The 56,790-nt window shown below is 73.1% G+C and carries 53 protein-coding genes and 2 tRNA genes (2 of these 55 only partly in view); 27 read left to right on the top strand and 28 right to left on the bottom strand.

The features are described 5' to 3' along the window. A protein-coding gene (gene chrA / locus EXE57_RS17560) for a chromate efflux transporter (protein WP_244246886.1) crosses the window boundary here: on the top strand, positions 1-183 show its 3' portion. It extends 1,179 nt beyond the left edge of the window; the window shows 183 of its 1,362 coding nt (coding positions 1,180-1,362); its start codon lies beyond the left edge, outside the window; the stop codon is at positions 181-183. 9 nt (positions 184-192) lie between these two features. On the opposite strand, the gene EXE57_RS17555 is transcribed toward chrA, so the two are convergent. Then, complete coding sequence (locus tag EXE57_RS17555) at positions 193-846, bottom strand: response regulator (protein WP_135079756.1); 654 nt, start codon at positions 844-846, stop codon at positions 193-195. Beyond that, positions 843-1,976: a sensor histidine kinase gene (locus EXE57_RS17550; protein WP_135079754.1), complete on the bottom strand. Its 1,134-nt coding sequence runs from the start codon at positions 1,974-1,976 to the stop codon at positions 843-845. Before EXE57_RS17550 ends, EXE57_RS17555 begins: the two co-directional genes overlap by 4 nt. 129 nt (positions 1,977-2,105) lie before the next feature. Between EXE57_RS17550 and EXE57_RS17545 the strand changes: the two genes are divergently transcribed. The 8 genes from EXE57_RS17545 (at position 2,106) to cydD (ending at position 11,842) form a co-directional block, all read left to right on the top strand. Beyond that, positions 2,106-2,771, top strand: a complete 666-nt coding sequence (locus EXE57_RS17545) for a hypothetical protein (RefSeq protein ID WP_135079752.1) — start codon at positions 2,106-2,108, stop codon at positions 2,769-2,771. An 88-nt stretch (positions 2,772-2,859) separates the two neighbouring features. Continuing rightward, positions 2,860-3,924, top strand: coding sequence for an NAD(P)-dependent alcohol dehydrogenase (locus EXE57_RS17540; RefSeq protein WP_135079750.1), 1,065 nt, complete (start codon positions 2,860-2,862; stop codon positions 3,922-3,924). A 33-nt stretch (positions 3,925-3,957) separates the two neighbouring features. Next, positions 3,958-4,551, top strand: a complete 594-nt coding sequence (locus tag EXE57_RS17535) for a CBS domain-containing protein (RefSeq protein ID WP_135079748.1) — start codon at positions 3,958-3,960, stop codon at positions 4,549-4,551. After that, positions 4,548-4,988 (top strand): hypothetical protein, encoded by a 441-nt coding sequence (locus EXE57_RS17530; protein ID WP_208542899.1) that lies wholly within the window; start codon positions 4,548-4,550, stop codon positions 4,986-4,988. The genes EXE57_RS17535 and EXE57_RS17530 overlap by 4 nt, the downstream gene beginning before the upstream one ends. Continuing rightward, complete coding sequence (locus EXE57_RS17525) at positions 4,985-5,959, top strand: Acg family FMN-binding oxidoreductase (protein WP_135079746.1); 975 nt, start codon at positions 4,985-4,987, stop codon at positions 5,957-5,959. The genes EXE57_RS17530 and EXE57_RS17525 overlap by 4 nt, the downstream gene beginning before the upstream one ends. 103 nt (positions 5,960-6,062) lie before the next feature. After that, complete coding sequence (locus EXE57_RS17520; RefSeq protein WP_135079744.1) at positions 6,063-7,508, top strand: cytochrome ubiquinol oxidase subunit I; 1,446 nt, start codon at positions 6,063-6,065, stop codon at positions 7,506-7,508. Between the two features lie 12 nt (positions 7,509-7,520). Further along, positions 7,521-8,540, top strand: coding sequence for a cytochrome d ubiquinol oxidase subunit II (gene cydB, locus EXE57_RS17515; RefSeq protein WP_135079742.1), 1,020 nt, complete (start codon positions 7,521-7,523; stop codon positions 8,538-8,540). Continuing rightward, positions 8,537-11,842 (top strand): thiol reductant ABC exporter subunit CydD, encoded by a 3,306-nt coding sequence (gene cydD / locus EXE57_RS17510; RefSeq protein WP_135079740.1) that lies wholly within the window; start codon positions 8,537-8,539, stop codon positions 11,840-11,842. Before cydB ends, cydD begins: the two co-directional genes overlap by 4 nt. 10 nt (positions 11,843-11,852) lie before the next feature. Here the strand turns inward: cydD and EXE57_RS17505 are convergent, their stop codons facing one another. Continuing rightward, the gene (locus tag EXE57_RS17505) at positions 11,853-14,531 is read right to left on the bottom strand and encodes a bifunctional acetate--CoA ligase family protein/GNAT family N-acetyltransferase (RefSeq protein ID WP_135079738.1); all 2,679 of its coding nucleotides are present in this window, start codon (positions 14,529-14,531) and stop codon (positions 11,853-11,855) included. Between the two features lie 145 nt (positions 14,532-14,676). Further along, on the bottom strand, positions 14,677-15,624 hold the full coding sequence (locus EXE57_RS17500) for a pirin family protein (RefSeq protein WP_135079736.1): 948 nt from the start codon (positions 15,622-15,624) through the stop codon (positions 14,677-14,679). A gap of 127 nt (positions 15,625-15,751) precedes the next feature. Here EXE57_RS17500 and EXE57_RS17495 point away from each other — a divergent pair, with 127 nt between their 5' ends. From EXE57_RS17495 to EXE57_RS17485, 3 genes are all read left to right on the top strand, one after another. Then, on the top strand, positions 15,752-17,248 hold the full coding sequence (locus tag EXE57_RS17495; RefSeq protein WP_135079734.1) for a phytoene desaturase family protein: 1,497 nt from the start codon (positions 15,752-15,754) through the stop codon (positions 17,246-17,248). Between the two features lie 244 nt (positions 17,249-17,492). Further along, positions 17,493-17,565 (top strand) — tRNA-Lys (locus EXE57_RS17490). 165 nt (positions 17,566-17,730) lie between these two features. Beyond that, on the top strand, positions 17,731-18,285 hold the full coding sequence (locus EXE57_RS17485) for a GNAT family N-acetyltransferase (RefSeq protein ID WP_135079732.1): 555 nt from the start codon (positions 17,731-17,733) through the stop codon (positions 18,283-18,285). A 265-nt stretch (positions 18,286-18,550) separates the two neighbouring features. Here EXE57_RS17485 and EXE57_RS17480 read toward each other — a convergent pair whose 3' ends face one another. The 7 genes from EXE57_RS17480 to EXE57_RS17450 all read right to left on the bottom strand — a co-directional run bounded on the left by EXE57_RS17480 (position 18,551) and on the right by EXE57_RS17450 (position 24,332). After that, the gene (locus EXE57_RS17480) at positions 18,551-19,360 is read right to left on the bottom strand and encodes an ABC transporter permease subunit (RefSeq protein ID WP_135079730.1); all 810 of its coding nucleotides are present in this window, start codon (positions 19,358-19,360) and stop codon (positions 18,551-18,553) included. Next, entirely contained in the window at positions 19,357-20,253 is an 897-nt protein-coding gene (locus EXE57_RS17475; protein ID WP_135079728.1) for an ABC transporter ATP-binding protein, read from the bottom strand. Before EXE57_RS17475 ends, EXE57_RS17480 begins: the two co-directional genes overlap by 4 nt. A 132-nt stretch (positions 20,254-20,385) precedes the next feature. Next, entirely contained in the window at positions 20,386-21,036 is a 651-nt protein-coding gene (locus EXE57_RS17470) for a response regulator (protein ID WP_135079726.1), read from the bottom strand. After that, positions 21,033-22,208, bottom strand: coding sequence for a sensor histidine kinase (locus tag EXE57_RS17465; RefSeq protein ID WP_135079724.1), 1,176 nt, complete (start codon positions 22,206-22,208; stop codon positions 21,033-21,035). Before EXE57_RS17465 ends, EXE57_RS17470 begins: the two co-directional genes overlap by 4 nt. Before the next feature lie 464 nt (positions 22,209-22,672). Further along, positions 22,673-23,302, bottom strand: coding sequence for a GNAT family N-acetyltransferase (locus tag EXE57_RS17460; protein WP_135079722.1), 630 nt, complete (start codon positions 23,300-23,302; stop codon positions 22,673-22,675). A gap of 14 nt (positions 23,303-23,316) precedes the next feature. Continuing rightward, a complete protein-coding gene (locus EXE57_RS17455) occupies positions 23,317-23,637 on the bottom strand; it encodes an AzlD domain-containing protein (RefSeq protein ID WP_135079720.1) in 321 nt (106 codons plus the stop codon). After that, positions 23,634-24,332: an AzlC family ABC transporter permease gene (locus tag EXE57_RS17450; RefSeq protein ID WP_135079718.1), complete on the bottom strand. Its 699-nt coding sequence runs from the start codon at positions 24,330-24,332 to the stop codon at positions 23,634-23,636. The genes EXE57_RS17455 and EXE57_RS17450 overlap by 4 nt, the downstream gene beginning before the upstream one ends. Positions 24,333-24,653: 321 nt before the next feature. Here EXE57_RS17450 and EXE57_RS17445 point away from each other — a divergent pair, with 321 nt between their 5' ends. The 9 genes from EXE57_RS17445 to EXE57_RS17405 all read left to right on the top strand — a co-directional run bounded on the left by EXE57_RS17445 (position 24,654) and on the right by EXE57_RS17405 (position 37,262). Continuing rightward, a complete protein-coding gene (locus tag EXE57_RS17445) occupies positions 24,654-25,157 on the top strand; it encodes a MaoC family dehydratase (RefSeq protein WP_135079716.1) in 504 nt (167 codons plus the stop codon). Beyond that, positions 25,141-25,713, top strand: coding sequence for an OsmC family protein (locus EXE57_RS17440; RefSeq protein WP_135079714.1), 573 nt, complete (start codon positions 25,141-25,143; stop codon positions 25,711-25,713). The genes EXE57_RS17445 and EXE57_RS17440 overlap by 17 nt, the downstream gene beginning before the upstream one ends. A gap of 119 nt (positions 25,714-25,832) precedes the next feature. Next, positions 25,833-27,113, top strand: coding sequence for a flavin-containing monooxygenase (locus EXE57_RS17435; RefSeq protein WP_135079712.1), 1,281 nt, complete (start codon positions 25,833-25,835; stop codon positions 27,111-27,113). Further along, the gene (locus EXE57_RS17430) at positions 27,110-28,330 is read left to right on the top strand and encodes an NAD(P)/FAD-dependent oxidoreductase (protein WP_135079710.1); all 1,221 of its coding nucleotides are present in this window, start codon (positions 27,110-27,112) and stop codon (positions 28,328-28,330) included. Before EXE57_RS17435 ends, EXE57_RS17430 begins: the two co-directional genes overlap by 4 nt. Before the next feature lie 36 nt (positions 28,331-28,366). Beyond that, a complete protein-coding gene (locus EXE57_RS17425) occupies positions 28,367-31,483 on the top strand; it encodes an ATP-binding protein (protein WP_167305963.1) in 3,117 nt (1,038 codons plus the stop codon). A 76-nt stretch (positions 31,484-31,559) separates the two neighbouring features. Continuing rightward, positions 31,560-34,376 (top strand): ATP-binding protein, encoded by a 2,817-nt coding sequence (locus EXE57_RS17420; protein WP_167305962.1) that lies wholly within the window; start codon positions 31,560-31,562, stop codon positions 34,374-34,376. A gap of 70 nt (positions 34,377-34,446) precedes the next feature. Further along, positions 34,447-35,079, top strand: coding sequence for a hypothetical protein (locus EXE57_RS17415; RefSeq protein ID WP_135079704.1), 633 nt, complete (start codon positions 34,447-34,449; stop codon positions 35,077-35,079). 59 nt (positions 35,080-35,138) lie between these two features. Further along, the gene (locus EXE57_RS17410; protein ID WP_135079702.1) at positions 35,139-35,699 is read left to right on the top strand and encodes an antibiotic biosynthesis monooxygenase; all 561 of its coding nucleotides are present in this window, start codon (positions 35,139-35,141) and stop codon (positions 35,697-35,699) included. 108 nt (positions 35,700-35,807) lie between these two features. Continuing rightward, entirely contained in the window at positions 35,808-37,262 is a 1,455-nt protein-coding gene (locus EXE57_RS17405) for an MFS transporter (protein WP_135079700.1), read from the top strand. Positions 37,263-37,381: 119 nt separating this feature from the next. Here the strand turns inward: EXE57_RS17405 and betT are convergent, their stop codons facing one another. The 11 genes from betT to EXE57_RS17355 form a co-directional block, all read right to left on the bottom strand. Further along, the gene (gene betT / locus EXE57_RS17400; protein ID WP_135079698.1) at positions 37,382-39,436 is read right to left on the bottom strand and encodes a choline BCCT transporter BetT; all 2,055 of its coding nucleotides are present in this window, start codon (positions 39,434-39,436) and stop codon (positions 37,382-37,384) included. Continuing rightward, the gene (gene betA, locus EXE57_RS17395) at positions 39,433-41,202 is read right to left on the bottom strand and encodes a choline dehydrogenase (RefSeq protein WP_135079696.1); all 1,770 of its coding nucleotides are present in this window, start codon (positions 41,200-41,202) and stop codon (positions 39,433-39,435) included. The genes betT and betA overlap by 4 nt, the downstream gene beginning before the upstream one ends. Beyond that, positions 41,199-42,707, bottom strand: coding sequence for an aldehyde dehydrogenase family protein (locus tag EXE57_RS17390; protein WP_135079694.1), 1,509 nt, complete (start codon positions 42,705-42,707; stop codon positions 41,199-41,201). The genes betA and EXE57_RS17390 overlap by 4 nt, the downstream gene beginning before the upstream one ends. Positions 42,708-43,051: 344 nt before the next feature. Next, positions 43,052-43,855: a hypothetical protein gene (locus EXE57_RS17385; protein ID WP_135079692.1), complete on the bottom strand. Its 804-nt coding sequence runs from the start codon at positions 43,853-43,855 to the stop codon at positions 43,052-43,054. Beyond that, entirely contained in the window at positions 43,852-44,409 is a 558-nt protein-coding gene (locus EXE57_RS17380; RefSeq protein WP_135079690.1) for a SigE family RNA polymerase sigma factor, read from the bottom strand. Before EXE57_RS17380 ends, EXE57_RS17385 begins: the two co-directional genes overlap by 4 nt. Positions 44,410-44,552: 143 nt before the next feature. Further along, positions 44,553-44,852, bottom strand: coding sequence for a GroES family chaperonin (locus EXE57_RS17375; protein ID WP_135081099.1), 300 nt, complete (start codon positions 44,850-44,852; stop codon positions 44,553-44,555). Positions 44,853-44,889: 37 nt separating this feature from the next. Further along, complete coding sequence (locus EXE57_RS17370; protein ID WP_135079688.1) at positions 44,890-45,138, bottom strand: DUF3618 domain-containing protein; 249 nt, start codon at positions 45,136-45,138, stop codon at positions 44,890-44,892. Beyond that, positions 45,135-45,890 carry an energy-coupling factor ABC transporter ATP-binding protein gene (locus EXE57_RS17365; protein ID WP_135079686.1) on the bottom strand — a complete coding sequence of 252 codons (756 nt, stop codon included), beginning with the start codon at positions 45,888-45,890 and terminating at the stop codon, positions 45,135-45,137. Before EXE57_RS17365 ends, EXE57_RS17370 begins: the two co-directional genes overlap by 4 nt. Next, the gene (cbiQ, locus tag EXE57_RS17360) at positions 45,887-46,555 is read right to left on the bottom strand and encodes a cobalt ECF transporter T component CbiQ (protein ID WP_135079684.1); all 669 of its coding nucleotides are present in this window, start codon (positions 46,553-46,555) and stop codon (positions 45,887-45,889) included. Before cbiQ ends, EXE57_RS17365 begins: the two co-directional genes overlap by 4 nt. 1 nt (position 46,556) lies before the next feature. After that, positions 46,557-46,886 carry a PDGLE domain-containing protein gene (locus tag EXE57_RS19860; RefSeq protein ID WP_167305961.1) on the bottom strand — a complete coding sequence of 110 codons (330 nt, stop codon included), beginning with the start codon at positions 46,884-46,886 and terminating at the stop codon, positions 46,557-46,559. Beyond that, positions 46,883-47,572 carry an energy-coupling factor ABC transporter permease gene (locus EXE57_RS17355; RefSeq protein ID WP_167305960.1) on the bottom strand — a complete coding sequence of 230 codons (690 nt, stop codon included), beginning with the start codon at positions 47,570-47,572 and terminating at the stop codon, positions 46,883-46,885. Before EXE57_RS17355 ends, EXE57_RS19860 begins: the two co-directional genes overlap by 4 nt. Before the next feature lie 48 nt (positions 47,573-47,620). Here EXE57_RS17355 and bcp point away from each other — a divergent pair, with 48 nt between their 5' ends. From bcp to EXE57_RS17340, 3 genes are all read left to right on the top strand, one after another. Next, a complete protein-coding gene (bcp, locus tag EXE57_RS17350; RefSeq protein WP_135079682.1) occupies positions 47,621-48,091 on the top strand; it encodes a thioredoxin-dependent thiol peroxidase in 471 nt (156 codons plus the stop codon). A gap of 80 nt (positions 48,092-48,171) precedes the next feature. Next, positions 48,172-48,248 (top strand) — tRNA-Leu (locus EXE57_RS17345). Between the two features lie 17 nt (positions 48,249-48,265). Beyond that, complete coding sequence (locus EXE57_RS17340) at positions 48,266-49,147, top strand: bile acid:sodium symporter family protein (protein WP_135079680.1); 882 nt, start codon at positions 48,266-48,268, stop codon at positions 49,145-49,147. A gap of 58 nt (positions 49,148-49,205) precedes the next feature. Here the strand turns inward: EXE57_RS17340 and rdgB are convergent, their stop codons facing one another. The 4 genes from rdgB to EXE57_RS17320 form a co-directional block, all read right to left on the bottom strand. Next, positions 49,206-49,817 (bottom strand): RdgB/HAM1 family non-canonical purine NTP pyrophosphatase, encoded by a 612-nt coding sequence (gene rdgB, locus EXE57_RS17335; protein ID WP_135079678.1) that lies wholly within the window; start codon positions 49,815-49,817, stop codon positions 49,206-49,208. Continuing rightward, positions 49,810-50,544 (bottom strand): ribonuclease PH, encoded by a 735-nt coding sequence (gene rph, locus EXE57_RS17330; RefSeq protein ID WP_135079676.1) that lies wholly within the window; start codon positions 50,542-50,544, stop codon positions 49,810-49,812. Before rph ends, rdgB begins: the two co-directional genes overlap by 8 nt. Before the next feature lie 88 nt (positions 50,545-50,632). Beyond that, positions 50,633-51,418 carry an ABC transporter permease gene (locus EXE57_RS17325; protein WP_135079674.1) on the bottom strand — a complete coding sequence of 262 codons (786 nt, stop codon included), beginning with the start codon at positions 51,416-51,418 and terminating at the stop codon, positions 50,633-50,635. Continuing rightward, positions 51,415-52,326, bottom strand: a complete 912-nt coding sequence (locus tag EXE57_RS17320; RefSeq protein WP_135079672.1) for an ABC transporter ATP-binding protein — start codon at positions 52,324-52,326, stop codon at positions 51,415-51,417. The genes EXE57_RS17325 and EXE57_RS17320 overlap by 4 nt, the downstream gene beginning before the upstream one ends. A 129-nt stretch (positions 52,327-52,455) precedes the next feature. On the opposite strand from EXE57_RS17320, the gene EXE57_RS17315 reads away from it, so the two are divergent. Together EXE57_RS17315 and EXE57_RS17310 are read left to right on the top strand one after the other, a co-directional pair. Next, positions 52,456-53,619 carry a sensor histidine kinase gene (locus EXE57_RS17315; RefSeq protein WP_135079670.1) on the top strand — a complete coding sequence of 388 codons (1,164 nt, stop codon included), beginning with the start codon at positions 52,456-52,458 and terminating at the stop codon, positions 53,617-53,619. After that, positions 53,616-54,287, top strand: a complete 672-nt coding sequence (locus EXE57_RS17310) for a response regulator (protein ID WP_135079668.1) — start codon at positions 53,616-53,618, stop codon at positions 54,285-54,287. The genes EXE57_RS17315 and EXE57_RS17310 overlap by 4 nt, the downstream gene beginning before the upstream one ends. A gap of 10 nt (positions 54,288-54,297) precedes the next feature. On the opposite strand, the gene EXE57_RS17305 is transcribed toward EXE57_RS17310, so the two are convergent. After that, the gene (locus EXE57_RS17305) at positions 54,298-55,053 is read right to left on the bottom strand and encodes an MBL fold metallo-hydrolase (protein ID WP_135079666.1); all 756 of its coding nucleotides are present in this window, start codon (positions 55,051-55,053) and stop codon (positions 54,298-54,300) included. Continuing rightward, a complete protein-coding gene (gene murI, locus EXE57_RS17300) occupies positions 55,050-55,862 on the bottom strand; it encodes a glutamate racemase (protein WP_244246885.1) in 813 nt (270 codons plus the stop codon). Before murI ends, EXE57_RS17305 begins: the two co-directional genes overlap by 4 nt. Positions 55,863-55,933: 71 nt before the next feature. On the opposite strand from murI, the gene EXE57_RS17295 reads away from it, so the two are divergent. Further along, a protein-coding gene (locus tag EXE57_RS17295; RefSeq protein WP_135079662.1) for an alkaline phosphatase family protein crosses the window boundary here: on the top strand, positions 55,934-56,790 show its 5' portion. The gene runs 172 nt beyond the window's last position; only the first 857 of its 1,029 coding nucleotides appear in the window; it begins with the start codon at positions 55,934-55,936; its stop codon lies off the right edge, out of view.

Raw genomic sequence — 56,790 nt, 5'->3', positions numbered from 1 at the left:
GCGACCAGGATCGTGGGGTGGGGCCCGCTGCGCCTCGAGCTGCCCGTGCTCGCCTCGTGGGACCCCTTCGCCTTCGCCCTGACCGGCGTGGCGCTGCTCCTGCTGCTGCGGCTCGGCTGGTCGCCGCTCCGAACGCTCGGGCTCTGCGCGGTCGTGGGCCTGGCGAGCGCCTTCGTCCTCTGAGCGACCCGGTCAGGGGTCGCGGCGCCCCGGCACCACGAGCCCCGACTCGTACGCCACCACCACGGCCTGGGCCCGGCTCCGCACCCGGAGCTTGGCGAAGAGCCGGTTGACGTGGGTCTTGACGGTCGCCTCGGTGAGCACCAGGTCGGTGGCGATGTCGGTGTTGGAACGGCCGCGTGCGACCAGCACCAGGACCTCCCGCTCCCTCTCGGTCAGCCCGACCAACCGGGCACCGTCGCAGGACTCCCCGGGAGCGTGCTGCGCGATCAGCCGCCGGGTCACGCCGGGCGAGAGCAGCGAGTCACCGGACGCCACGACCTCCACCCCGGCCGCGATCCGCTCCGCGGGCGTGGTCTTCAGCAGGAAGCCGGCGGCCCCCGTCCGCAGCGCCCGGTAGACCAGCTCGTCGAGGTCGTACGTCGTCAGCACCAGCACCCGGCTCGGCAGCCCCTCCCGGACCAACTCGGCCGTGGCCGCGATGCCGTCCATGCCCGGCATCCGGATGTCCATCAGCACCACGTCCGGGGCGTGGCGTCGCGTGGCGTCCAGCGCCTCGCCGCCGGTCCCGGCCTCGGCCACCACGTCGATCCCCCGGGACTCCAGCATCGTGCGCAGCCCGACGCGGATCAGCTCCTGGTCGTCGGCGATGACGACGCTGGTCATGACACGGGGACGGGGAGGTGTGCGCGGACGAGGTAGCCACCGTCGGTGGTCGGTCCGGCCTTGAGCTCGCCCCCGAACACGGCGACCCGCTCGCGCATCCCGATCAGCCCCTGCCCGTGCGACACCAGCACCCGGGCGGCCTTCCCGGACGCACTGAGCACCTCGACGTCGACCCCGTCGGCGCCGCGCCGGAGGCTGACCCGGACGGCGTCGCCCGCCCCGTGCTTGAGCGCGTTGGTCAGGCTCTCCTGCACGATCCGGTAGACCGACAGGTCGACGCCCGCGGAGAGTCCCTCGGTCGGGCCGTCGACGACCAGCTCCACGTCGAGCCCGGAGTCCCGGAAGCCCTCGACGAGCGCGGGCAGGTTCCGCGTCGCCGGCGGCGGGTCGAGCTCGTCGCCGTCGTCGTCGCGCAGCAGGTGGAGGAGCCGGCCGGTGTCGCCGAGCGCGGCGCGGCCCGCCTCCTGGATCGCGGTCAGCGCCCGCTCGGCGGCCTCCGGGTCTCGACGAACGACGTCCTGGGCCGCACCTGCCTGCACCACCATCACGCTCAGCGAGTGGGCGACGATGTCGTGGAGCTCGCGGGCGATCCGCCGACGCTCCTCGACCACCGCCCGGTCCGCCAGCAGCGCCTGCTCGGCCACGAGCTGCTCGGCCTGCTCGGCGAGCAGCGCGTTGAGCCGCGCGTGGGCCTGGACGATCCGGCCCACGATCCACGGCCCGGCGGTGAGCGAGAGGCCCCAGACCAGGTCGGTCGGGGTCGGCCAGTCCCGGGCGGGCAGGTAGAGGGTCGCGTTGATCACGCCGATCCCCCACAGCCCGAGCAGCCCGGGCACGTAGCGCCCGAGCGAGAAGCAGCCGGCGAAGAGCACGGCCATCTGCACCGCCAGCTGGCTCTCGTCGACCCCGACGAGGTGCTGGAACATGAGCACCAGCACGGCCCCGGTGGCGAACACCATCGGCAGCAGCCTGCGGCCGACGAGCAGCACACAGGCGAGCACGCTCACCGCAGTGCCTGCCACCGGCGGGACCTCGACGATGAGGACCTCCCCGATCGCCGCCACGCAGATCACCGCCGGCCACAGCCAGTCGGCCCGCTCCAGCCGTCGCACCCCCCGTGGGTCCTCCATGCCCCACCACGGTACGCCGGTCCGCGCCCGGTGGAGTCAAACCACGGGTGGACCGGTCTCCACCCCCGGGGCGACGCCGCAGCACGCCGCCGCTGCCTAGCGTCGGCACCACACGAGGGGAGACGAACGATGGACGACTCACGGGCGAGGATCGCCGGGCTCGCGGCGGCCACCATGGCCGCCGCCAGCCTCCTGCTGGCGCCGCTCAACGCGCTCGCACGGATGCGGACGGAGAGCGGGCTCAGCGACTACGAGAACGAGCTGGCCCACTGGTGGGCGGCTCCTGCGATGGACTTCTTCGAGCCGGTGCTGGACTTCGGCTCGCCGGACACCGTCTACCTGACCTACGGCAAGTTCTACGTCTTCGCGATGGCCTCGGTCCTCGCCTGCGCGCTGGCCGTGCGCGGACGCAGGCCCGCCGACACGCGCTGGACCGAGCGGTGGGGCTGGCGGATCATGCTGCCGTCGTACGCGCTGATGACGGTCTGCTTCACGGGCTACTGGATCCCGGGCCCGGACGCCCTCTTCGACGGCCTCTACCTGGTGCTCCTGGTCGGGTTGCTCGGCACCATGATCGGCCACGTGCTGCTCGGCATCGGGCTGATCCGCAGCGGGTACCGGCCCCGCCTGACCAGCTGGGTCCTCGTGACCGAGCCCCTGACGGCGATCGCCCTGGTCTCGATGTCCACGCAGGCCCTCGGCATGTGGCCGCTGATGCTCGCCTGGGGCGTCGCCGGGTGGTCGCTGTGGCGCAGCGGGGTCCACGCCGCGACGCCCGAGCCCGCCGCCGCCTGATCCGGGGGTGACCCGGGGGGACCAACGTCCCCCCGGGTCGGGACCGCCGACCGGTCCGGCCCGGGCGGCCGCTGGCAAGGCTGGGGGCATGAAGGCCCTGCGACTCGAGTCCTGGCACAGCGAGCCCCGCCTGCGGGACGTCCCGCTCCCCGAGCCCGGCCCCGGCCAGGTCCGGGTCCAGCTCGGTGGCGCCGGTGCCTGCCACTCCGACCTCCACCTGATGGACGAGTTCTCCGACGGCGTCCTGCCGTGGGGGCCGCCCTTCACGCTCGGGCACGAGAACGCCGGCTGGGTGCACCGCCTCGGCGAGGGCGTCGTGGGCCTGGAGCCGGGCCAGCCCGTCGCCGTCGTCGGCGCGTGGGGCTGCGGCTCCTGCCGGCGCTGCCTGGCCGGCCTGGAGACCTACTGCGACCGGCCCGACCTCGCCCCCGCACCCGGCGGTGGCGGCGGCCTGGGCCTCGACGGCGGGATGGCGGAGTACATGGTCGTCCCGTCGGCCCGGCACCTCGTGCCCCTCCCGGAGGGGTTGCACCCCGCCGACGCCGCCCCGCTCACCGACGCCGCGCTCACGCCGTACCACGCGGTGCGGCGGTCCCGGGAGAAGCTCGTGCCCGGGTCGGTGGCCGTCGTGATCGGCATCGGCGGTCTCGGCCACCTGGCGGTGCAGGTGCTGCGCGCCACGTCCGCGGCGTACGTCGTCGCCGTCGACCCGCGGGCCTCGGCCCGGGAGCTGGCGACCCGGAGCGGCGCCGACCTCGCGCTCCCGCCGGGTGAGGACCTGGTGGCGCAGGTCCGTGCCGCCGGCCACGGCCTCGGTGCCGACGTCGTGCTCGACATGGTCGGCTCCGACGACACCCTCGCCACCAGCGCCGCCGTCGCCCGTCAGCTCGCCGACATCACCGTCGTGGGGATCGGCGGTGGGTCACTCCCCTTCTCCTTCTTCGGCGTGCCCTACGAGGCGAGCGTCCAGACGACCTACTGGGGCAACCGCTCCGAGCTGGTCGAGGTGCTCGACCTGGCGTCCCGGGGGCTGCTGCACGCCGAGACCACCCGGTTCTCGCTCGACGACGCCGCCCACGCCTACGAGCTGCTGCGCCGCGGCGAGGTCGACGGGCGCGCGGTCGTCGTCGCCCACGAGTCCTGGACGCCCTGACCCGGCGCCCGAGCACCACGAGAGGAGCCCACGATGCTGGTCCTGGAGGTCATGAGCCGTCACCCGGTGACGGTGCGCGCGGGGACGCCGGTGAAGGTGGCACTGCGACTGCTCGCCGACCACCGGATCACGGTCCTGCCGGTCGTCAGCGCCGACGGGATCGTCCGCGGCGTCGTCAGCGAGGCCGACCTGATCCGCGAGGTGCTGCCACCGGACCCTCGTGCCCACGAGATCCCGCAGGCCCGCGGCGACGCACGGGCGTCGATCGTCGACGAGGTCATGAGCGCCCACGCCCTGACCGTCCACCCGGACACAGACCTGGCCGAGGCGGTCGAGCTGCTCACGAGCACCACCGCCAAGAGCCTGCCCGTCGTGGACCGGCGGGGGCGCCTGCAGGGAGTCCTCAGCCGCAGTGACGTCGTCAGGCTGCTCGCGCGCTCCGACGACGAGATCGAGCGCCAGGTGGACGAGCTGCTGCGGTCGACCGGTCTCGCCGGCTGGCTGGTCGAGGTGGCCGACGGCTCCGTGTCGCTGCTCGGCCCCGGGCAGGACGCCACGGTCGCCCGGCTGCTCGCCGAGACCGTCCCCGGCGTGCTGGACGTCACGGCCAGCGAGGAGCAGTCATGAGCGTCGACGTCGCCGGCGCCGTGGTGACCGAGCGGGTCGTCGAGCGGCGCACGTCCACCGGGGCAGCAGTCGTCGGCTGCTTCTACCTCGTCATGGCGGGGGTGCACCTGGGGATCGTCGCCGTGGACCCCACGACGTACGACGGCTTCGCGGACCACGCGCTCCTCGGGTTCGTGCAGACCGGCTGGGCCGAGGTCGTGATGGCCGCCCCTGCCGTGTGGGGGCTGCTCCTCATGGCCGGCGAGATCACGCTGGGTGTGCTGCTGCTGCTCGGCGGTCGGCCTGCGCTGGTCGGCTGGGCCGCGGTGATCGTGTTCCACCTCCTGCTGATGCTCTTCGGCTGGTGGGTGTGGCTGTGGTCGGTGCCCGCGCTGGCCGTGCTCGTCCCGCTGGCGCTGCACGACGTGCGGAGCATCCGCCCGGGAGCCCCCCGATGAGCCCGGTCGAGCGGCCCTCCATCACCGTCCTCCACGAGGTCGTCGAGCTCGCCTGCCGGGCCCCGAGCATCTTCAACTCCCAGCCGTGGGCGTGGCGCGTCGACGGACCACGGCTCGAGCTGCACGCCGACCGCTCCCGCGGTCTGCCCGCGGTCGACCCCGAGGGCCGGGACCTGCTGGTCAGCTGCGGCGCAGCCCTCCACCACGCCCAGGTGGCCGCCGCGGCGACCGGCTGGACCCCGAGCGTGCACCGGCGGCCGAACCCCGAGGACGAGGACCACCTCGCGACGATCACCTTCGTGCCCTCGCCGATCACCGCAGAGCACTCCGCGCTGCTCCGCGCGCTCGACGAGCGGCGCACGGACCGGCGCAGCTACTCGTCCTGGCCGATCGCCCCCGGGCTGCTGACCGAGCTGGCCCGCACCGCGGGCCACTGGGGCGCACGAGCGGTCCCGGTCACCGACGAGGCCAGCCGCTTCGTGCTCGAACGGCTGGTCGCACAGGCACTCGCCCACCAGGCCACCGTCGAGCCCGTGGTCGCCGAGCAGGCGTCGTGGCTGGACCGGTCGACCGACGAGGGGGTGCCCGCGACCACGGTGCCGCGACTCGTCGGGGCTTCGACCAGCCACCGCAGCCGCTTCGGCGCCGGGCTGCTCCCGCAGCCCGACCGCGAGTCCGAGAACGTCGACGGGGTCCTCGTCATCGGCGGCCACGACGACGAGCCGGCCGCATGGCTGCGCTCCGGCGAGGCCCTCAGCGCGCTGTGGCTCGACGCCGTCGCGTCCCGGCTCTCGGTGCTCCCGCTGACGCAGGTCGTCGAGGTCGACGAGACCCGTCGCGCCCTGCAGCAGGACGTGCTCGGTGGCGAGGTGGTCCCCCACGTGCTGGTCCGCGTCGGCTGGCACGGCACGGCGCTGCAGCCCATCGGCCGCACCCCGCGGCGCCCGCTCCACGACGTGCTGCTCCCGTGAGCGGGACCAAGGTCCCGTCGCCCGGGGCCCAAGAGCCGTGGGCGGGCAGGTCCGGCGCTTCCTAGCGTGAGGCCCGTCCCCTCCGCACGTGTCAGGAGCACCCGTGGACCCGACCGACATCGCGCGCTGGCAGTTCGCGATCACGACCGTCTACCACTTCCTCTTCGTGCCGGTGAGCATCGGCCTGTCGGCGATGGTGGCCGGCTACCAGACGGCGTGGATCCGGAGCCGCAACCCCCGCTGGCTGCGGCTGACCCGCTTCTTCGGCAAGCTCTTCCTCATCAACTTCGCCATCGGCGTGGTCACCGGCATCGTGCAGGAGTTCCAGTTCGGGATGAACTGGAGCGACTACTCCCGCTTCGTCGGCGACGTCTTCGGGGCGCCGCTGGCGATCGAGGGGCTGCTGGCGTTCTTCCTCGAGTCGACGTTCCTCGGGCTCTGGATCTTCGGGTGGGACCGGCTGCCCGAGAAGCTGCACAACGCCTGCATCTGGCTGGTCCACCTCGGCACGCTGTTCTCGGCGTACTTCATCCTGGCCGCGAACTCGTGGATGCAGAACCCCGTCGGGTACGCCTACAACCCCGACACCGGCCGCGCCGAGATGGACGACTTCGCCGCGGTGCTGCTCAACAAGGTGCAGCTGGTGACCTTCCCGCACGTGCTGCTGTCGGCGTACCTCACGGCGGGCGCGTTCGTCCTCGGCATCGGCTTCTGGCTGCTGCGTCGGGCCCGGACACCGGAGGACCAGGGCGTCTACCGTGCGGCCGTCCGCTCGGGAGCGGTCGTGGTGCTGGTCGCGGGCCTCGGCGTCGCGATCACCGGCGACGTGCAGGGCAAGATCATGACCGAGGTCCAGCCGATGAAGATGGCCGCCGCCGAGGCGCTCTACGAGACCGAGCAGCCGGCGGCGTTCAGCGTCATCACGATCGGGACGCTCGACGGCTCCGAGGAGACGTTCTCGATCAAGATCCCGGGTCTGCTGTCCTACCTCGCGACCGGCTCCACCGACGGGGAGGTGCAGGGGATCAACGACCTGCGGGAGCAGTACGTCGCGACGTACGGCCTGGACCCCGGTGAGAAGTACTACTCCCCCGGCGACTACACCCCGATGATCCCGCTGACCTACTGGTCCTTCCGGCTGATGATCGGGCTCGGCGTGCTCGCGGCCGTGCTCGCCGGCTGGATCCTCTGGGCGACGCGGCGCGGTGCCGTCCCGGGCGGCCGCGCCATCCTCTGGGCCGCGGTGTCGCTGCCCTTCCTGCCGCTGGCCGCCAACTCCGCGGGCTGGATCTTCACCGAGGTCGGGCGGCAGCCGTGGTCGGTCTTCGGGCTGATGACGACCGCCCAGTCGGTCTCCCCCACCGTCAGCACCGGCGAGGCGCTGACCTCCCTGATCGTGCTCACGCTCGTCTACGGCGTCCTCGCGGTGGTCGAGGTCAAGCTGATGCTCACCTACATCCGGCGCGGCGCCGACCCGCTGACCGAGCAGGACCTCAGCCCGGAGCCACCCGGCGACGACGCCGACAAGCCGCTCGCGTTCGCGTACTGAGGAGCAGCAGACATGGAGCTCACGACCGTCTGGTTCGCCCTGATCGCCGTCCTCTGGATGGGCTACTTCACCCTGGAGGGGTTCGACTTCGGGGTCGGGATGCTGCTGCCCGTCCTGGCCCGCGACGACACCGAGCGCCGCGTCCTCATCAACACCATCGGCCCGGTCTGGGACGGCAACGAGGTGTGGCTGCTCGTGGCCGGCGGTGCCACCTTCGCGGCCTTCCCCGAGTGGTACGCCACGCTCTTCAGCGGCTTCTACCTGCCGCTGCTGCTGATCCTGGTGGCGCTCATCGTGCGGGGGCTCGCGTTCGAGTACCGCGCCAAGCGTCCCGACGCCGCCTGGAAGGGCCGGTGGGACCTGGCGATCATCGTGGGCTCGTTCGTCCCGGCGCTGCTGTGGGGTGTCGCGTTCGCCAACATCCTGAGGGGCGTCCCGATCGACGCCGACCTGGAGTACGTCGGCGGGTTCTTCACGCTGCTGAACCCGTACGCCCTGCTCGGCGGCGTGACGACGCTGCTGCTCTTCCTCACCCACGGGGCGGTCTTCGTCTCGCTGAAGACCGACGGGGACATCCGCCACCGTGCCCGGGCGCTCGCCCTGAAGGTGGGCGCCGGCGCGGCGGTCGCGGCGGTGGCCTTCCTGGTGTGGACGCAGGTGGAGACGGGCACCGCCGCGAGCGCGGTCGCCTTCGTCGTGGCAGCACTGGCCCTGGTCGCCGGTCTGCTCGCGCTGCCGTCGGGCCGGGAGGGCTGGGCGTTCCTGGGGACCTTCGTCGCGATCGCCCTGGCCGTCGCCGGGCTCTTCCTCGCGCTCTTCCCGGACGTGATGCCGACGACGCTGGCCGCAGGCGAGAGCCTGACGACCACCAACGCCGCCGCGACGCCGTACACGCTGAAGATCATGACGGTGGTCGCGGTGGTCTTCACCCCGCTGGTGCTGGCCTACCAGGGGTGGACCTACTGGGTCTTCCGGAAGCGGATCGCGGTGCACCACATCCCCGTCGCGCCGGCCGCCACCCCGGTTCCGTGAGGCCCTCGGACCCCCGGCTGCGGCGGGTGCTGCGACCCGCTGCCCGCCCCCTCGCCGGCACGGTCGCGGCGGGCGTCGCCGGCAGTCTCCTCGTGGTGGCGCAGGCGTGGCTGGTCGCCGGCCTGGTCGTCGCCGTCCTGCGCGAGGGGGACGTCGTCCCGTGGGCGGTGGCCGTCGCCGGCCTGCTGGCAGCGCGGGGTCTGGCCGGCGTCGTCGGTGACGTCTGCGCCGCCCGGGCCGCGGGCGTGGTGGGTACGGACCTGCGTCGCCGGCTGACCCTGGCCGTGGTCGCCCGGCCCGGACGGCACCCCACCGGGGAGGTCGCGGCGCTCCTCACGCGAGGGGTCACGGCGGCGGAGCCCTACCTCACGCGCTACCTGCCCGCTCTCGTGCTGGCGGTCGTGCTGCCGCCGCTCACCGTGGTCGCGATCGCCAGCCAGGACCTGCTCAGCGCGGTCATCGTGCTGGCCACCCTGCCCCTGATCCCCGTGTTCGGCGCCCTGGTCGGCATCGCGACCCGCGACCGCGCCGAGGAGCAGTGGCGTGCCATGGCGTCGCTGTCGGGCCACTTCCTCGACGTCGTCCGTGGCCTGCCCACCCTGGTCGCGCACCGTCGCGCCCGCGCCCAGTCGGCCCGGATCGCCGGGATCACCGACCGCTACCGGGTCGCGACGATGCGGACGCTGCGGCTGGCCTTCGCCTCCTCGGCCGTGCTGGAGCTGGTCGCCACGCTCTCCGTGGCGCTCGTCGCCGTCACCGTCGGGGTCCGGCTGGCCTCGGGCTCGCTGGACCTGGGCACCGCCCTGGTCGTGCTGCTGCTCGCCCCCGAGTCCTTCTGGCCGCTGCGGCGGGTGGGCGCGGAGTTCCACGCCGCCGCCGAGGGCGTCGCCACGTTCGAGCGTTCCGCCGCCCTGCTCGCCGACCTGCCGGGCGAGACCGACGCCTCGGCGTACGACACCCGCGGCGCGGTGGTCCTCGACGCCGTGACGGTGCTCCGCGAAGGGCGTACGACGCCCGCGATGGCCGGCGTCTCGACGGTGCTCGAGCCGCAGGGGGTCACCGTCGTGACCGGTCCGTCGGGGTGCGGCAAGACGACCCTGCTCGCCGTCGTCGCCGGCCTGCTCGAGCCCACCGATGGCCGCGTCACCCTCGACGGCACACCGCTGGCGGGTGAGGCATGGCGGACGCAGGTGGCCTGGCTCCCCCAACGGCCGCTCTTCGTGGGTGGCTCGATCGGCGACAACCTGCGCCTCTCGCGTCCCGACGCCGACGACGACGCGTGCTGGGAGGCGCTGCGCGGGGTGGCGCTGGAGGAACGCGTCCGCGCACTCCCTGCAGGGCTCGACACCTCCGTGCACGAGGACGGGCTGAGCCTGTCGGCGGGCGAACGCGCCCGGCTGGCGCTGGCCCGCGTGGTGCTGGCCGACCGGCCCTGGACCCTGCTCGACGAGCCCACCGCCCACCTCGACACGCTCACCGAGCAGGTCATCGCCGACACCATCGTCGAGCTCGGGCGTCGCCGCGCGGTCGTGGTCGTGGCGCACCGTCCCGCGATGGTGGCGCTCGCCGACCACCACCTCGAGCTCCCGGCACCACTCCCGGAGCCCGCGCCCGCCACTGCCGCGGCGCCCGCGCCCACGACCCGTACGGTGCCGCTCGACGACCCGGCGGGCGAGCCACCCCGCCGGCCCCGGTTCCTGCTGGGCACGGTTCTGGGCTCCCTCGCCTCGGCGTCCGGCGTGGCCCTCACCGCCACGGCCGGGTGGCTGATCGTGCAGGCCTCGACCCACCCGCCGGTCCTCACGATGCTGGTCGCGATCGTCGGGGTCCGCACCTTCGGCCTCGCCCGGCCGGTGCTCCGGTACGCCGAGCGGCTGGTCTCCCACGACGGCGCGCTGCGGCTGCTGGCGACCCGTCGGGTCCAGGTCTACGACGCCCTCGTCCCGCTCACCCCCGGTCGGCTCGGCCGCCGGCGGGGCGACCTGCTCGCCTCGGTCGTCGACGACGTCGACAGCGTGGTCGACCGCGAGCTCCGGGTGCGGCTCCCGATCCGGACGTACGCCGCCGTGGCCGCCCTCGCCACGCTCGTCGCCGCCCTGCTGCTCCCGGCCGCCGGCCTGCTGCTGGCGATCGCCTCGTTGGTCACCGGCGTCGCGGCGTACGGCATGGCGCGGCGGGGTGCCGACACGGCCGAGCGGACCTCGGTCGCGCTCCGGGCCCGCCTCTCCGGACAGGTCGTCGAGACCATCCAGGTGGCCGACGAGCTGCTGATGTGGCAGGCGGAGCACCGCGCCGCCGACACCGTCGCCCGCCTCAGCGACCAGCTCGCCGCCGCCGCCGACCGCGCGACCCGGTGGCTCGCCGGCGCGCGCGCCACCGTCCTGGTCGTGACGGGCGCCGCGGTGGCGGGCAACGCGTGGGTCGCCGCTCCTGCGGTGGCCGACGGCCGGCTCAGCGGTCCGCTGATGGCGATGCTGGTGCTGCTGCCGCTCGCGCTGGCGGACGTGGCCCTCCCGGTCGCCGACGCAGGTGCGCTCGCCGCCCGCACGACCGCGGCACGGGAGCGGCTCGACCGGCTCGAGCACACCGCACCCGCCGTTCGCGACACGGTGGCCCGACCGGCTCCGGACGGCGACGACGTCCTGCTCGAGCACGCCAGCGCCCGCTGGACGGCCGACGGACCGCTCACCACGCCGGCTGACCTGGCGCTGGCGCCCGGGGACCGGGTGGCCCTCGTCGGGCCCTCGGGGTGCGGCAAGAGCACGGTCGCGGCGCTGCTCATGCGCCACCTCGACCCCGCCCGCGGCCGGGTCTCCCTGGGCGGCACCTCCCTGCGTTCCCTCGCCACCGACGACGTCCGCGCCCGCATCGGGCTGGTCGACGACGACCCCCACGTGTTCGGCACGACCGTCGCCGAGAACGTCCGCCTGGCGCGGCCCGGGGCCGACGACGCGGAGGTCGAGGCGGCGCTGCGGCAGGCGCGGCTCGGCGGCTGGCTCGACGCCCTGCCGGACGGGCTCGGCACCTGGGTCGGCGACGGCCACGCAGCCGTCTCGGGCGGCGAGCGGGCCCGGATCGCGATCGCGCGCTCGCTGCTGGCCCGGCAGCCCGTCCTCGTCCTCGACGAGCCGGCGGCACACCTCGACCACGCCACGGCGACCGAGCTGGCGCACGAGGTGCTCGACGGCCCCCGGCGTACGTCGGTGCTGTGGATCACCCATGCCGATGCCGGTCTGGACCTGGTCGACCACGTGGTCGACCTCGGTGCGCCGACGGCGACGCCCACCCTCTCCGCGGGCTGAGCCCGGACGGTCAGCGGACCGTGCGCAGCTGCCGCAGCCCGCTGGTGTCGGCACCGGGGACGGCCACCAGCCTGGCCTTCACGTCCACCAGCGACACACCGTCGGGTCGCGCCAGGACGGGGTTGAGGTCGAGCTCGGCGACCTCGGGCACCTCCACGGCCAGGTGGCCCAGGGAGACGACCAGCCGCTCGAGCGCCGTGGTGTCGACGGCCGGCCGGCCGCGGTAGCCCGCCAGGACGGGGCCCAGCCGCAGGCTGCGCAGCGCCCTCACGGCGTCGCGGGGAGCGACCGGGGGCATGAGGAAGACCCTGTCGTCGAGGACATCGGTGGTGATCCCACCCGCCGCCACCATCACCAGCGGGCCGAAGGTCGGGTCGCGCACCAGGCCGAGGGCCATCTCCACGCCCTCCTCCATCCGCTGCACGAGGACCGGGACGGCGTCGCTCCCGAGGATCCGGGCGAACTCACGTGCCGTCGCAGCAGCCTCGGCAGGCGTGGCCACCCCCACCCGCACGAGCCCACGATCGGTCTTGTGCACCACCGACGGGTCCGCGACCTTGAGGGCCAGCGGCCCACCGAGCCGCTCGGCCACCCGGGCGGCCTCGTCGGCGTCGAGGGCCACGTCCCCGGCCGGGGTCAGCCCGTAGCCCCCCAGCAGGTCGGCCACGTCCGCCGGCCCGAGGAACCCCTCCCCCCGCTCGTCGAGCAGTCGCGCCGCCGTCGCCCGGCTGGCTGCCGCGCGGACCGGGTCGGAGGGCGGTGACGCGTCGTGGGGCACCCGAAGCCAGGCCTCGTACGTCGCGATCCGCGACAGCGCGCGCACCGCTCCGTCGACCGAGTCGAGGCAGGTGATCCCCGGCACCCCGTCCTCCGGCAGCCGCACCCCGCCGAGCGGGACGAGCAGCATCGGCTTGTCCGGCCGTCCGGCGCGCGCGGACACGAGCGCGCGCACCGCCTCGGTCGCGTCGGAGACGCCGGTCGCCACGAGCACGACCACCAGGGCGTCCACCTCGTCGCTGTCCAGCAGCAGCCCGGTCGTCGCCGACAGGTCCTCCGAGGTCGCACCGGCACCGGCGTCGACCGGGTTGGTGGTGCCGACCGTCCCGAGGACGTGGCGCCCGAGCCGGGCGGAGAGGTCGGCGGAGAGCTCGGGGACGTCGAGGCCGCAGTCGTCGGCCACGTCCGCGGCCAGGACGCCCATGCCACCGGCGTTGCTCAGGATCGCCAGCCGGACCCCCCGCGGGCGCGGTTGCTCGGCCAGGACCAGGGCCGTGGCCGCCAGGTCCTCGGCACCCCTGCAGGCGATCACGCCGGCCTGGGCGAAGAGCGCGGCCACGCCCACGGCCGACGACGCGGCCGCCGCCGTGTGGGAGGCACCGGCCCGGCGTCCACCGTCGGACCGGCCGCCGACGACCGCGAGCAGCGGCTTGTGCTCGGAGAACTCCCGCGCGACCCGGGCGAACTTGCGGGCGTTGCCGAAGGACTCCAGGTAGAGCGCCGCGGCGGTCACCTCGGGGTCCTCCCGCCAGGCGGCCAACAGGTCGTTGCTCGACACGTCGGCCTTGTTGCCGAGCGAGACGAAGGAGCGGACGCCGAGCTCGAGCCGGCGCGCCAGGTCCATGAGCACGATGCCGACCCCGCCCGACTGGCTCGCGACAGCCAGCCCGCCGACGGGCGGCAGCACCTCGTGGAAGGTGGCGTTCAGGGGCGAGGCCGGGTCGTTGACGACGAGTCCGAGGCAGTTGGGTCCGACCAGCCGCATGCTGTGGCTGCGCGCCAGTCGCACCATCTCGCGCTGCAGCTCGGCGCCGCGCTCCCCCAGCTCACCGAAGCCGGAGCTGATCACGACGGCGGCGCGCACGCCGGCCGCGACGGCCTCGCGGACTGCCTCGACCGCGGCCTCGGCCGGGACGGCCACGACCACGAGGTCCACCGGGACCGGTACGTCGTCGAGGGCGGCGTACGCCGGCACGCCGCCGACACGGTCGGCCGAGGGGTGGATCACCGCCAGGTGGCCGGTGAAGCCGCCGGCCAGGATCGACCGCAGCACGGCGGCACCCACACCGGTCCCGTCGCGGCGGACCCCGGTGACGGCCACCGATCCCGGGTGGAGCAGCGGCGCGAGCGACCGCGCCTCGCTCGCCGCCTCGCGGCGGTCCGCAGCGGCCAGGGCACCGGCGGTGGGACTCGGGTCGAGGTCCACCTCGACGACCTCCCCGTCCGCCCGACGTACGACGTCGAAGCCTGCGTCGACGAAGACGTCGAGCATGCGCCGGTTCTCGGTCAGCACCTCCGCGGTCAGGTGCCGCACCCCCCGGTCGTGGGCGCTGGCCGCGAGGTGCTCGAGCAGCAGGCTCCCGAGCCCGTGGCCCGCCAGCCGGTCGTCGACCAGGAAGGCCACCTCCTCGGAGTCCTCGGCGATCCGCTCGGCGGTGACCAGCCCGACCACCTCGCCCCCCAGCTCGGCGACCAGGGCGGTGGTCGTCCCGCTGGCGAGGAGGTGGTCGACGTAGACCTGGGCGGGCCGCCGGCCGGCGGCGAAGAAGCGCAGCCGCAGCGACTCGTCGGAGGCCCGGTCGTGGAGCGCCCGGACGGCCGGCAGGTCCTCGGCGGCCAGTGGCCGGAGCACCGCGACCGTGCCGTCGGTCAGCAGCACGTCGGCGGCAGGCGGGACGGGAGTGACGGGCATGGGCGTTCCTCTCCTGGGCGGCACTCCGATGCTCGCGCCCCCGGCGCCCGGCGATTCAGGGCCTTTGGTCCCGCTCGCGCGGGGCCAGCGTCCGTGCCTGTGCCCGCTGCCCCCGGCTCCCACGAGCGGGGCGGAGGCCGCGCGCTCAGCCGGGGATGTGCCCGAAGCTCCCGCGCTGGAAGTCCTCGTAGGCCTGCATCACCTCGGCCTTGGTGTTCATCACGAACGGGCCGGCCCAGGCCAGGGGCTCCCGGATCGGGCGGCCACCGAGGACGATGACGTCGAGCCTGGGAGAGCGCGTGTCCTGGTGCTCGTCCGCCTGCAGCGTGACGTAGTCGCCGCCGCCGAAGAGCGCGGCCTGGCCCATCCGGAGGGCGGGGCCGTCGATCCCGGCGTGACCCTGTCCGCTCAGCACGTAGGCGATCGCGTTGAAGTCGCGCTCCCACGGCAGGTCGAGCCGCGCGCCCGGCTCCAGCGTCGCGTGGAGCAGGGTCATGTCGGTGTGCGTGCTACCGGGGCCGGTGTGACCGCCGACGGATCCGGCGATCACCCGGACCAGCGCCCCGGCGTCCTGGCCGGCGAGCAGGCGTACCTCCCCGGACCGGATGTCCTGGTAGCGCGGGTCGCTGAGCTTGGCGTCGCGGGGCAGGTTCACCCAGAGCTGGATGCCGTGGAAGAGCCCGCCCGAGGTGACCAGCCACTCCGGGGGCGTCTCGATGTGGAGGATCCCGGCACCGGCGGTCATCCACTGGGTGTCGCCGTTGGTGATCGAGCCGCCTCCGCCGTGGGAGTCCTGGTGGTCGAAGACGCCGTCGATCATGTAGGTGACGGTCTCGAAGCCGCGGTGGGGGTGCCACGGGGTGCCCTTGGGCTCCCCGGGGGCGTACTCCACCTCGCCCATCTGGTCCATCATGATGAAGGGGTCGAGGTGGGCGAGGTCGAAGCCGGCGAGGGCACGGCGGACCGGGAAGCCCTCCCCCTCGAAGCCCGTCGGCGCATCGCTCACCTGCCACACGTGACGGGGCTGGTCACCGAGAGCGGGAGCGGGGACCCGCTCGAGCACGGTCAGGTCGGGAACGGTGATCGCGGGCATCGGCCCACCTCCTCGGAAGTCACCTGGCACAACGGTAGTTGAACGCGCGACATTCCGCTCCTGCCGGCGTGGACCGGGGTGCAACCGGGGGCCTCGGAGGCCGGCGGCGATGCCCTAGGTTGGTGCGGTGACTTCGAAGCAGACTGAGTACGACGTCGTCGTGGTCGGCGGTGGCCACAACGGACTCGTGGCCGCGACCTACCTGGCGCGGGCCGGCCTCTCGGTGCTGCTCCTCGAGCGCCTCGCCCACGTCGGCGGCGCTGCCGTCTCGGCGGTGGCCTTTCCCGGGCACCAGGCCCGGATCTCGCGCTACGCGGACCTCGCCTCCCACCTGCCCGAGCAGCTGGTCTCCGAGCTCGGCCTGGACGTGCGGCTGGTGCCCCGACCGGTGGCCTCACCGGCCGAGCTGGCCGGCAGCGACGACGAGCGCGCTGCCTGGCAGTCCTTCCACGCCGACGTGGCCGTCCTCGCCGGGGTCGTCGCTCCCACGCTGCTCGGGCCGCTGCCCGTCGAGCGCACCATCCGGGACCAGGTGGACGCCGACGTGTGGCGCGACCTGGTCACGAACCCGCTCGGCGAGGCCCTCGAGCGTCGCTTCTCCGACGACGCGGTGCGCGGCATGGTGGCCTCCCGCGCCCTGGTCGGCACCTTCGCCTCGCTCCACGACCCCTCGCTCGCCCAGAACCGGGGCTTCCTCCACCACCTGCTGGGGAGCGGCACCGGCGAGGAGAAGGTCCCCGTCGGCGGCATGGGCGCGGTCACCGCGGCGCTCGCCACGTCGGCGATCCGGGCCGGGACCGAGGTCGTCACGTCTGCCGGGGTGTCCCGGATCGACGGCGACGACGACGGAGCGGAGGTCACCTGGCACGACGGGCGGACCACCCACAGCGTCCGCGCGCGCCACGTGCTCGCCAACGTCGCGCCGTGGGTGCTGCAGATCCTGCTGGGCCAGCCCGAGGACCCCGAGTCCAAGCCGCAGGGCTCCCAGCTCAAGATCAACCTGCTCCTGGACCGGCTGCCCCGACTCGCCTCGGGCGCCGACCCCGCGGTCGCGCTCGCCGGCACGCTCCACCTCGGCGACGGCTACGCCCAGATCGAGAAGGCGTACGCCGAGGCGGCCTCCGGCCAGGTCCCGACCGTGATCCCGGGCCAGGTCTCGAGCCACTCGCTCACCGACCCCTCGGTCCTCGGCGAGGCGCCCGAGGGGATGCACACCCTCGCCTACCACGGGATGCACCTGCCTGCGTCGCTCTTCGCCGGTGACGACCGCGACGAGGTGAAGTCCCTGGCCGTCGCCCGCGCGCTCGCCTCGCTCGACGAGCAGCTCGCCGACCCGATCGAGACCTGCGTCGCCACCGACGCCTCCGGGCACCCGTGCATCGAGGCGACGGTGCCGCAGGACGTCGAGGCCGACCTCGCGATGCCGGGCGGCCACATCTTCCACGGCGACCTCGACTGGCCGTGGGCGCCGAACCGGGCGCGGCTCGAGACCCCCGCCCAGCAGTGGGGCGTCCAGACCGACGTCGCCTCGGTGCTCGTCTGCGGCTCCGGCTCCCGCCGTGGTGGCGGAGTCTCCGGCCTGGGCGGCCACAACGCCGCCCAGGCGGTCCTCGCCTCCCGCTGACGCGTGGAGCGACCGACCGACCAGGTCCGGGTCTCCTGGTCACACCCGTCGGAGAGAGCCCGTGATCCCTGCACATCCCACGGGTTCCACCGGCTGGGAAGCGCATGAATCCCCTGCCCGCCGGGGAATCGTGCACGTGGCCACCGCCCCCGTCCACCGGGTGACCGAGGTCGCAGCCGCGCGATCCCGCCTCGATTTCTCCGGCCGTCGCCCCGCTGGTAAAGTTGCGGTCGCTTCACCACACGCGCCATTAGCTCAATTGGCAGAGCAGCTGACTCTTAATCAGCGGGTTCGGGGTTCGAGTCCCTGATGGCGTACCGACATCATCGCGAGGTGAGCGGCCCTTTCGGATCGACGTCCGGAAGGGCCGTCGTCGTCTCCGCGCCGGACTGCCTCTGCGACGTTGCGGGGATCAGCGCCCTCCCCCGGTTGGACGTACGCGAGCGCAGCTCGAACCCACGGGACGTGCCTAGGATCGTGGCGTGACGCTCCGGCTCCGCACCGATCGGCTCCTGCTCCGCCCCGTCGACGAGGACGACCTCGACGTGCTGCTCGCGATCCGCAACGCTCCCGACGTCGTGGCGACGACGAGCACCGGCGAACCGCTGCCGCGCAAGAGAATGGCCGACCAGCTCTCGCGGCGGTGCAAGAGCTGGCGGGAGCAGGGGTTGGGGTCCTGGCTGGTGTTGCTCGAGGGTGACCCGGTCGCCTACGTCGAGGTGGCTCCGATCGGCGAGGGAAGCGGCGTTGACCCGGAGGCGATCGAGGTAGGCGTCGTCGTCCACCCCGACCATTGGGGCAAGGGCATGGCGCTGGAGGCCGGCCTTGCTGCCGCCCGTGACATCGTCGATCGCCTGGGCCTCGACCGGGTCTATGCCGGAGTCGACCCCGACAACGAGAAGTCCCTGCGTGCCCTGGCGAAGGTGCCCGGTGTGCGCAGGCTCGACGACGAGCTGTACGAGGTCACGGCCGAGGCGTTGCACCGGGCGGGGTCACCCTTGTCGGCACTCCCCGGCCAGGACATGCCGCCGCCATGACGGCGAGCACTCGTGGGAGCCGGAACCCATGGTCGGCTCGAACGCGGTGAGCTTCCTTCTCCACGGCGCTGACTGCCAGTCCCTACCTTCCGCCGCAGCGGAGGCCCACGACGAGGGGTGTGCCGCACGCCCCGCTGCGCGGGCACACGGAGGAGACAGGGACCGGCCCCGCTGACGGTGTCGGTGCGCCGAGGCCGTGCTGACCAGTCACGCAGCACAGCGACCCGTCGTGGGCTCACGACGGGTCGCTGTGTGTGGGAGGGCTCTACTTCACCTCTGAGCGGAGCGCGGCCCGCAGCCCCAGGAGGGCCGGCAGGACCAGCCACAGCGTCGCGGTGACAGCAACCTGGGCCCACTGCTCACCGGTCGGCGGCCCCTCGAAGAGGAACGACCGGGCGAGCTCCGCGTCGACCCATGGCCGGACGTCCACGAAGTCCGGCTGGCTGGTGGCCAGGATCCCGAAGACCGTCGGGAGGACCAGGGTCATCACGAAGTAGGTGACGAGCGCCCCCGGCGAGTTCCGGATCACCATGCCCAGCATCGTGCCGGTGAGCAGGCACAGGAGGCTGCCGACGACGATGGTGCCGAACTGCGCGACCGACAGGTCCCACACCAGGTCGGTCCCGGTGATGGCAGTGCCGACCACGTTGCCGACCACGCCCACGACGAGCGCCAGCAGCATCGCTGCGATCCCCACGATCACCGACGAGACGGTCTTGGCCAGCAGGACCCTGCCGCGGTGCGGGACGAGGGTGAACGTGGTCAGCCCCGTGCGCTGGCTCCACTCGCCCGTGATCGACAGGATCGCGATGATGGGCAGCACGATCGTCATCGGGAAACCGATCGCCGCGGCGAACGTGTTGTGGGTCAGCTCCTCCTCCGGTGCGAAGAGGACGGTACCGACCGTGGCGAGGACACCCAGGATGACGATGCTGGCCATCAGCCAGAACCCGGAGCGGGTGTCGAACATCTTGCGGAGCTCGACGCGGATCACGCGTCCCAGTGCGATCCCCCGCAGGTCCGCCAGCGGCCCGCGGGCGGCTGCGAGGACGGTGGGTGAGGTCGTGGTGGTCATGCCACTTTCCTTTCTCGTTGGGTGTCTGTGGTGAGCTCGAGGAACATGTCCTCGAGCCCGCCGTCGGCGGTACGGAGCTCGGTGAGCGCGATGCCGGCAGCGAAGGCGGCCTGGCCCACGCGCGCCGGCTCGGCCGGGGTGGCCACGCCGCCCTGGTCGGACTCCGTCGTCTCGATGCCGGCCGCGTGCAGCGCCCTGCGCAGCGCGGTGAGGTCGTCAGCCCGGGCGATGGTGCCCATCGACTGCAGGAGCTCTGCCGTGGAGCCCTCGCAGACGATCCGCCCGTGGCCGATCATCACGAGGTCGTCGGCGATGATCTCGACCTCGCGCAGCAGGTGCGAGGAGAGGAGCACCGTCCCGCCCTGGTCGGCGAAGCCGCGGAGCAGGTCACGCATCCAGCGGATGCCGGCGGGGTCGAGCCCGTTGGCGGGTTCGTCGAGCATGAGGACGGCCGGGTTGCCGATCAGGGCCGAGGCGATCCCCAGCCGCTGCCGCATGCCGAGCGAGTAGTTGCCGACGCGGCGGTCGGCCTCGGCCTCGGTGAGGCTGACGAGGTCGAGCATCTCGTCGACCCGGTTGCCGGGAAGGCCCAGCGTCTGCTGGACGATCGTGAGGATCTCGCGCCCGGTCCGGCCGGCGTGCTGCGCCGAGGCGTCCAGCATCACGCCGATCTCCCGGCCCGGATTGGGCAGGTCGGCGAAGGCACGTCCGGCGACGGTCGACGAGCCCGACGTGGGTTTCGTCAGGCCCACGACCATGCGCATCGTCGTGGACTTCCCGGCTCCGTTGGGGCCGAGGAAGCCGGTCACCCGGCCGGGCTGGGCGACGAAGCTGACGCCGTCCACCGCGGTGGTACGGCCGTACTTCTTGGTGAGTGCGTCGATGGTGATCATGTGCGTTCCTCCGGTTCGTCTGGGGTCGCTTCGACGCTAGGGAGGTCCACGCGTCCACGCGTCGTCGCGAGGTCGCGAGGGTCGTACGTCATCCGGTAGAGGCGGGGTCCGACCAAAGGTGGACGCGACTGCTCAGGCTTCGTCGAAGAGGCCGGTCTGATAGGCGAGGACGATCGCCTGGGCCCGGTCCCGCAGGTCGAGCTTCTGCAGCAGACGGGTGACGTGGGTCTTGACCGTGGCGTCGCTGATGAACAGCTCCTGGCCGATCTCGGCGTTGGAGAGCCCGCGACTGATGAGCCGGAAGACCTCACGCTCGCGGGGGGTGAGCTCCGCGACGGCCGCCGGCGGGGCATGCCCCCCCAACGTCGCGAAGCGCCGGATGACGCGGCGTGTGACGGTGGGCGAGAGCAGCGCCTCGCCGGCCTCGACCGTGCGCACGGCGCCCAAGAGCTGCTCGGGCGGCTCGTCCTTGAGCACGAAGCCACTTGCTCCGGCCCGGAGGGCCTCGAAGACGTAGTCGTCGAGGTCGAAGGTCGTGAGGATGAGCACCCGGGTGTCCGCGTCCGCGGCCAGGATGCGGCGGGTCGCCTCCAGTCCGTCCATCTCGGGCATCCGGATGTCCATCAGGACCACGTCGGGTCGGAAGCGCGCGGCCTGCGCGACCGCGTCGCGGCCGTTGCTGGCCTCGGCCACGACCTCGATGTCGGGCTCGTCCGCGAGCAGCAGCCGGAACCCGGCGCGCACCATCGTCTGATCGTCGACGACGAGGACCCGGATGGTCACGAGGCACCTCCCAGCGGTAGCCGGGCCCGCAGCAGGAAGCCGCCTCCGGGTGCGGGGCCGACGCTGAGGGCGCCGTCGAAGAGCTTGATCCGTTCCCGGATGCCGACGAGGCCATGGCCACCGTCGATGCCGTCGATCCGTGACCGCTCCACGGCCCTGCCGTGATCGCGCACCTGCAGGCACAGCTCATCGGGCGCGTACTCCACGACCACCTCCGCGCGGTCCGCGCCGGAGTGCTTGAGGCTGTTGGTGAGCGCCTCCTGCACGATGCGGTACGCCGAGAGGTCCAGGCCGCGCGGGAGGTCGACAGGCAGGCCGCGAACCTCGACCCGGACGTCGAGCCCCGCCGCCCGGACGTCGCGCACGAGGCGGTCGAGGTGGTCGAGCCCAGGACTCGGCCCGAGCTCGGGTCCCGCGTCGTCGTCGCGCATCGCGGCCAGCAGCCGCCGCATCTCGGTGAGCGCCGTACGGCCCGCCTCCTCGACGTCGCGCAACGCCTCCCGGTCGGCTGCCGCACTGTCGGGCATCCGGTGGCGCACGGCGCCCACCTGCAGCACGATCACGCTCACGGCGTGGGCCACCACGTCGTGCAGCTCACGCGCGATCCGGCCGCGCTCCTCCGCCACGGCCACGCGGGCAGCCGCTTCCCGCTCGACCTCGGCGAGCCGCGCGCGCTCCTCGGCGGCCTCGGTCCGTTCCGTGCGCTCGCGCAGGGCCCACCCCACCAGCCATCCGAGGCCGAACATCACCGGGACGGAGATGAAGTCGTCGGTGGTGGAGTCCGGCGCGTTGCGCACCACCGTCACGGCACCGGCAGTGGCGATCACCAGCCCGAGGCGCGCGAGCGAGGCGTTGCGCACCGACCCCAGCAGGACGGCCGCGCCCATCCCGGCGATGAGGATGCCGGCGCCGTTGGCGATCAGCTGCCCGTCCATGAAGGAGAGCGCGGCGCACACCAGCCACGTCGCGGCCGGCGCGGCGAAGGGGAACCTCCGGCGGGCCAGCAGCACCAGGACGGACCCCGTGATCCCGACGAGCCCGATCAGGAACCGGAGACCATCGGGGTGCTCGAGGTCGTCACGCAGGAGGGTCCCCCCGACGGTCACCGCCGCCGTGACGACGATCAGCAGGTCGAGGCCATGACTGGTGAGGAACGCCCGCGCTCGGCTCACCTCGCCACGATACGACGAGGCCCCTCCCCCATGCGTCATCCATTGGTCGGACTGCGGCTCGACCCGAGGTCCCTACCGGGACGGTCCGTTCCGACGACGCTTCGCGAGCGACCCGCGCCTAGCGTCGACCACACCAGCAACCACCACGTCCCAGGAGGCGGACATGGACACCGAGCTCGAGTGCGGCAGCTACGTTCCCAAGCCGCGGCCTCGCCACAACGGCTACTACGCGGGCGACTTCAGCCAGACCGCTCCCATGCCGTGGGATCAGCTCCGTCGGGTGATGGAGCTGGGTCGTCCCTCCGCTGATGCCTCTCCGGGTTCTCCCACGGCAGGCTGCCACGCGCGGTGTCGCGGGGCCAGTCGACCGCTTTGATCCATGCTCGTCGGCTGGTTCCAGGGCCCGACTCGGTGACGCACCGGATCGGGCCGTTGCCGCTCCCGGGCGGTCCGCGGCGGTGCCGTCAGGCCGGCTGGCTCGGGACCCGCTCCCCGAGCAGCCCCCCGCCCTCGCGCACTGCGAAGGCGACGCCGACGACGGCGGGCCGGTCCACCCGGGGTCGCTCGAGCAGGTGGAAGGACGACTCCCCCTCGAGGACACCGCCACTCCCCCGCAGTCGCAGGCCGATCATGGCCAGCAGGCCCCGGGACGCGGAGTTCTCCGCCAGCACGGTGGCCTGCAGCCGTCGGACCCGCGATGCGGCGGCGATGGTGCTGATGGTGTCCAGCAGGACGCCGCCCAGCCCGCGCCCTTGCTGCTCGTCGACGACCTCGAAGGCGATCTCCGCCGTGCACGGCGCTACGTGGACGTAGCGAGCGATCCCGGCCGGACGGCCGTCGACCGACGCCAGCCAGGCAACGTGGTGGCGACCGTCGACCGCTGTGAGGGCCGACCACATGCCGGTCGTGAGGGTGCTGACCGGCGTGAGGTACCGAGCCCTCCGGGAGTCGGGGGACATGGCGTCGAACACCGCTCGCTGCGGCTCGAGCTCGCCGGGGAGCAGCGGCCTCAGCACGGCTGCGCCGCCCCGGAGGGGAGCGGTGACCGGGTGCGCCCGATCACGCGCGGGCGAGGTGTAGGGGAAGCGGGACATGGTGAGCTCCGTGTTCAGATCGTGAGGACGAGGGCGTAGGAACCGACGACGTACGTCGCCGCGCCGGCGGCGACCACGACGAGGACCGACCTGCCTCGGTAGGCGAGGTAGAGGCCGACGACGGCCGCCAGCGCCGCGGCCGCGGGACCTCCGGGGACGGCGGCGTCGCGGTGCAGGACGACCGCGCGGACGGTGAGAGCGGCCAGGACGGCGAGCCCGGCGTACTCCGCGACCTCGGCGGCGCGGTCAGGCATGCGATGCGCGCCCAGGAGCGGGACCAGGCGCAGGGCCAGGCTGCCCAGCCCGACGAGCACGACCGCGACGAAGACGTTCATCGCGCGAGCCCTCCCGCGCAGGCGGCCACGACTCCGAGTGCGGCACAGATGAGCAGGGCAGGTCCCGCCGGCAACCCGGCGGTGACGACCGCCGCCACACCGGCGGCCGCGACCGCGCGCGCGACCGGGGGGACACGGACCCGTCCAGCCACGAGCGCGCCCAGGGTCAGGGCAGGCAGGAGGCCGGTGACCGGCGCCGCCGACAGCCGCTCGCCGACGAACGCGCCGACCGTGACCATCAGCGGCCAGCCGAGGAAGAGGGCGGCCGCCGCGCCGAGGTAGAAGTCGCCCCGGTCCTCCCGTCCCCGAGCCAGCCCCCACGGGGCGTCGGTGAGCATGACCGCGGCCGCCACCCGCCGCCGGAGGGGAGCCGAACGCCACTGCGGTGCCATGGCCGTCGCGTAGGCAGCCAGGCGGGCGTTGACCAACAGGCCGATCGAGGCCGCCGGCAGCCAGCCCGCGCCGCCTGACAGGACGTCGAGCACCGCGAGGTGGGCGGCACCCCCGTAGATGGTCGAGGTGCCCAACCAGGCGGCGAGCGGGTTGTCACTCCTCGCCACCGCGGTTCCCACCACGACGGCGAACGGCAGGTAGGCGAGCAGGATGGGCGCCATCGCCAGCACGCCCTCCCGCACGTCGCGCCGCGGACCCTGGTCGGGTCCGCGGCGCGCGGCACCCCCGCGGTCGAGGTCCACGGCGGGCACGGGAGCCGCACTCACCGAGTGGGCTGGCGCCCGCGACGCGAGCTGCTCGCGCGGCGCTCGCCGGCAGTCCGTCGCTCCGCCCTCTTCGCGGTGCGCTTGATGTCCTGGATGCGAGTCATCGCCTCCACGTAGTACAGGTGATCCATGTCGAACCTCCGGGGTCGGGCGCCTCACGGGTCGTGATCGGCGCTGGTGGGTCCCGAGCCTCCGCGCCGCGCCTTCCACCGGACTTCCACCGGGCTTCCACCGTCCGTCGCGTCGGGGAAGGCGGAGGGAAGGTCCACGGAAGGGGCGCACCCGAGGCTGCTCGGCATGACAGCACTCGAGGTCGGCCGTTCGGACCGTCGCACCCGCACCGTCACCCAGCGCGACATCGCGTTGTTCACGGCGTTGTCGGGGGACCACAACCCGATCCACTACGACGTGGAGGTCGCCCGGGCCAGCCGGTTCGGGAGCCTCGTCGTCCAGGGCGGGGTCACCTCGGGACTGCTCAACGCACTCGTCGCCGAGCAGCTGCCCGGACCGGGGAGCGTGTTCCTCGAGGTGTCCTGGGCCTTCCTGGCGCCCGTCAGGCCAGGCGACCGGATCACGGCGCAGGCCACGGTCACCAGCGTCCGTACGGACAAGCCGGTGACGTCGTTGGCGACCCGGATCACCAACCAGGAAGGCGTCGTCGTCCTCGACGGCACGGCGGTCGTCTGGCGCGACCCGACCGTGGCCGCCGCGACCGACGACGCCCAGCCGCTGTCAGCCGAGAAGCGCCGGAGCCCCGGCAACCACCACCCAGAAGGGAACAGCAATGACCGTCACCACTGAGGACCCGCGTCTCAACGGCGTGGACACCGCCACCCTCTTCGCCACCCTCGACGCGGTCAAGGGTCAGCCCGAGATCGCGAAGTTCCAGTTCCGTGCCAGCAACCGCTGGCTCACGGGCACGCACAGCCGCTCGTCGTTCTCCGGCTTCTTCGGGGCGACCCAGGAGATGGAGCACCAGCGCGTCACGGTGGTCGACTCCGACCACCCAGCCGTCCTCGTCGGCGGGGACGAGGGGCCGACGCCGGTGGAGTACCTGTTGCACGCCATCGCCGCCTGCCTGACCGCAGGCATCGCGAACGTCGCAGCGGCGAGGGGGGTCGAGCTGACCAGGCTCACCTCCACCGTCGAGGGGGACATCGACCTGCTCGGGATCCTGGGACTCGGGGGCGGGTCGGTCCGCAACGGTTACGAGCAGATCCGGGTCACCTTCCACATCGAGGGCGATGCTGACGCCGAGACGCTGCGCGGCATCGTCGAGCAGTCCCGCAACCGCTCCGCCGTGTTCGACGCGCTGACCAACCCCACGCCCGTGGCCATCGACGTGGTGACCGGCTGACGCCGGCCCACTGCCGACGCCGGGGACCCGGCCGGCCCGCTCGCGGGTCGGTCGAGTCCCCGGCCCGGCATCGCTCCCAGCAGACCTCAGTCGCGACCCACTCCCGAGAGGACCTCACCGTGACCACCCACACCGTCGACACCGTCGTCATCGGCGCCGGCCATGCCGGCCTGGCGGTGAGCCGGCTGCTCACCCAGCACGGTCAGGAGCACGTCGTCCTCGAACGGGGCGGCGTGGGCGAACGCTGGCGCACCGAACGATGGGACTCCTTGCACCTGCTGACGCCGAGCTGGATGACCCGGCTTCCCGGCTGGTACTACACCGGCCCGGACCCCGACGGCTACCTCTCCGCGAGCCAGTTCCTGCGAAGCCTCCAGCGGTACGCCGCCTCGTTCGCGGCGCCCGTCGTGGGTGGGACCTCGGTCCGGTCCCTCCGGGCCGCGAGGGACGGCCGCTTCGCCCTGCACACGGACGGTGACACCTGGCACGCCCGTCACGTCGTCCTGGCCACGGGTCCGCACGGCACCCCCCACGTCCCGGCGGGCCTGGCCCGGAGCGACCTGCACGTCGTCCCGAGCAACCGTTACCGCAACGCCGAGGACCTCCCCTCCGGCGGCGTGCTGGTCGTCGGCGCCTCCGCCTCGGGCACCCAGATCGCCGACGAGCTTGCCCGCGCCGGGCGCGACGTCGTCCTCGCAGTCGGCCGCCACACCCGGATGCCGCGGCGCTACCGGGGCATGGACGCCTTCTGGTGGCTGGAACGCACGGGACGACTCGCCCGCACCATCGACGAGGTCGCCGACCCCGACGTCGCGCGGCGCGAGACCTCGCTCCAGCTCGTCGGTCGCAACCAGCCACACCCGCACGGCTCCGACCTCGACCTGGCCGCCCTCCACCGAAGGGGGGTGCTGCTGTGCGGCCGGCTGCAGGGACTGGACGGCGGAGCAGCCACCTTCGCGGCCGACCTGCCGACGACGGTGGCTTCCGCCGACCGCACCATGCACCGGTTCCTGGACGTGGTGGACCGTCACGTCGAAGAGGCAGGACTCACCCGGGAGGTCCTCCCCGCCCGGCGACCGACCCGCTTCACCCCGCCACCCGCCCCGACCCGCGTACCCCTGGAGAGCCAGGGCATCCGGACCGTGGTGCTGGCCGCCGGCTACCGCCCGGACCATCCGTGGGTGCAGCTGCCGATCCTCGACCGGTCGGGTGCGGTGGAGCAGTACCGCGGTCTCACCCGCGTCCCGGGGATCTACGTCGTGGGACAGCGGTTCCAGCACCGCCGCGACTCCGGGTTCATCGACGGAGCCCGCCACGACGCCCGGACCGTCGTCGCGCACCTGAGCCGCGGGGTGCTGCCCGAGTCGGCACCCCGTGCCCGAGAGGAGAGTGCCGCATGACCCGGTACGACGTCGTCATCGTCGGTGGCCGGGTCGCCGGCGCCTCCACAGCCCTCCTGCTGGCCCGGGCCGGGCTGCGGGTGGCGGTGCTGGACCGCTCCGGGCACGGCACCGACACCCTGTCCACGCACGGGTTGATGCGCGCAGGCGTGCTGCAGCTCTCCCGCTGGGGGATGCTGCAGCCGCTCATCGACGCGGGAACGCCTCCCGTCCACCGGACCACCTTCCACTACGACGACGGCGAGTCGGTCCAGGTGTCGATCCGCCACGCCTTCGGGGTCGGGGCCCTCTACGCCCCGCGGCGGCACCTGCTCGACCGGGTCCTCGTCGACGCCGCAGCGGAGGCAGGCGCCGACGTGCTCCACCAGACCTCCGCCACCGGTCTGCTGCGCGACGGGACGGGCCGGGTCACCGGCGTCCGCGCGCGGGACCGCCACGGGGCGAGCCTGGTCCTGCCCGCGACCTTCAGCGTCGGCGCCGACGGCATCCGTTCGTGGTTCGCCCGGGAGGTCGGCGCGCCCGTCGTGCGGCAGGGACGGTCGGCGAGCGCTGTGCTCTACCGGTACGTTGCCGACCTGCCCGCCGACGGCTACGAGTGGGCCTACCTGGACGGAGCAGCCGCCGGACTGATCCCCACCAACGACGGCCAGACCTGCGTCTTCGTCGGGACCACCCCTGCACGGATGCGTACCCTTCGCCGCAACGGGCCCGAGTCCGCGATGACCGCCCTGGTCGAGGGCTCGCCCGGCGGCCGGCCGCTCGCCGACCGGCTCCGCCGTGCGAGGCCGGTGGGCCGCATGCACGGCTGGGGCGGCACACCCGGCTTCGTACGACACTCGCACGGTCGCGGCTGGGCCCTCGTCGGTGACGCCGGCTACTTCAAGGACCCCATCACGACGCACGGGATGACCGACGCGCTGCGGGATGCCGAGCTGCTCGCCACCGCCGTGCTCGCCACCGTGGGTGGAGCCACGGCGGAGACGACAGCGTTGCGGCGCTACCAGGACACCCGGGACCGTCTCTCCCGCGCCCTGTTCTCGGTCACGGAGCAGGTGGCCGCCTACGACTGGGACGGAGACCGGGTCCGCACCCTGCTGCGGCAGGTCAGCTCGGCGATGAGCGACGAGGTCGACCACCTCGACGCTCTCCCCGCGGACCGGTGGATGGCCCCGGGGCCGAGCAAGACGCCCGCTGACAGGGCGGTCGTCACTCGGTAGCGTGCCACCGGAGAGGGGTCCGCTGTGGAGGTCCGGGTGAGGCTTCTCGGGGGTTTCGACGTCAGCGTCGACGGAGTTGCCGTGCCGCCGTCGGCGTGGGCGCGCAGGCAGGCCGCCGCGCTGGTCAAGCTGCTGGCCGTGTCCGAGCAGCACCGGCTCCACCGGGAGCAGGTGATGGACGCCCTGTGGCCGGGGCTGCGCGTCGAGGCAGCGGCGCCGCGGCTGCACAAGGCCGCACACTACGCGCGGCGCGCGCTCGGCGACGGCCCCGAGGCCGTGCTGCTCCGTCACGACCTGGTCGCACTCCTACCGACGGGCGAGCTCTCCGTCGACGTCGAGGACTTCCTGAGGGCCGGGCGCGAGGCGATGGCCCAGAACGACGCGCGGCTGGCCGAGCAGGCGCTCGCGTCCTGCCCGAGCGGGCTGCTCCCCGAGGACCGGTACGAACCATGGACCGACGGACCCCGCGGTGAGGTCGAGGCACTGCGCAAGGACCTGCACCGCCTGGCCGGTCGATGGGCGGACCTGGTGCGCCTCACCCCCACGGACGAGGAGGCGCACGTCGCGCTCGCGCGGCAGTACGCCGACCGGGGTGACGTCAGGGGTGCGCTCCGGCAGCTCGAGCGACTGGACCGGTCGCTGCGCCGTGAGCTCGGCACGGCACCCGGTCCCGAGGCCGTGCTGCTGCGGGAGCAGCTCGAGGCTGCCGGCCCGACGCCGGCGGTCCCACCACAGCGCGGCCGGTCGGTGCGGTTGGTCGGTCGCCGCGACCTCGGCGACCAGATCCGCTCCCGGCTCGACCGCTCCCTCACCGGTCGCGGAGGCAGCCTGGTGCTGACCGGCCCCGCAGGCGTGGGCAAGTCGGCCCTGCTCGACCTGACGGAGTCGCTCGCCCGACGACGCGGGTTCCGGACCGGGCGGGGCAGTGCCGCAGCGGTGGAGGGTCCGTGGCCGTACGCGCCCGTGCTCGAGGCACTCGGTGACCTGTGCCGCAAGCATCCGGCCCTCCTCGACGGCCTCGGAGACGACTTCCGCCTCGAGATCGAGCGGGCGCTGTCCGGGCAGGACCTGGACTGGAGCGGCGAGTCGGGACACCAGCGGTTGTTCGTGGCGGTCGCGGAGCTGGTCCGGCTCGCTGCGGCCGGGCACGGCCTGCTCATCGGTGTCGACGACCTCCACGAGGTCGACGACGCGTCGATGCGTCTCCTGCACTACCTCTCGCGTTGCGCCTCGTCCGAGCCCGTCCTCCTCGTGATGGCGGGCCGCCCGCTGACGGGTGGCACGCGGGGAGAGATCCTCGACAGCCTCCTGTCCCGGGACGTGGGGGCCGGGGTCGAGGTCAGGCCCCTCTCCACGGACGCGATCGCCCGGCTCCTGCGCGAGGTCCACCCCCGGCTCTCGCCGGACCTGGTCGAGCGGATCGCCGACCTGAGCGGGGGGCTGCCGTTCACCGCCCTCGAGCTCGCCCGCCGCCAGGGGGTCGGCGAGAACGGCGACGTGGTGCCGCCATTCCCCGTGGCAACCCTGCGGACGTTCAGGAGGCTGGCCCTGCTGGGCATGACGTTCTCGACCGACGAGCTCCTCACCATGTCCGAGGAGGACGAGGAGACTGCCTACGCCCAGCTCGACCTGGCCGTCACCGGGCGGCTGGTGGAGCAGGTCGACGGTGGACACCGGTTCCGACACCCGTTGCTCCGCGAAGCCCTGGTCGACCAGCTGACGGCGTCCGAACGCGTGGCCGAGCAACGAGAGGTGGCCGCCCGGTTGAGCCGTCTCGACGGTCCTCCCACACGGGTCGCTCACCTCTTCGTCGCGGCGGGTCGACCGGCCCTCGCCGTGCCCTTCGTGCTCCAGGCCGTGGAGACGGCCGGCGCCCTGGGGGCCTACCGCGACGCCCTCGCCCTGATCGGCCAGGTCGTGGACCACGCCGGGCCGGCCCACCGGCCACACCTGCTCTCCCGCCGCGGCGACCTGCTGATGGCGGTGGGCGACCCCGCTGCGGTCGAGGCGTACCGGGCAGCCCTGCCCCTCACCTCGGGCAGCGAGCACCGCTTGGTCCGCGCGCGGATGGCACGCGCCGCGACCTCCGCCGGCGACCTGGAGACGGCCCGCGCAGCACTGGCCGGGCTGGAGCTGGAGGGCGACGTCGCGGACGGTCCCATCCTGCTCGGAAGGGGCAACCTCGCCTACTTCAGCGGTGACGTCGACGGGGCGTGGGAGATCGCCGGACGAGCCCGGGAGATGCTGCCACTCGCCCACGACCAGTGGCAGCTCATGGATCTCGTCTCCCTCCAGGGGCTCATCGCCCACCAGCGTGGCGAGTGGTTCGAGCGCTTCCGCATGGAGATGCGACGCACCCAGGGTCGGGACCGACTGGCCACGTCCGTGTTCGACGCCCACCTGTGCGTCGCCGAGTACCTGCTCTACGGTCCCGTGCCCTACGCGGAGGTCATGGCGGAGACCGAGGAGCTACGTCGGCGTGCCACGCAGGCCGGCGCGCTGCGCGGTGTCGCGTTCGCGACCGCCCTCATCGGAGAGGCCGCCCTGTTGAAGGGTGACCTCGACAGGGCGGAGCAAGAGCTGGCGGAGGCAGTCGAGCTGCACCGCGAGATCGACGCCACAGCAGGTGAGGCGCACAGCCTCCAGCGTCTGGCCGAGGTCCGGTTGGCACTCGGAGACCGCGAGGATGCCGTGCGCCTGCTGCACCAGGCGCTGCCGTTGGCACGGTGGTCGGTGATCAGCCTGCACCTGCTCCAGCGCGTCTACGGCACGATGATCAGCGCCGCTCCCGATGCGGTGGCGGCACGTGCCGTGGTCGACCGGGCCGAGGCCACGATGGGTGATCAGGATCGCTGTCCGCTGTGCGACGTGATGTTCGCCGTCCCGGCGGCGATCGCCTGCGCGGACGTCAGTGATGTCGAGGACGCCCGGCGCCACCTGGCGGTCGCCGAGCAGTCGGCCTCCCGCTGGGCGGGCACCGCCTGGGAGGCCTCCGTGCTGGAGGCGAGGGCACACCTTGCCGGCGCCGAGGGACGGCACGAGGAGGCCGCGGCGCTCATCGGACGCGCCGAGCTCCTCTTCGAGGTCGCCGGGCAGCAGCGTGACGCCTCGCGGTGCCGCCGAGGCGTGGCCCTGGCGACGCGGGGTGCCTAGGCCACGGCCCGTCGGCGCTCGGTCGCCGACCCGGACACAGTGCTACCGTCCGGACAACGGTGTGCCGGGAGGGGAGATGCAGGTCATCGTCCGCCTGCTCGGTGGGTTCGAGGTCGCTGTGGACGGCCACACCGTTCCTGGCCAGACGTGGAACCGGCGCCCCGCTGCCGCGCTCGTCAAGCTGCTCGCCCTGCAGCCGCAGCGACGGCTGCCGCGGGAACGTGTGATCGACGCACTCTGGCCCGACCTGCTGGTCGAGGATGCCTTGCCCCGGCTCCACAAGGCCGCTCACTTCGCACGTACGGCGCTGGGCGTGCGTGACGGCATCGTCGCAAGCGGCGGGTCCATCGCCCTCTTCCCGGGGGTCCAGGTGACGCTCGACGTCGAGGAGTTCGAACGCGCCGCGGAATCGGCGCGGACCGGCGGGCGTGACGCCGCCCGGCAGGCGGTCGCCCTCTACCCCGGGGACCTCTTGCCGGACGACCTCTACGAGCCCTGGACCGACGCGACGCGCTCCCGGCTGCGGTTGCGTCATCTCGAGCTGCTCGCCGCTGCCGGGATGTTCGAGGAGCTCGTGGCCGCCGACCCGCTCGACGAGGAGGCGCACCTCGCCCTGGTGCGCGACCACGTACGAGCAGGTCGTCGCCAACCCGCCCTGGCCGCTCTGGACCGCCTGACGGACACCCTCGAACGGGAGCTGGGCGTCCCTCCCGGACCCGCCGCGGAGGAGCTGCGCAGCCAGGCGGCTGCCCTGGCCGTCCCCCTCCCGGACCCGGACGCGGCAGGCACCGAGGCCGGACCGGCGCCCGCTCCGCAGGCGCGGCTCCCGGCGCCGAGGGCGAGGCTGATCGGCCGGGCCGACGACCTCGCGGCGGTCTCGTCGCTCCTGCGCGAGCACCGGATCGTCACGATCACCGGCCCCGGGGGTGCCGGCAAGTCGACCCTGGCGCTGGCCGTGGCCCGTGCCCTCGAGGAGGACGGGACCACCCACGGACCCGTCGAGGTGGCGCTGGCACCGCTCGCGCCCGTCCACGATGCTGCTGGCGTCGTGCGGGCGGTCGCGGAGGCGACCGGCGTCCAGGGCGAGGGAGCGGTCCGCTCCTCGTCCCTGGCGGCCAACCTCGCCACGCGCAGGCTGCTGCTCGTGCTGGACAACTGCGAGCACCTGCTGGACCCGAGCGCCGAGCTCGTCGACGCGATCCTCGATGCGGGGCCACGCGCACGGGTCCTCGTGACCAGCCGCGAGCCGCTCCGTGTCGACGGCGAGGCAGAGCACCGGATCGGGTCCCTGGGGCCGGAGTCGGTGAACCTGTTCGTGGAGCGTGCCGCTGCCGCGGCCGGACCCGGGATCGTCGACGCCGGCGACCCACGCGTCAGCGTGCTGTGCCAGCGTCTCGACGGGCTGCCGCTCGCGATCGAGCTCGCGGCAGCCCAGCTGCGCCACCTCGCCCTCGGCGAGATCATCGATCGCCTCGACGACCGGCTCACCCTGCTCGTGGGCGGGCGACCCCAGGCCGGGGAGCGGCACTCAGCCCTCTCCGCGACCATCGAGTGGAGCCATCGGCTGCTCGACGAGGGCACGCGCGACGTCTTCGACCGCCTCGGGGTGTTCCCGGGCGGCTTCGACCTCGCGGCGGTCCGGGCCGTCACGCAGGACCCCGACGCCGGCCACGTGACGAACCTGCTGGGAGACCTGGTCGCCAAGAGTCTCGTCGTCCACGACCCGCAGCGCCGGAGGTACCGGTTGCTCGAGACCATCCGCCTGTTCGCGGCGCAGAGCCTCGACAGGTCCGGCGAGGCGGCGGCGACCACCGAGCGGCTGCGCCGCCACGCGGTCACGCGCGCCACGACCGAGCCCCGGGCTCGGGCCTGGCTGTCCACCTCCTTGGCCGCCCGGAGCCGCGACGACCTGGACAACGTCCGGTTCGCCTTCGAGGCCAGCCTCGCCGCAGGCGACAGGCCCGCGGCTGTCGATCTCGCGATCGGCCTGTCGACGCTGTGGCGCAACGCCGTGTCCTACGCGGAGGGACGTCGCTGGATCGACGCGCTCCTGGGGAGCGACCTCGCACCGCGAGACCGGCTGTGGACCCTGATCATGGACGCCGACGTCTGCCTCGGCTTCGGCGACGCTCGCTCGATGCGCAGGGCCGCCGTCGAGGCCACCACGCTGGCGGGCGCCGTCGACGACGAGGGGGCCGCCGTGATCGCGGCCATCTACGAGGCGATGGTCCACCTCGACGCGCCGGACCGCGCCGCTGAGCGCCTGCTGCACGCGTCGGCCCGGGCACGGGAGGCGGGCGAACCGGGCCTGGAGCGGCTGGCACGGGGTTACCGCGTGGTGGCACTGCGCATGCTGGGCACGACCGACGGCCTCCGCGAGGAGGCGCTGGCGCTCACCGACGACGCTCCGGACCGTGACTATGCCCGGTACCTGTGTCACTGGGCAGCCAGCCTGGTCGCGCTGGTGGACCGGGACGGCGCGTGGCTCCACCACCTCATGGAGCAGCAGCGCAGCGACCTGTCGGCCACCGGGCTGCACGAGAACTGGTTGACGCTCTACTGGGGCGCGCTGGCGCTCATCGCGCAAGGGGGTGACTACCTGCCGGAGCTGCGCCGTGCGCGTGCCTGGGCCGCGGCGGAGGGTCGCTCGGCCGAGGCGGACTGCGTCCTCGCCCTCGCGTATGCGGCGGCCTGTCGCGACGGGTGGGAGGAGGCCGCCGAGCTGCTGGGCGCCACCGAGGGCTCCCTTCTCCACGGCACCGCCAGCTTCATCCACCAGGCGCTGCTGGGTGAGCAGCTGGTGAAGCCACGGCTCGGCGAGGCGTACGCCGAGGTGGCCGCGCGCGGTCGGCACCTCTCCCACGCCCAGGTCCTGGCCGACCGCGGTCTCTGAGGTCCGGGCGCGCGGCAGCGGGCCGGGGAACGCCCCGGCCACGGACCTCCGGGTCGCGTACCGTGCTCGGATGGGCTTCTCGGAGCGGCCTCCGGATCGTGAGGTCCTGGCCGGCGGTCCCGCTCGCGCCCCGCTGCTCGACAGGCTCCCGCCCGCCTGGCGGCGTCGAGGTGCTCTCGTCGGCGCCGTCGCGCTCGGTGTCGTCGTCGGCGTCGGCACCGCCCTCTGGTGGCAGGACCCGCCTCGCGAGGCGACGCCGGAGCCCGCACCGACGGAGGTGGCCGACCCCGAGGTACGGCTCGTGCTCGTCAGGGTCGTGGCGCCCGCTCGACCGCAGCAGCTGGGCGACGACCAGAGCATCCCGCTCCGGATCGACGGCGCACTCCTGCACGGTCGTGGTCCCGGCACCGCGACCGTCACGAGGATCCATCGACCGGGCAGCAGCCTCGCGATCGACGTCCCCGCGCTCCCCGTCGAGCTCTCCGCCGACCGGTCCTCCGGGCGGGTCCGCCTCGAGCTCACCCCCGGGGACTGCGGGCTCGCGACCGAGTGGACGCCGAGCGCGCGGCCGTTCACCGTCACCTGGCGCGACGAGCTCGGCGACGTCCGCACGGGCCTCGGGGGAGAGCACGACGCGTCGATGGAGCTCGCGATGATCCGCTACCTCGACGTCGTCTGCGGCAACGCGGGCGACGGGTTGTGACCGGACGCACGGCGTCGCGGGTTTGCCCCGGCGTCGCGCGTCCGACCAGCCTTGACGGCATGTCCTCCCCCGTGACCGTCTCCATCACCCGCCACCTCGACACCGACCGGTCGGCGGAGATGACCGCGTGGGTGCGCGCGGGGACCGCGCTCGCGGGCGAGTTCCCCGGCTTCCTCGGGGCCGGGTGGGTGCAGTCCGGGCCGGACTCCCGGGAGTGGCACATGCTCTACCGGTTCGCCGACGCCGACGCGCTCGCGACCTGGGAGTCCTCCCCGCAGCGCGCCTGGTGGCTGGGGGCCGCGCAGGACCTCGGGGTCGTCGAGGCGCGGGTGGAGCGCCGCACCGGCATCGAGGGCTGGTTCGACGAGCCCACGAGCCGCGACGTCGAGGAGCGGGCCCCCGGCGTACGGCCGGCACCGCCGCGGTGGAAGCAGGCCACCGTGATCTGGCTGGCGTTCTTCCCACTCAGCCTGCTCACCACGGTCGCCCTGGGGGCGTTCGTCCCCGATCTCCACGTCGCGCTGCGGGTGCTCACCAGCACCCTGCTGATGACGCCGGTGATGACCTACCTGGCCCTGCCGTTCATGACGGCCCGGCTCGCCTGGTGGCTGCACCGCTGACCACCCACCGGGACACCGGGCCGCGAGGGGGAATAGCCACGCTCGAGCAGTGGTTGCCCCCGGCAACCACAGCGTCCTGCCCGCACCACCCCCAGGAGCCCCTCCAGCGTGTCCCCCGCCACCCGTCGCCAGCAGCGCGTCACCTTCGCGGTCCTCACGGTCGCCGTGGGTTCGTTCGCGCTCCTGCAGTCGCTGATCGTCCCCGTCCTGGCGCAGATCCAGGTCGAGTACGACACCGACCAGTCGACCGTGACCTGGGTGCTGACGGCGTACCTGCTCTCTGCCTCCATCGCCACCCCGCTGCTCGGCCGGATCGGCGACGTCGTCGGCAAGAAGCGGATGCTGGTCGCCACGCTCGTGGCCCTGTCCGTCGGGTCCCTGATGGCGGCGCTCGCGCCGAGCATCGGCTGGCTGATCGCCGCGCGGGTCGTCCAGGGCGCCGGCGGCGGGGTGCTGCCACTGTCCTTCGGGATCATCCGCGACGAGTTCACCGCGAAGATGACCAACGCCCTGTCCGTGCTGGCCTCGCTCACCGCGGTCGGCTTCGGCTTCGGCATCGTCGTGGCGGGCCCGATCGTCGACGCCCTCGGCTACCACTGGCTGTTCTGGCTGCCGATGGTCGTCACCGCGGTCGCGGCCGTCGCGGCCGTCGCCCTGATCCCCGAGTCGCCCCGCGGTGCCCCCGAGCGGCTCCCGCTGCTCCCCGCCGTGCTGCTCGCCGGCTGGCTGCTCACGCTGCTGCTCCCGGTCAGCCAGGGGAACAAGTGGGGTTGGTCCTCCCCCGCCGTGCTCGTGCTGCTGGCCGTCTCGGCCGCGCTGATCGCGGCCTGGGTCCGGCTCGAGACCCGCGTCCGGGTCCCGCTGATCGACATGCGGATGATGCGGCTGCGCGGCGTGTGGACGACCAACCTGGTCACCCTCTTCGTCGGGTTCGGGATGTTCGCGTCGTTCGCGTTCCTCCCCCAGCTGCTGCAGACCCCGGTGGCGTCCGGCTACGGCTTCGGCGCCTCGATCACCGAGTCCGGGCGGTTGCTGCTCCCCTCGGCCGTCGGGAGCTTCGCCGTCGGCTTCCTGACCGCACCGCTGATGGCGCGCTTCGGCGCCCGCCCCGTGATCCTCACCGGCACGATCCTCTCCGCGCTGTCGTACGTCGCCATGGCGCTCTTCCACGGCAGCACCGGCGAGCTGCTCGTCGGCATCACGCTGCAGGGCCTCGGCACCGGCCTGGTGATCTCGAGCAGCGCCTCGGTCGTGATCGCCAGCGTGCCCGCCCACCAGACCGGCGTCGCGAGCGGCATGAACGCCAACATCCGCACCATCGGCGGCTCGATCGGCTCGGCCGTCACCGCCGGCATCGTCACCGCCCACCTCGGGCCCGCCGGCTTCCCGGACGAGGCGGGGTACACCGTCGCGTTCCTCGTCCTGGCGGGCTGCCTGGTGGTCGCCTCGGTGGCCGCGCTGGCGATCCCGGACATCCACCGGACCGGCCGTTCACCCGCTCCGGAGGGGGCCGCACCGGTGCACGAGCGGCCCCTGGAGGCCGAGAGGTCAACGGTTCGGTAACACCTCGTCAACAGATCGCCGGAGGGTGCTGACAGCCCTTGGATCGAGGGTGCATAGTTGCTGTCAGCCCCGCAGGTGACCCGAGACACCTGCGGGGCCTCTTACATTTCCGGGCGGAGTCACTCCATCCGCAGGAACTCCAGGTGCCGCTCGTACTCGTCGAGGCAGTCGTGGATGATCTGCGACTCGCGGTAGCCCATCACGTCGTAGTCCTGGGCCCCGGTGTCGAGGTGGACGTCGAGCTTGGCGTACTGGTCGCGGTCGCCGATCATCCGGCCGCCGTAGGTCGGCACCGGCGACATGGTCACCTGCACCCGGTAGCGGAACGGGTGCTCCGGGTGCTCGGTGTCGTCGGCCCGCAGCTCGACGTAGCGGCCGCCGTGCTCGTCGTCCTCCGAGGGCTCCGCCACCCCCTGGACCGCGGTCGCGTTGACGCCGCGCGCCTGGAGCTCCGCGGCCACCTCGGTCAGCGCCGGCGCGACGACGGTGTCGAGGTGCCGCTCGGCGTCGTCGCGGTCGACGAAGTTGGTCACCCGGGCGATCCGGGACCGCCACGACTCACGGTCCTCCGGCCCCGGCGCGGGTCGGTGGTGGACGCCGCCGCCGGACTCCACGCGCTGCAGCTCGCGCCGCATCGCCTTGTAGAGCCCCCACATCACCAGGATCATCACGATCGCGAACGGCAGCCCCATGATCACCGTGGCGTACTGGAGGGCGTAGATCCCACCCACCGCCAGCACCGAGATCGTCAGCAGGCCGGTGACGGCCGCCCAGACGATCCGCTGCCACGCGGCGCCGTCCTCCTGGACATGGCGCAGTCGCGAGCACAGGTTGGCCATGACGAGTGCGCCCGAGTCGGCGGAGGTGACGTAGAACAGCAGGCCGACGAAGGTCGCCACCGCGATCACCACACCCGACGCGGGGTACTGCTCGACCAGCATGAAGAAGCCGCGTCCGTCGTAGTTCTGCGCGGCCTCGGTGAACGCCTCGTCGCCGCCACGGACGCGGTCGAGCGCTGCGTTGCCGAAGATCGAGACCCACATCACGATGTAGGCGAACGGGATCACCATCGTCCCGGCGACGAACTGCCGGATCGTGCGGCCCCGCGAGATGCGCGCCAGGAACAGGCCGACGAACGACGCCCAGGCGACCCACCACGCCCAGAAGAAGAGCGTCCAGAGGTTCATCCACTCGTTGGCCTGGTCGTAGGCCATGGTGTCCATCGTCAGGCCGGGGAACGAGGCGACGAAGTCGCCGACGTTCATGACGACGCCCTCGAGCAGCAGCTGGGTCTTGCCGGTGACGAGCACCCAGCCGGCCAGCGACAGCGCGAGCAGCACGTTGAGCTGGGAGAGGAACCGGATGCCCTTGTCGACGCCCGTGGTCGCGGAGATCGCTGCGATCGTGATCGCCAGCACGGCCAGGCCGATCTGGGCGCCGAGCCCGACGGGCACCCCGAACAGCTCGTTGAGGCCGATGTTGAGGAAGACCACGCCGATGCCGAGGCTGGTGGCCACCCCGAACACGGTGCCGAGGACGGCCGCGGTGTCGACCGCGTGGCCGAGCACCCCGTCGATGCGCTTGCCGAAGATCGGGTAGAGCGCGGAGCGGACGGCGAGCGGCAGGTTGAGCCGGTAGGCGAAGAACCCGAGCGCCATGCCCATCAGGGCGTACATCGCCCAGCCCGTGATGCCGTAGTGGAAGAGCGTCCACACGGTGGCGTCACGGGCCGCCTGCACCGTCCCGCCGTCGCCGACCGGTGGGGCGACGTACTGGGTGACGGGCTCGACCACGGAGAAGAACATGACGTCGGTGCCGATGCCGGCCGCGAACAGCATCGACGCCCACGCGAAGGTCGAGAACTCCGGACGCGAGTGCTCGGGACCGAGCCGCATCGTGCCGAAGCGCGAGATGCCGAGGTAGAGGACGAACACCAAGATGGCGGTGCCGAGGGCGATGTAGAACCAGCCGAAGGCGCCGCCGACCCAGACGGTCCAGTCGTAGATCGTCGCGTACGCGGAGTCCGGGGTCGCGATGGCCCAGATCGCGACGGCGACGACGCCCAGCAACGAGGCGCCGAAGACCGGCCACTTGACCGGTGGTCCGCTGAAGAGTCCGCTGCGCCGGGGTTGCTCGGCCGGGGTCTCGGGGACCGCCCTGGTGTCGGTGCTCATGCGTGCTCTCCTCTTCTCGGGGCGGGTCGGGCGCCCGCGGCGCTCGGCAGCTCGTGGGTGTCCCAGGCGTCGTTGCGGGGATCGCCCGGCGGGTACGGCGGGTCGCCGCGACCGTGCCGGTACCACGGGACCTCGGCTGCGGGGAGCGGGGTGTTCCCCGCGATCAGGTCGGCGGCCTTCTCGGCGACCATCATCACCGGCGCGTAGATGTTGCCGTTGGTCACGAACGGGAAGACCGAGGCGTCGACGACCCGCAGCCCCTCCGTGCCGTGGACCCGCATCGTGGCCGGGTCGACGACCGCCGCGTCGTCGGTGCCCATCTTCGCGGTGCACGACGGGTGCAGCGCCGTCTCCGCGTCGCGGGCCACCCAGTCGAGGATCTCCTGGTCGGTCTCCACCGACGGTCCGGGCGAGATCTCCCCGCCGCTGAACGCCGCGAAGCCCGGCTGCTCGAGGATGTTGCGCGCCGCCCGGACCATCTCGATCCACTCCCGGCGGTCGCTCTCCGTCGACAGGTAGTTGAACTGCAGGGCGGGGTGCTCGCGCGGGTCGGTCGACCGGATCTTCACGGTGCCGCGGGTGTCGGCGTACATCGGTCCGATGTGGACCTGGTAGCCGTGGACGCCGTAGTCGGACTCGGCCGGCTTGCTGCCGTCGTAGCGGATCGCGATCGGCAGGAAGTGGAACATCAGGTTCGGCCAGGTCACCTCGTCGTTGCTGCGGATGAAGCCACCCGCCTCGAAGTGGTTGGACGCTCCGACGCCACGGCGGCCGAAGAGCCACTCGGCGCCGATCCGCGGCTTGTGGTGGTGGGCCAGCCACGGCGCGATCGAGACCGGCTGCGTGGCCGCGTGCTGGATGTAGACCTCGAGGTGGTCCTGCATGTTGGCGCCGACGCCCGGCAGCTCCACCGCCGTGGTCACGCCGACGGACCGGAGGTGCTCGGGGTCGCCGATGCCGGCCAGCTGCAGCAGCTGCGGGCTGTTGAACGCGCCGCCGCAGAGGATCACCTCGCCGGCGGTCACGGAGCGGTGCAACCGCCCGCCCCGCGTGTAGTCGACGCCGGTGCACCGCTTGCCCTCCATCCGCAGGCCGGTGACGAGCGCGAGGGTCTCGACGTCGAGGTTCTTGCGGTGCATGACCGGGTGGAGGTAGGCCCGCGCCGCCGAGAGCCGGCGTCCGCGGTGGACGTTGCGGTCGAACTTCGCAAACCCCTCCTGGCGGTAGCCGTTGACGTCGTCGGTCAGCGGGTAGCCGGCCTGCTGCACCGACTCGAAGAAGGCGCCGAAGAGCGGCGACGTCGCCGGACCGCGCTCGAGGACCAGGGGCCCGGAGCCGCCGCGCCATGCGTCGGCGCCGGCGAGGCAGGTCTCCATCCGCTTGAAGTAGGGCAGGCAGTGGGCGTAGTCCCACTCCTGCATGCCCGGCTCCCCCGCCCAGCGCTCGTAGTCCATCGGGTTGCCACGCTGGAAGATCATGCCGTTGATCGAGCTGGAGCCGCCGAGGACCTTGCCGCGGGCGTGGTAGACCCGCCGGCCCCCCATGTGCGGCTCGGGCTCGCTCTCGTACTTCCAGTCGTAGAGCTTGTTGCCGATGGGGTACGGCAGGGCCGCCGGCATGTGGATGAAGGGGTCGAGGATCGAGTCGTTGCGCCCTGCCTCGAGCACCAGCACGCTCGTGCCGGGGTCCGAGGAGAGCCGGTTGCCGAGCGCGGAGCCGGCCGAGCCGCCCCCGACGACGACGTAGTCGTAGTGCTTCTCGCTCACTGGGTCGTCCCTCCCGTGCGGTCCGGGAACCAACCGGCGGGCGCCGGCCGGGTGTTGTGCCAGATGTGCTTGGTCTCGCGGTACTCCTCCAGTCCGGCGAGGCCGAGCTCGCGGCCGTTGCCCGACTGCTTGAAGCCGCCCCACTCCGCCCCGGGCACGTACGGGTGGTAGTCGTTGATCCAGATCGTGCCGTGCCGCAGGCTGCTGGCGACCCGCTCGGCGCGCCCGGCGTTCTCGGTCCACACCGCGCCCGCCAGCCCGTAGACCGTGTCGTTGGCGAGGCTGATCGCCGCCTCCTCCGCGGAGTCGCGGTCAGGCCCCTCGAACGTCTCGACGGTCAGCACCGGACCGAAGGACTCGTCCCGCACGCACCGCATGTCGGTGGCGCAGTGGTCGAGGATCGTGGGCAGGTAGAAGAAGCCGTCGTCGTACGCCGCGCCCTCGGGGCGGGCGCCCCCGCAGCGCAGCTCGGCTCCGTCCTCGAGCGCCTCGGCGACGTACTGCTCGACCTTGGCGCGGTGGGCGGCACTGACCAGCGGCCCGGTCTCGGCGTCGTCGTCGAACGGCCCGCCCAGCCTGATGTCGCGGGCTCGCTCGACCAGCGCGTCGACCATCTGGTCGTGCACGCTCGCCTCGACGATCAGCCGTGCTCCGGCCGAGCAGACCTGGCCGGAGTCGAGGAAGACCGCGGTCAGTGCGTTGTCGATCGCTGCCGGCAGGTCGGCGTCGGCGAAGACGACGTTGGGGTTCTTGCCGCCGAGCTCGAGGGCCACCCGCTTCACGGTGGGCGCGGCGGCCGCCATGATCGCGCGGCCGGTCACCAGGCCTCCGGTGAAGGAGACCAGGTCGACGTCCGGGTCCTCGACCAGGGGCGCCCCCGCGGTCGCACCGGCGCCGAGCACCAGGTTGGCGACCCCGTCGGGGAGCCCGACGTCGGTCAGGGCCCGCATCAGCCACATGGCGGTGCTCGGCGTGAGCTCGCTCGGTTTCAGCACGAAGGTGTTGCCGGCCACCAGGCACGGCGCGACCTTCCACGCGGTCTGCAGCAGCGGGTAGTTCCACGGCGTGATCAGCGAGCAGACGCCCACCGGCTCGTGGACGACCCGGCTCGACACGTCGGGCATGCCGGTGTCGACGACGCGGCCGGCTTCGGCGGTGGCGAGGTCGGCGAAGTGGCGGAAGACCGCCTCGATGTCGTCGACGTCGATCTGGGACTCCACGAACCGCTTGCCGGTGTCGAGCGACTCCAGCCGTGCGACCTCGTCGCGGTCCGCCACGAGCCGGTCGGCCAGGCGCCGCAGCAGCGCCCCCCGCTCCGGGGCAGGGGTGCGCGGCCAGGGGCCGGCGTCGAAGGCAGCGCGCGCAGCAGCCACAGCCTCCCGAGCGTCGTCCGCTGTCGCTTCGGCCACGGTGACGACCTCGCGGCCGTCAGCTGGGCAGTGGATGGTCCGTGTTCCCGAGTCACGTGCCGGTCGCCAGGCGCCGGCGATGAACAGGGTGTCCATGGCCTCCCTCTGAGGTTGTGTGCGCATCAGTCTGGCGCGTCAGCGGTGCCGCGGTCCACTGTCAGTGGCCTCGGATCGTCGACGAGATGTCGCCGAGAGGCTCAGGCTCCGGGGAACGACCCCGACATGCCGCCGCAGCCCGGGCTGCGGTCGCGGCAGTCGGCAACCTCGGGCGCGACCACGTTCGGGCAGCCGCGAGCGCTGGGTCGAAGGGGACACCTGGCTTCCGGACCAGCTGTTCCCATCGACCCAGCCGTCCCCGCCCCCGCGTGCCCCGGCGGTGGTCCCGCACCGTCACAGGGTTCGAGCAGCTCCCCGACCACGCCCCCCGATGGGGTGCGTTGCTAGGAGCCGGACCGAACGTCGGCGACGTACTCGTCGGTGTAGCGCTGCGTCAGCCGCGTCCACCTCGACCACTCGGACTCGCTCAGCCCCAGGTCCACCGTCTTGCCGGACGCCGAATGGCTGCGCAGGAACGCCACGTCCTCCGGGTGGCTCTCCGCGATCCAGCGGTCCACCTTCGCGAGATGCGCGGTGACCCCGTTGAACTCCACGAGCTGGGTGTAGTCGGCAAGCGTGACCTCACCGTCCTGCACCACGACCTCGACGGTGTTGTCCCCGAAGGGCCCCCGTCCGACTTCCTCCGAGCCCCTCAGGTGCATCGAGTAGGGGCAGGTGAAGACGACGCCCTCCGTGGCCTCGGCGGTACGCCGACACGGCTGCATCATGCGCTCGACGTCCCAGGCCACGTCGCGCTGCAGGGTCGAGCGCCAGGTGTCCCACGGCTGCACCCCGTCGGCCATGAGGTCGGCCATCCGGTCGGCGTCGAGGTCGGCGTACGCCGCCGCGAACTCCTCGGCGGTCGCCCGGTCGGCAGCACGGTCCTGGCCGGGAACGGCGGGGGCGGGCTCGGGTCGTTCGGCGGGGCCGGGGCCCCACAGCGCGACCGCCGTGACGGCGACGACGACCAGGGCTGCCGCGGCGCCGATCGCGAGCCAGCGAACAATCCGCGGGCGCGTGCCTGCAGGGCCGGCGACCGCGTCGCGGAAGGCCTGGAGCTCGGTCTGGGTGTCGGTGTCGTTCATGGCGTCCTCCGCGTGGCGGTGGAGGAGCGCGACCAGATCACGCTCGACGTGCTGCGTGCTCACGACCGGCCCTCCCACTCTCGGGCGAGCGCGGCGATCCCGCGGCTCGCGTGCTTCTTGACCGATCCCGCGGAGATCCCGAGCGTGTCCGCGATCTCGAGCTCGGACTGGTCGAGGTAGTAACGCAGGACCAGCACCTGGCGTTGCCGGGTCGGCAGCGCCGTGACCGCGGCCCAGAGCCGGTCGGCCTCGTGGTGGGCGACGGCGGCGTGCTCGGCCGAGTCCAGCTCCTCGGAGCGCGGCACCAGCCGCAGCACCGCCGCGCCTGCCGTACGCCGCCGGCGCAGCGAGTCCCGTCCACCGTTGACGACGGTCCGGTCGAGGAACGCCGCGGCGGACTGGGGGTCGCGCAGGTGCGACCAGCGGCGGTACAGGCTGGCGAACGCCTCCTGCACCACGTCCTCGGCGGTACGCCGGTCATCGACCAGCAGCGAGGCCAGCCCCACCAGCCGACGGTGGTGCGCGACGAACAGCTCGGCCACCGCCTTGTCCCGGTCATCCGCGACAGCGCGGATCCCCGGTCCGGGACCAGGTCCCGACTCGTGGGTCTTCCTCATGGCCTCCACATGGGCAAAGACGAAGGTCCGCGTCAAGGGTTGACCGGACGGACCGGAAATTTTCGGCGTCCCACCCGGACACGGCTGCGAGTGGTGGGGGCACGACCTGCCGACCCCTCGGGCCGCCGACTACCGGACGGTCGTCAGAGGTAGAGGCCGGTGGCCTCGTCGGCCAGCCGGTCGGCGGCGACGGCGTGGACGTCACGCTCCCGCATCACGACGTAGACCTCGCCCTGGACCTCAACCTCGGCCTTGTCCTCGGGGTCGAACAGCACCCGGTCGCCCTTCTCGACGGCGCGCGCGTGGGGGCCGACCGCGATGACGCGCGACCACGCGAGTCGCCGCGCACCCATGGCGGCCGTCGCCGGGATGACGATCCCGCCGCTGGAGCGTCGCTCCCCGGAGTCCTGGTCGACCTCGACCAGGAGCCGGTCGTGGAGCATCTTGATGGGCGCCTTGTCGGTCACCGGGAGGTGCTCCTCAGCTCGCTACCTTGCGGATCGTGACGAACAGCGCGATCGCGCCGACCACGGTCCCGGCCACCTTGAGGATGTTGTCGGTCCGGGGCTGCCCGGTCGCGGTGTCGACGAAGAACGCCCTCACCTGGCTGACCTCCCGCGACACGATCGTCTTCGGGTGGGCTCGGTAGAGGAGCTGGTCGATCGTGCCGGCGAGGCGCTCGCGGGTCTCTTCGATCTCCCGCTCCAGGGACGGCAGGTCGTTGCTCACGCGGGAAGGCTACCAATCCGGTCGGGGTCGAACCCGACCGGCAGCTCGAGGCGGTGGGCGGCCATCAGCGCCTCGTCCGTGAGCAGGTCGTACGTCGGGCCGTCGGCGACGACCGTCCCCTCGGCGAGGACGACCGAGCGCGGGCACAGCTCGAGGGCGTACGGCAGGTCGTGGGTCACCATCAGCACGGTGACGTCGAGCGAGCGGAGGATCTCGGCGAGCTCGCGGCGCGAGGCGGGGTCGAGGTTGGAGGACGGCTCGTCGAGCACCAGGATCTCCGGCTCCATCGCCAGCACCGTGGCGACCGCGACGCGACGCCGCTGGCCGAAGGACAGGTGGTGGGGCGGACGGTCGGCGTACGCGGCCATCCCGACCTTGTCGAGGGCCTCCATCACGCGCCGGTCGAGCTCGGGGCCGCGCAGCCCGAGGTTGGCCGGGCCGAAGGCCACGTCCTGGCGCACCGACCCGAGGAACAGCTGGTCGTCGGGGTCCTGGAAGACGATGCCGACCCGGCGCCGGACCTCCTTGAGGTTCTCCTTCACGACCGGCAGCCCGCTGACGGAGACCGAGCCGGCACCGGCGGCGAGGATCCCGTTGAGGTGCAGCACGAGCGTGGTCTTGCCGGCGCCGTTGGGGCCCAGCAGGGCGACCCGTTCGCCGGGGTGCACGTGGAGGTCGACGCCGAAGAGCGCCTGGTGGCCGTCGGGATAGGCGTACGCCAGGCCCGTGACCTCGAGGGTGGGGGTGCTCATCGCGGCAGCCGCCCGTCGTAGCCGCGGGAGAGCATCGCGAGGTGGACCCGCTCGCCGCGCTCGTAGGAGCGGATGAAGAGCGAGCCCATCGCCCGGGCGAGCGCCGGCCAGTGCCGCGGGGAGCGCGGCTCGCAGCCGCGCGCCCGCATCGCGGTCGTCATCCGGCCGAGCTCGGCGGTGACCACGTCGAGGTAGCGGATCATGAAGCCCATGATCTGCACCAGCAGGTCGGGCATCCGCAGCCGCTGCAGCCCGCGGAGCAGGTCGTCGGGCTCGGTGGTGGCCGCGAGCGTGAGGGCGGCCAGCACGCCGAGGGTCGCCTTCACCAGCAGTGCGGCCGCCGCGGCGAGGCCGGGCTCGGAGACGGTCAGGCCGAGCACCTCGGTGCGCGGGCCGGTGGCCACGAAGGGCAGCAGCAGCGCGAAGACGACGAACGGCACCTCGACCACCATCCGCTTGGCGAGGTAGGTCGGCGGCACCGTCGACAGCGCCACCACGCCGAGCAGCAGCGCGGCGTAGACGGCGTACGCCGGCCACGCCTGCGGCGGCGTGGCGACGACGACCAGCATGAAGCCGACCAGGCCGACGACCTTGAGGTGGGACGGCGCCCGGTGGAGCGGGCTGTGGGCGTGGAAGTGCAGCCGGTGGCCGTGACCGGCGCCCACCTCAGGCCTCGTCCGAGGTGGCGGGCGCGTCGCCCCGTCGGCGCAGCGCCCAGAAGAGGGCGCCGCTGAGCCCCGCCATGACGGCGACGCCGACGATTCCCGCCACGGCGCTGCTGGCGCGGTCGTCCTCGACGCCGCGCGTGCCGTAGTCGGCGAGCGGGCTGCCGGCGGTCGGCGAGTCCTCGGCCGTGTCGAGGAAGCCGGTCTGCTCGGCGACGTACTCGAGCCCGTCGGGGTGGGAGCTCGCGTAGTAGCTGGCGACGCCGGCGACCAGGAGCACGACGAGCAGGCCGATCGCGAGGAAGGCGCGGGTGCTGAGGCGGGCGGTCATCGGGCCGCCGCCGGGCGGATCTCGAGCTCGCGCTGGGCGAGCAGCGGCCGGGCGCCGTGGACGAGGTCGGGGCGTACGGCGACCACGCTCGCCACGACCAGGCCGGTGATGATCCCCTCGCCGATGCCGATGACGGTGTGCCAGGCCAGCATCGCCGTGAGCAGGGTGCCGAGGTCGACGGGAGCGTTGCCGCCCACCTCGAAGAGGAGGGTGAAGACGAGCGCCGCGACGGGCACGCTCACGGCGGCTCCGATCGCGGCGGCGGGGGCGACGCTCGCGGGTCGCTTGGGCAGCACGGCGCGCAGCCCGACGAAGACCAGCCACCCGACGGCGACGGTGACCAGGCCGATGAGCGTGATGTTGGTGCCGAGCGCGGTGATGCCGCCGTCGGCCATCAGCAGCGCCTGCACGAGGAGGACGACGCTCAGGCAGAGCACCGCCGACCACGGGCCGACGAGGACCGCCGCGAGTGCACCGCCCATGAGGTGGCCGCTGGTCCCCGCGCCGACCGGGAAGTTGATCATCTGGGCCGCGAAGACGAAGGTCGCGACGAGGCCCGCCATGGGGGCGGTACGGTCGTCGAGTTCGCGCCGGGCGCCCCGGAGCGCCACCGCCACGCCGGCCGCCGCGACCACGCCGGTGGCCAAGGACGTGGGGGCGTCGAGGAATCCGTCGGGAACGTGCATGATGCCCAGCGTACGTTATTGCAAACGAGTTGCAACAAGGAGACTTCCGTGAGCCAGCGCCTCTCCCCCGGCGACACCGCGCCCGACTTCACCCTGACCTCCGACACCGAGGAGCAGGTGTCGCTGTCGGCCCTGCGCGGCCGCAAGGTGATCGTGTACTTCTACCCCGCCGCGATGACGCCCGGCTGCACCACGCAGGCGTGCGACTTCAGCGAGTCCCTCGACTCGCTGCAGGGGGCCGGCTACGAGGTGCTCGGCGTCTCGAAGGACGCGCCCGCCAAGCTGGCGAAGTTCCGGGAGCGCGACGCGCTGACCCTGACGCTGCTCTCCGACACCGACCTCGACGTGCACCGCGCCTACGGGGCGTACGGCGAGAAGAAGCTCTACGGCAAGGTCGTCGAGGGCGTCCTGCGCTCCACCTTCGTGGTGGACGAGGAAGGGAAGATCGCGCTCGCACAGTACAACGTGAAGGCGACCGGCCACGTCGCCAAGCTGCGTCGGGACCTGGGTCTCGACTGACGCTCACCCGGGTTGCGTCGTGTGCCTGACGCCGGTCCATGGGCCGGTGCCAGGCACACGAGGCGGAACAATGGGATCCTGCGCCCGTAGCCCAACCGGCAGAGGCACCAGGTTTAGGTCCTGGCCAGTGCGAGTTCGACTCTCGCCGGGCGCACCAGTCACTACAGTCCGGCCATGGACTCTGCTCTCAGCACCGTGGGGCTGCCGATCGCACTGGCGATCATCATGTTCGGGCTCGGGCTGGACCTCACCGTCCGCGACTTCCGCCGGGTCGGCCAGCAGCCCAAGGCCGTCCTGGTCGCGCTCGCGTGCCAGCTGGTGCTGCTGCCGGTGGTCTGCTTCGGCCTGGTGCTCCTGCTCGACCTGCCGCCGCTGCTCGGCATCGGCATGATGCTGCTCGCCGCGTCACCGGGCGGGACGACCGCCAACCTCTTCAGCCACCTCTTCCGCGGCGACGTGGCCCTCAACATCACGCTGACTGCGATCAACTCCATCGTGGCGATCGGCACCCTCCCCCTCATCACCAACCTCGCGATCCGGTGGTACGACCAGTCCGACAGCGTGTCGATGCCGCTGGTCGAGGTGGTCAAGGTGTTCGTGCTGATCCTGGTCCCGGTCGGGATCGGGATGCTGGTCCGCGCCCGGAGCGAGGGATTCGCCGCCCGGATGGACCGCCCCGTACGTATCGGCTCCGCGGTGATCCTGGCGCTGCTGATCCTGGGCATCCTGCTCGACCAGCGCGAGAACGTCGGTGACTACCTGGCGGACGTCGGGCTGGTGGCGGCGCTGTTCTGCGCGATCAGCCTCGTGGTCGGGTACGCCGTGCCGCGGGCCTTCGGCGTCGCGGACGACCAGGCGGTGGCGTCGTCGTTCGAGATCGGCGTGCACAACGGCACGCTGGCCATCTTCGTGGCCGTGGAGGTGCTCGACTCGACCGAGATCTCGGTCCCGGCCGCGGTCTACTCGCTGCTGATGTTCCCGATGGCTGCCCTGTGGGGGACGGTCGTCTCGCGCCGGATCCGGGCGCGGTCGACCTCGCAGCCCGTGGCGCCCTGACCACTGTCCTGCCGCGCCCGAACCTGGTGGGCGAGTCTGTCGGTGGGCGGGGGAAGCGTCACGACCCCCCGAGCAGCTCCGCGACCCGGGGAGCGATGTCCCGCAGCGCCCGACCCCGGTGCGAGATCGCGTCCTTGGCCTCGGGATCGAGCTCGGCGGTGGTGAGGTCGGGGTGCTCGACGGCGGCGAACAGCACGTCGTAGCCGAAACCCCCGCTGCCCCGCGTCTCGCGGATGATCCGCCCGTCCATCCGGCCCTCGACGACCAGCTCGCGGCCGTCGGGGTGGCAGACGGCGACCGCGCAGGTGAAGTGGGCGCCACGTCGCTCGTCGGGCACGTCGGAGAGCTGCGACAGCAGCAGCGCGTTGTTGGCATCGTCGGACTTCGCCGGTCCGGCCCAGCGCGCCGAGAGCACGCCCGGCATCCCGTTGAGCGCGTCGACGCACAGCCCGCTGTCGTCGGCCAGCGACGGGAGCCCGGTCGCGGCCAGTCCGGCCCGCGCCTTGAGCAGCGCGTTGCCGGCGAAGTCGGGCTGGTCCTCGACCGGCTCGGCGTACGCCACGACGTCGTCGAGCCCGAGCACCCGCACGCCGGGCACGAGCGGGGAGAGGATGCGCTCCATCTCGGCGAGCTTCTTGCCGTTCCGCGAGGCGAGGAGCACCTCAGCCATCGGAGAGCGCGTCCCGCTGCAGCCGGGTCAGGTCGGCGCACCCCTTCTCGGCGAGACCGAGCAGCGCGTCGAGCTCGGCCCGGTCGAAGGCCGCGCCCTCGGCGGTGCCCTGTACCTCGACGTAGGTGCCCTCGCCGGTCATGACGACGTTCATGTCGGTCTCGGCACGGACGTCCTCCTCGTAGGGCAGGTCGAGCCGGGGCAGGCCGTCGATGATGCCGACGCTGACCGCCGCGACCGACCCGGTCAGCGGCTCGCCGGCCAGCGCGCCCTGGGCGCGCAGGTGGGAGACCGCGTCGGCGAGGGCGACGTACGCGCCTGTGATCGCGGCGGTGCGGGTGCCGCCGTCGGCCTGGAGGACGTCGCAGTCGAGGACGATGGTGTTCTCGCCGAGCGCCCGGTAGTCGACCACGGCACGCAGCGAGCGGCCGATCAGCCGGGAGATCTCGTGCGTACGCCCGCCGATCCGGCCCTTGACCGACTCGCGGTCCGAGCGGGTGTTGGTCGAGGCCGGGAGCATCGCGTACTCGGCGGTCACCCAGCCGAGGCCGGAGCCCTTGCGCCAGCGCGGCACGCCCTCGTTGGCGGAGGCGGCGCAGAGCACCTTGGTCCGGCCGAACTCCACCAGGACCGAGCCGGCCGCGTGGTCGAGCCAGTGGCGCGTGATCGTGATCGGGCGGAGCTCGTCGTCGGCGCGCCCGTCGGCGCGGAGCGGTACGTCGGTCATGGCCCCGACCCTAGAGGCCGGACATGACGACGGGTCGGACCCCACCCCCGTGGGAGACCCGACCCGCCGCGTCTGGAGCAGCCGAGCGCTACTTGAGCTCGGCGCGCATCACCCGGAACCAGCCGAGGACGAAGGGCAGCACGATCCAGATCAGCGCGGTCGTCGCGAGCTGGCCGTACTGCTCACCCGTCAGGTCGAGGCCGGCCGAGGCCTCGAAGAGCGGCTGCTGGGCGGTGCCGAGGTCGAACCACGCCGCGCTGTCGCGCAGCGCCGGCACCAGGCTGAAGACGATCGAGGACGCGATCGGCAGCACGAAGAACGTCACGATCGCCGCCGGGGTGTTGAGGAAGATCAGGCCGTACGCCATGCCCTGGAGCACCGTCAGCAGCTGCAGCGCCAGGAACAGCAGGAAGACGCTGGCCGAGAGGTCGGAGAACCCGCCGTCGGCGCCGCCGACGAGCGTGCAGAGGGCCGCGACGACCAGGGCTGCCACGAAGGCGGCGAGGCCGAAGATCAGGGCCGCCACGACCTTCGCGAGGATCACCCGGGTCCGGGACGGCTCCAGCGCGAAGGTCACCATGGCCGTGCGCTGGCCCCACTCGCTGGTCACGAGCAGGATGCCGAGCACGGGCAGCAGGAAGCCCTGCGGCGTCGCGGCGATGCCGATGAAGTTGGCGAAGATCCGGTCGGGCGCGTCCGCGACGAAGAAGAACACCACCATGATCGCGGCGGTGATCCCGACGATCATGCCGAGCAGCCACAGCCCGGCGCGGGTGTCGTACATCTTGCGGATCTCGACCCCGACGAGGCGGGTGAACGGGACGCGCGGGGTCCCCGACACGTCGAGGGCGGGGACGGACGTGGTGGCGCTCATGCCGGTGCTCCCTGGGTGATGTCGTCGCGCTGGGTGTCGGAGGTGAGCTCGAGGAACAGGTTCTCGAGGCCGCCGTCGGCGGCGCGGAGGTCGGTGAGGACCAGCTGCCGGTCGGCGGCGACCTGACCGACCTGGAGGGTGGTCGCGGCGACCATCAGTCCCTCGCCCGCCGGCGTCACCTCGAGGCCGGCGTCGGCGAGGGCGCTGCCGAGGGCCGGGGTGTCCACAGCCGTGACGAGCGTGCCGCCGTCGCGCTCGGCGAGCAGCGACTTCTTGTCGCCCTGGGCGACGATCTTGCCCCGCCCGATGAGGATCATCTCGTCGGCGATCAGCTCGACCTCGTTGAGCAGGTGGCTGGACAGCAGGACGGTCCCGCCCCGGTCGGCGTACTGCTTCAGCAGGTCGCGCATCCACCGGATGCCGGCCGGGTCGAGGCCGTTGGCCGGCTCGTCGAGGACGAGGACCGACGGGTCGCCGAGCAGGGCGTGGGCGATGCCGAGCCGCTGCCGCATGCCGAGCGAGTAGTTGCGGACACGGCGCTTGGCCTCGGTCGGCGTCAGCGACACCAGCGCGAGCATCTCGTCGACGCGGGACTCCGGGAGCCCCATCGTCTTCGCACCGATCATCAGCACCTCGCGGCCGGTACGGCCCGCGTGCTGCGCCGAGGCGTCGAGCAGGACGCCGACGTGGCGGCCCGGGTTCGGGATGTCGCGGTAGGCCAGCCCACCGATGGTGATCTTCCCCCGGGTGGCGGGCGTCAGCCCGGCCATGACCCGCATCGTGGTGGTCTTGCCGGCGCCGTTAGGACCCAGGAAGCCGGTGACCCGGCCGGGCTGGCAGGTGAAGGACACGTCGTCGACGGCCAGGAAGCCGCCGTAGGACTTGGTGAGCCCGATGACTTCGATCATGGCTCCATCCTCGCCGCATCTCCCGGCCGCGCCATCCATCGCGAGGTGGAGATCGCGTGACCAAAGTAGGGGGGCGTCCCCTCCGCGGGCGGCTGGGTCCGGAGCCGTACGTCGGCCTAGCCTGCTCCGGTGGAGCAACCGACCCCGGAGCAGTACCAGCCCCGGCTGACCCTGTGGGGCCACGCCTGGCGGACGTTGGTCTGCCTCCTCCTCTCGGCGCTCGTCTGGTCGACGGCGGTGGGCGAGCAGTGGGACCACGCGCGCTGGCTGTTCTGGGTCGACCTGGCCGGCGGGCTGGCGTCGTACGTCCTGATGTTCTACCGACGCCGCTGGCCGCTGGCCGTGGCCCTCGTGATCTCCGCCCTCACCCTGGTCTCGGGGATCGCGGCCGGCCCCGCCACCCTGGTGTCGATCTCGCTGGCGACGCGGCAGGACCTGCGCAAGGTCGTCCTCGTCGGCGTGGTCGGGGTCCTGGCCGCCCAGGGCTACGCCGACTGGCAGTCCACGAACAGCGAGCCGTTCTGGATCACCTTCGGCTTCAACGTCGCGGCCACCGTCGGCATCATGGGCTGGGGCATGTACATCGGGTCGCGCCGGCAGATGCTCTGGACCCTGCGCGCCCGGGCCGAGCGGGCCGAGGCCGACCAGGAGATGCGGGTCGCCCGGGCGCGCGGCAACGAGCGCGCACGGATCGCGCGCGAGATGCACGACGTCCTGGCCCACCGGATCTCCCAGATCTCGATGCACGCCGGGGCGCTCGGCTTCCGCGAGGACCTCTCCGCCGAGCAGATGCGGGGCTCGGCCGCCGCGATCCAGGAGCGGGCGCACGAGGCGCTCGACGACCTGCGCGCCGTGCTCGGCGTGCTGCGCGACGACCGCACCGGCGACGTGCTGCAACGCCCCCAGCCGACGTACGCCGACCTCCCCGAGCTCGTCGACCAGGCGCGCACCTCGGGGATGACGGTGGACTTCGACGACCGGCTCGACGCCGCCGGGCTCCCGGTCCCCGACGTGGCGGGTCGGACGGTCTACCGGATCGTGCAGGAGGGCATGACCAACGCCCAGAAGCACGCGCCCGGCAGCCGCCTCACCGTGGAGCTGACCGGATCTCCGGACACCGGCATCCGCGTGGTGCTGCGCAACCCGATCGGCTTCGGTCCGGGGACCACCCCGGGGTCCGGGCTGGGGCTGATCGGGCTGACCGAGCGGGCCGACCTGCACGGTGGCCGGCTCGACTACCGGCAGGACGGACGCACGTGGGTGCTCCGCGGGTGGATACCGTGGGCAGCATGAGCACCACCCCACGGAAGAGCGTCCGGGTGCTCGTGGTCGACGACGATCCCCTCGTCCGGGGTGCGCTGACGCTGATGATGGGCGGACGAGACGACGTCAGCGTCGTCGGCGAGGCCGCCGACGGACGGGCCAGCCTGGACGCCGTCGCGTCGCTGCGCCCCCACGTCGTGCTGATGGACCTGCGGATGCCCGGCCTCGGCGGGCTCGAGGCGACCCGAGAGCTGCACCGACGGGCGGACCCGCCGCGCGTGATCGTGCTGACCACCTTCGACGCGGACGAGCACGTGCTCGGTGCGGTGGCCGCCGGCGCCGACGGGTTCCTGCTCAAGGACACGGCGCCGCAGCACATCCTGGACGCGATCCTGCGGGTCGCCGCGGGTGAGCCGATGCTCTCCCCGTCCGCCACGCGGAGCCTGATCAGCCGGATCCGCACAGTCGCCGCGGAGGACCGTACGGCGCCCGCGCGCGAGCGCCTCGGCTGCCTCACCGACCGTGAGCGCGACGTGGCCCTCGCCGTCGGCCGCGGCCTCAGCAACGCCGAGATCGCCGGCGAGCTGCACCTGTCCGTCCCGACCGTGAAGGCCCACGTGTCGCGCCTGTTCGACAAGCTGCAGGTGACCAACCGGGTGCAGATCGCCATCGTGGTGCACGACGCGGGGCTGGTGTGACGGGGCCGCGTCAGAGCTCGTGCACGTCCCCGCAGCGGGCGAGGACGACCGGGCCGGCATACGTGCTCCTCGCCTCGGCCAGCGCGTCGGCGCGGTCGAACCACGGCGGGACGTGGGTCAGCATCAGCCGCCGGGCGGCGCCGCGGGTAGCGGCCTCGCCGCAGTCGGCGCCGGTGAGGTGGAGGTCGGCAGGGTTGTCGTCGCCGGACCGGAAGGACGCCTCCGCGAGCAGCAGGTCGACGTCCTGCGCGACCGCGTCGAGGCCGGGGCAGGGCCCGGTGTCGCCGGAGTAGCCGAGGGTCGCGCCGTCGGCGCTGACGCGCAGGCCGTACGCCGGCACGGGATGCACCACGGGCACCGGCTCGACCCGGAACGGCCCGACCTCGACCGGCGCCCCGTGGAGCCGGAAGTCGAACTCGCCGGTCATGCCCGGGTCCACCGGCAGGTCGTAGGCCTTCGCCATCCGCTCCGCGGTCCCCTCGGGCCCCCACACCGGGATCCGCGGCTGCGGGCCGGCGGGGTGGTACTTGCGCATCACGTAGTAGCCCGACAGGTCGAGGCAGTGGTCGGCGTGCAGGTGGCTGAGGAAGACGGCGTCGATCGTCAGCGGGTCGCCGTGCCGCTGCAGCGCCCCGAGCGCGCCGGAGCCCAGGTCCAGCAGGATCCGCCAGGTCCGGCCGTCCGACTCGGCCTCGAGGAGGTAGCAGCTCGCCGGCGAGTCCGGCCCGGGGTAGGAGCCCGAGCAGCCGACGACCGTCAGCCTCATCGCAGGCCGCCCGCGAACTGGGAGGCGTCGACCATCTCCGGGCCGAGGAACCGTCGGCCGACGGAGGCGAAGTCGTCGGGCGTGCCGGTCGTGAGGAAGTCGTGGTCGGCCACGCCACCGTCGCGCATCAGGTCGGTGGCGACGAGCATCTTGTAGACGTCCTTGGCGCACTCCTCGGCGCTGGAGACGAGCGTGACGTCGTCGCCCATCACCAGCGAGATCACGCCGGTGAGCAGCGGGTAGTGGGTGCAGCCGAGGACCAGGGTGTCGACACCGGCCTCGGACAACGGGTCGAGGTAGTCGTGGGCGACGGCGAGCAGCTCGTCGCCACCGGTGACGCCGGCCTCGACGTGGTCGACGAACGCGGGGCAGGCGCGGGTCAGCAGGTCGACGTGCGGGGCCGCGGCGAAGGCGTCCTCGTAGGCCATCGACTCCGCGGTCGCGCGGGTGCAGATCACGCCGATCCGGCCGTTGCGGGTCGCGGCCACGGCGCGCCGGGTGGCGGGGAGGATCACCTCGACGACCGGAACGTCGTAGCGCTCCCGGGCGTCCCGCAGCACGGCCGCGCTGGCCGAGTTGCAGGCGATGACCAGCGCCTTGACCCCCCGCTCGACCAGGTGGTCGAGGCACTCGAGGGCGTACTCGCGGACCTCCGCGATCCGCTTCGGGCCGTACGGCTGCCGTGCGGTGTCGCCGAGGTAGACGACCGACTCGTGCGGCAGCTGGTCGATCACGGAGCGGGCCACGGTGAGACCACCGAAGCCCGAGTCGAAGATGCCGATGGGCGCATCGGCGGTCACTGCTGGCACAGCGCACAAGGCTACGTGCCGCACCGGTGGCTGGCACGCCGACGCGACGGAACTCACGTACGCTCGTGGGGGTGGAAGGCTGGCTGCGGCTCACCGCCCCCGCCGCGCTCGTGACCGCGCTCGTGCTCGGCGCCGGTCCCACCCCTGCGTCGGCCCAGCCGGAGCCCGGTGTCGGAGCGACCGCCCCCGCCACGACGAAGGTGCTGCTCATCAGCGTCGACGCGCTCGGCTCACGCTCCGTCCGGGCCCTCGGCCCCGCGCGGGCCCCCACGCTCCACCGGATGCTCGCCGAGGGCGTCGGGACGCTCGAGGCCCGTACGGCGCGCGAGCTCACGGAGACGCTGCCCAACCACACGAGCATGGTGACCGGCCGTCGGGTCGACGACTCCCACGGCGGGCACGGGGTCACCTGGAACGACGAGCGGCTCCGGCCCCGCACGGTCCAGGCCGCGGCCGGGCACCGCGTCGGCTCGCTCTTCGGCGTGGTCGACTCACGGCGACGAGACCCCGCCCTGTTCACCGGCAAGCGGCGGCTGCTGCTCTTCGAGCGGTCGTGGCCCGCCGCCATCGACCGGGTGGTGCTGCGCCAGTCCAACGCCCGCCTGGTCCGGATGGCGCGGCATGACCTCGTCACGAGACGGCGGGCGCTGACGATGCTCCACCTGACGCTGCCCGACGACGTCGGCCACGAGCAGGGGTTCGGCTCGCCTGCCCATCTCCGCGCCGTGGCACGGACCGACCGGCTGCTCGGCCGGCTGCTGCGGGCGATCCTGAGCCGGCCGCGGCTCCGTGAGCACCTCACGGTCGTGCTGACCTCCGACCACGGTGGCTGGGGGACCGACGGTCACGGGGCGCCGGCCGACCCGGCCAACTTCCGGATCCCGTTCCTGGTGTGGGGTGCCGGGGTGGCGAGGGGCGAGGACCTCTA

It is taken from the genome of Nocardioides euryhalodurans (assembly GCF_004564375.1).
GTDB classification, from domain to species: Bacteria; Actinomycetota; Actinomycetes; order Propionibacteriales; family Nocardioidaceae; genus Nocardioides; species Nocardioides euryhalodurans.
This window is presented reverse-complemented; position numbering and strand designations above follow the sequence as displayed.

Excerpts from the sequence above, each read along its gene's own strand:
- EXE57_RS17430 (WP_135079710.1), top strand. The coding sequence starts at position 27,110 with ATGACCCGGTACGACGTCGTCATCGTCGGTGGCCGGGTCGCCGGCGCC.
- EXE57_RS17340 (WP_135079680.1), top strand. The coding sequence starts at position 48,266 with ATGGACTCTGCTCTCAGCACCGTGGGGCTGCCGATCGCACTGGCGATC.
- EXE57_RS17420 (WP_167305962.1), top strand. The coding sequence starts at position 31,560 with ATGCAGGTCATCGTCCGCCTGCTCGGTGGGTTCGAGGTCGCTGTGGAC.
- EXE57_RS17475 (WP_135079728.1), bottom strand. The coding sequence starts at position 20,253 with ATGATCACCATCGACGCACTCACCAAGAAGTACGGCCGTACCACCGCG.
- EXE57_RS17375 (WP_135081099.1), bottom strand. The coding sequence starts at position 44,852 with ATGCTCCACGACCGGCTCCTGGTCGAGGTCGACCAGGACTCCGGGGAG.
- EXE57_RS17355 (WP_167305960.1), bottom strand. The coding sequence starts at position 47,572 with ATGCACGTTCCCGACGGATTCCTCGACGCCCCCACGTCCTTGGCCACC.
- EXE57_RS19860 (WP_167305961.1), bottom strand. The coding sequence starts at position 46,886 with ATGACCGCCCGCCTCAGCACCCGCGCCTTCCTCGCGATCGGCCTGCTC.
- EXE57_RS17545 (WP_135079752.1), top strand. The coding sequence starts at position 2,106 with ATGGACGACTCACGGGCGAGGATCGCCGGGCTCGCGGCGGCCACCATG.
- EXE57_RS17440 (WP_135079714.1), top strand. The coding sequence starts at position 25,141 with ATGACCGTCACCACTGAGGACCCGCGTCTCAACGGCGTGGACACCGCC.
- EXE57_RS17320 (WP_135079672.1), bottom strand. The coding sequence starts at position 52,326 with ATGATCGAAGTCATCGGGCTCACCAAGTCCTACGGCGGCTTCCTGGCC.
- rph (WP_135079676.1), bottom strand. The coding sequence starts at position 50,544 with ATGACCGACGTACCGCTCCGCGCCGACGGGCGCGCCGACGACGAGCTC.
- EXE57_RS17310 (WP_135079668.1), top strand. The coding sequence starts at position 53,616 with ATGAGCACCACCCCACGGAAGAGCGTCCGGGTGCTCGTGGTCGACGAC.
- EXE57_RS17325 (WP_135079674.1), bottom strand. The coding sequence starts at position 51,418 with ATGAGCGCCACCACGTCCGTCCCCGCCCTCGACGTGTCGGGGACCCCG.
- EXE57_RS17535 (WP_135079748.1), top strand. The coding sequence starts at position 3,958 with ATGCTGGTCCTGGAGGTCATGAGCCGTCACCCGGTGACGGTGCGCGCG.
- EXE57_RS17550 (WP_135079754.1), bottom strand. The coding sequence starts at position 1,976 with ATGGAGGACCCACGGGGGGTGCGACGGCTGGAGCGGGCCGACTGGCTG.
- EXE57_RS17305 (WP_135079666.1), bottom strand. The coding sequence starts at position 55,053 with ATGAGGCTGACGGTCGTCGGCTGCTCGGGCTCCTACCCCGGGCCGGAC.
- EXE57_RS17505 (WP_135079738.1), bottom strand. The coding sequence starts at position 14,531 with ATGCCCGTCACTCCCGTCCCGCCTGCCGCCGACGTGCTGCTGACCGAC.
- EXE57_RS17480 (WP_135079730.1), bottom strand. The coding sequence starts at position 19,360 with ATGACCACCACGACCTCACCCACCGTCCTCGCAGCCGCCCGCGGGCCG.
- EXE57_RS17390 (WP_135079694.1), bottom strand. The coding sequence starts at position 42,707 with ATGGACACCCTGTTCATCGCCGGCGCCTGGCGACCGGCACGTGACTCG.
- EXE57_RS17365 (WP_135079686.1), bottom strand. The coding sequence starts at position 45,890 with ATGAGCACCCCCACCCTCGAGGTCACGGGCCTGGCGTACGCCTATCCC.
- EXE57_RS17525 (WP_135079746.1), top strand. The coding sequence starts at position 4,985 with ATGAGCCCGGTCGAGCGGCCCTCCATCACCGTCCTCCACGAGGTCGTC.
- rdgB (WP_135079678.1), bottom strand. The coding sequence starts at position 49,817 with ATGGCTGAGGTGCTCCTCGCCTCGCGGAACGGCAAGAAGCTCGCCGAG.
- EXE57_RS17530 (WP_208542899.1), top strand. The coding sequence starts at position 4,548 with ATGAGCGTCGACGTCGCCGGCGCCGTGGTGACCGAGCGGGTCGTCGAG.
- EXE57_RS17415 (WP_135079704.1), top strand. The coding sequence starts at position 34,447 with ATGGGCTTCTCGGAGCGGCCTCCGGATCGTGAGGTCCTGGCCGGCGGT.
- EXE57_RS17410 (WP_135079702.1), top strand. The coding sequence starts at position 35,139 with ATGTCCTCCCCCGTGACCGTCTCCATCACCCGCCACCTCGACACCGAC.
- EXE57_RS17460 (WP_135079722.1), bottom strand. The coding sequence starts at position 23,302 with ATGTCCCGCTTCCCCTACACCTCGCCCGCGCGTGATCGGGCGCACCCG.
- EXE57_RS17455 (WP_135079720.1), bottom strand. The coding sequence starts at position 23,637 with ATGAACGTCTTCGTCGCGGTCGTGCTCGTCGGGCTGGGCAGCCTGGCC.
- EXE57_RS17540 (WP_135079750.1), top strand. The coding sequence starts at position 2,860 with ATGAAGGCCCTGCGACTCGAGTCCTGGCACAGCGAGCCCCGCCTGCGG.
- EXE57_RS17445 (WP_135079716.1), top strand. The coding sequence starts at position 24,654 with ATGACAGCACTCGAGGTCGGCCGTTCGGACCGTCGCACCCGCACCGTC.
- betT (WP_135079698.1), bottom strand. The coding sequence starts at position 39,436 with ATGAGCACCGACACCAGGGCGGTCCCCGAGACCCCGGCCGAGCAACCC.
- cydB (WP_135079742.1), top strand. The coding sequence starts at position 7,521 with ATGGAGCTCACGACCGTCTGGTTCGCCCTGATCGCCGTCCTCTGGATG.
- EXE57_RS17500 (WP_135079736.1), bottom strand. The coding sequence starts at position 15,624 with ATGCCCGCGATCACCGTTCCCGACCTGACCGTGCTCGAGCGGGTCCCC.
- EXE57_RS17380 (WP_135079690.1), bottom strand. The coding sequence starts at position 44,409 with ATGAGGAAGACCCACGAGTCGGGACCTGGTCCCGGACCGGGGATCCGC.
- EXE57_RS17555 (WP_135079756.1), bottom strand. The coding sequence starts at position 846 with ATGACCAGCGTCGTCATCGCCGACGACCAGGAGCTGATCCGCGTCGGG.